Below are 56,766 nucleotides of genomic sequence, written 5' to 3' on the forward strand. Positions count from 1 at the left end.
ATTACGCAGGCAAGCGCGCTCAAGAGCTCGCGATCGAGGGGCAGCAGGTGCCGTGGACGATCCTGCGCGCCACACAGTTCCACGAGTTCGCGGCGCAGATCTATGCCAGCGCGAAGGTCGGCCCGCTGCACGTCGTTCCGAAGATGCGCACCCAGCCCATCGCCGCCCGCGAGGTCGCGGCACGCCTCGTCGACCTCGCCGAGGCACCGGCCCGCAACGGGTACCTCGAGCTCGCCGGCCCCCGCGAGCAGTCGCTCGTCGACATGGTGCGACGGTGGGCACGGGCGCGCAGCATCCGCGTATGGATCCCGAGCATCGCGCTGCCCGGTCCGCTCGGCAAGGCCCAGCGCGACGGCTCGCTGCTGCCCGGGCCCGGTGCCGAGCTCGGCGTCGAGACGTTCGACGAGTGGCTGCGCCGCACCGGCGGCGCCACCGCTACTTCTTCGGCACCGTGAACGCCACCGACGTGCGGGCGGACTTCGCGTAGTCGGCCTTGGTGGCGACCACCCGTACGGTGAGCTTCTTGCCCAGGTCGGCGGAGGTCACGACATAGCTGCGCGAGCCGCCCTTCGTCGTGATCGCCTTGCCGTTGCGGTACCAGCGATAGCTCACCGAGTCGGCGTCGGGCGCCCAGCTCTTGGCGCTCGCGCCGGTGGCGGTGAGCTTGGTGCCCACCTTCGCCTTCGTCACGCCGTCGGGCAGAGTGACGGTGGGCTTCGGCTTGGTGGTGAAGGTCTTCAGCACCGTGTAGACGCCGCCCAGCTGCAGCACCGCCTCGCGGGTGCCTGGACCCTTCGCGATCGTGAGCACACGCAGGATCTTGCCGCCGCTGCCCTCTGGGATCGTGGCCGTCTTTCCGCTGCCGATCTTCTTCCACGTGCCGTCGTCTTGACGGATGTGCCACTGGTACGAGAGCTTCGTGGGCTTCGGCGAGAGCTTGCCGCCGACCGCCCAGGCCCGCAGGCTTGCCGTCAGCTTCGCGCCGCTCACGGGCGATGCGCTCACCTCGACCTGCATGTCGAGAACGCGCGTGCCATACCCGGTCGGCACGGCCTTCGACCCCTCGAGTGCGGTGAGGTAGCCCGCCCAGATGGGGGTGGTGAAGCCCTTGGCCCCGGACTTGTAGTACACGATCAGGCCGTTGCCGATGCCGAGGGGTGCTCGTCCGTTGTAGCCGCAGCCGCCGGGCGAGCAGATGTAGTCGCCCAGCTCCGACATCGAGGGGGCATCGCCGCGGAAGGTGACCTTGCGCAGCCAGCCCGAGTGCTCGAACTCGTCCTGGTCGAGCGCACGGGTGCCGATCCACTCGACCGATCCGGGGATCGAGAACGACGAGATGCGGTTTCCGTAGAACGCGTAGCTGTTGATCCACTTCACGCCGTAGGGGATCACCGCCTTCGTCGCCGGCACCGGCGATCGATCGGGCAGCACGTAGGTCACCGGCCCCGCGAAGGCTCCGTAGCCGATCTCGGTCACCTTGTAGGTCTTGGTGCCGGCCTTGATCGTCGCGGGGATCGTGATCGTGGTCTTGCGGTTGCCGCTCCACCCGGTGACCGTCGCGGTCAGCTCTACGGTGTCGAGGTCGTAGGTGAAGTCGCCGACCTTGACGTCGGTCTTCAGTGCGGTGACGACGGGGCCGACCGCGGGCTGCGTCACCGCCGTAGCGGGCGCGGCGGCCCCGGCCAGAACGAGCAGCGAGGCCAGCATCAGCGGCAGGGCGCGACGCAGCAGGGAATGCTTCGGGTTGAGCATGCGTGCACCATAGCAGTGGGCCGGTCGGCCGTCACCCGTCGATCCGCTCGGCCTTGCTACGCTCGCCGCAACACCGACGTTTCGGGAGGTGCCCTGTGGGCGACATCTTCGTAGGAGTGACGGATGCTGACGCCAGCCGCCGCGCCGTCGACTGGGCCGCGCAGCGCGCGGTCGACCTCGGCGCGCGACTCGTGCTCGTGTCGGTGGCGCCCGAGGCACCCGACCCCGCCGAGATCTCACCCGCGTTCATCGTGATCGAGGCTGAGCGTCAGCGCGTCGAGGCCGAGTTCGCTGGGGTGGAGTGCGACGTGCTCGCCCTGCACGGAAACCCGGTCGCCGAGCTCGTCGAGGCGTCGAAGCACGCCGACCTCCTCGTGATCGGCGACGCCGAGCCGGGCCGGCACTGGGGCGACCACGGTCGACACATCGTCTCGTCGGCACACGTGACGGTGGCGGTCGTGCCCGACGTCGACCTCGCCGGCCGCGCCGGTGTGGTGGTCGGCATCGACGGCTCCGAGGTCACCGAGCGCGCCCTCGCCTTCGCCGCATCCGAGGCCGAGCGCCGAGGCGAGCCACTGATCGCGGTCGGCGCGTGGATGCCGGTGATCGTCGACGACACGGCGGGCCTCGGCGGCTTCGGATACATCGACGCCACGCCGATCGACCTGCAACAGCCCACCACCGCCCTGGTCGCCGAGGCGCTCGCGCCCGTGCGCGCGGCCCACCCCGAGCTCGAGATCGATGAGCGCATCATCGAGGGCGACCCCGCCACGATGCTCGCCCACGCCGCCGAGAACGCGGCGCTGCTCGTGGTCGGCACCCACGGCCGCGGCACGCTCGCCCGCCTCTTCCTCGGTTCGGTGAGCGACGCCGTGCTCACCTCGCCGGTCACCCCGACGCTGGCGGTGCGCTGACGCCGTGCCCCCAGCGCGCGGCGGGCTGAGTCTGGCGTTGCTCTACTTTGCCGAGAGTGCCCGCAGTCGGTCGGCGATGTCGATGAGGTCGGCAGACCACTGCTCGCCGCGCTCCTTGCTGAAGCGTGCGATCGGAAGCGCGACGCTCAGCGCTGCATGCTGCCCGCCCTCCTGACTGATCGAGATCGCCACGGCGGCGAGCCCGGGCTCGCTCTCTTCGAGGTTCCACGCGACGCGGGTCTCGCGCACTTCGTCGAGTTGATCGTGCAGCTGTGCCATGTCGACGTTGAGCCGGCTCGCCCTCGGGCCGGCGAGGGCCATGCTGTAGCGCGCATCCACTTCGTCATCGGTGAGGTCGGCAAGCAGTGCCTTGCCTCCCGCGGTGAGATGCGCCGGCAGCCACACGCCGACGCGCAGAGTGAACCTCAGCGCGTGCGCCGTCGCTTCGATGCCGTCGGTGTGCTGGATGCGGGTGCCGGCCAGATAGGCCAGATGCACGGTCTCGCCCGTCCGTGCGAGAAGCTCCTCCATCGCCGACCGCACCAGATTGCTCGCCTGGCGCGGCGGGCCGACCGACGTCATCGCGGGGCCGACCGCATATCTCCGGTCGGTCTGCTGCACGGCGAAGCCGTCGAGTACGAGGGTCGCCAGCAGTCGTTGCGCGGTCGATGCGTTCACCGAGAGAGCCGCGGCCGCTTCGGTGACGCTGATCGATTCCGTGTCCGACAGCAGCTTCACCAGCACGAGGGCCCGGTGAACCGACTCGATTCGTGGTGCTTCATTGCGCTCCATGCAAAAGACCATATCGTTGGTTGCTCTCAGCGCAAGGCTGTGCGTAGCATCTCTCGCATTGCGGGTCGTCGACGACCTGCTGTCCACCGAATCGACGCTGCTACGGGGAGTCCCACATGCCGACGCATCCATCCGCCACCGCACGTACCCGCACGGCGATCGTCGTCGGCGCATCCAGCGGGATGGGCGCTGCGATCGTCGAGCGGCTCGCCGCCGACGGCATCGCCGTTGCCGGGCTCGACCTGCCGTCCGCGCGGTGGCCGCACGACTTCGCCGCCGCGCACACGGCGCCCATCGACGTCACCGATGCGGTCGGCGTCGCCGAGGCGCTTCGTGATGCCGCGGCGAAGCTCGGAGGAGTGGATGCTGTCGTCAACTGCGCGGGAGTCCTCGGTCCCGTCGAGCCGACCGCCGAGGTGAGCCAGGAGACGTTCGATCGGATCGTGGCGCTCAACCTCGGAGGGGCGTTCGCCGTGACGCGGGCGGCGCTTCAGCTCCTGCTGCCGACGGGGTATGGCCGGATCGTGCACGTCGCCTCGGTCGCGGGCAAAGAGGGCAACCCTCAGATGGCTGCTTACTCTGCGTCGAAGGCGGGCGTGATCGGCCTGGTGAAGGCGACGGGCAAGGAGTACGCGCGCAGCGGGGTCACGATCAACGCGATCGCGCCGGCATCCATCGAGACTCCGCTGATCTCCGGGATGACCGCCGAGCGTCAGGAGGTTCAGAAGAGCCTCATCCCGATGGGGCGATTCGGCACCGTTGAGGAGGTCGCGGCTCTGGTCTCCTACATCGCTTCGGCCGACTCGTCGTTCACGACGGGATTCGTCTTCGACCTCACCGGCGGACGCGCCGACTACTGACCGCAGAACACACGAGCACAAGGGGCAATGATGACGAGCGAACACACCACACGGAGCGCGATCGTGACCGGCGGAGGCGGTGGCATCGGCAGCATCGTGAGCGGGCGGCTCGCTGCGGCGGGCTACGCGGTCGTCGTGGCAGATGCGAGCGCGGAGGCGGCGCAGGCTGTCGCCTCGGGCCTCGCCGCGGGCGACGGTCGCCAGCACCGCGCCGTCGCGGGCGATCTCACGACGGCAGAGGCGAACCGGGCCGCCGTTGCGGCCGCCCGCGAGATCGGCCTGCTGTCGGTGCTGGTCAACGCGGTGGGCATCTCTCCCAAAGAAAACGGCAAGAAGCGCCCTTTCTACGAGGTGTCGCCGGAGGAGTGGGATCTCACGCTCGCCGTCAACGTGAAGGCCCCCTTGCTGCTGGTGCAGGAAGCGTTTCGGCACATGCCCACCGATGGCTCGGCGAGCATCGTGAACATCCTCTCGATCACGTCGAAGTGGGGCACCGGCGGCCTGCCGGGAGCGCTCTTCCCACCCTTCCTGCCCTCCTCGGTCGCCTACGCCGCCTCGAAGGGCGCGCTGCAGAACCTCACCGGCTCGCTCGCGCGTGAGCTCTCGTCGTGGTCGATCCGCGTCAACGGCGTGGCGCCCGGGTTCGTCGCCACGCAGATGACCGGCGGAATGCCGTCGGCCGAGACGCAGCAGATGACCGATCAGATTCCGATGGGGAGATTCGCTCGGCCCGATGAGATCGCTGACGCGATCGAGTTCCTCATCAGCAGCAAGGCCTCGTACATCAACGGCGCGAGCCTCGACATCAACGGAGGCGCTCTCACCTGCTGAGGGCGCCGCACACGAAAGGAAGCAGAAATGTCAACGAAGACAGTCACTGAGCCGGCTCGCACGGCCGCGGGCCCGGCACGTGAGCGCCGCGGCAGGGGCGACCAGGGAAAGCGGGCGTCGGTCGCGGGGTTCGTCGGATCGGCGCTCGAGTACTACGACATGTACATCTATGCGTCGGCATCCGCGCTCGTGTTCACCAGGGTCTTCTTCCCGGATGCCGGGGCCACCGGCCTTCTGCTGTCGCTGGGCACCTACGGCGTCGCGTATCTCGCGCGGCCGCTCGGCGGGTTCCTCGCCGGCCACTTCGGCGACCGCCACGGCCGACGCAACATCATGATCCTGACTCTGCTCGTGATGGGCATCGCGACGTTCCTCATCGGATGCCTGCCTTCGTACGACTCGGTCGGGGTGTGGGCGCCGATCATGCTGATCGCGTTGCGGCTCTTCCAGGGGCTCTCGGTCGGCGGTGAGGCATCGGGTGCGACCTCGCTCACGCTCGAGCACGCGCCGGAGGGGCGCCGCGGCCTCTACACCTCGTGGATGGTCACGGGAATCTGGGCCGGGTACATTCTCGCGACGCTCGCCTTCATCGGTGTCGCGGCGCTGCCCGAAGACGCGATCTACTCGTGGGGCTGGCGCGTGCCGTTCTGGGCCAGCGCGGTCATCGTCGTCGTCGGCGTGATCATTCGCCGCAGCCTCACCGACCCCGAAGCCTTCGTCGAGCAGAAGGAGCAGGGCGCGATCGCGAAGGTCCCGCTGGGCGAGGTTCTGCGCCACCAGCCCGGTGACGTCGTGCGGGTGATCTTCGCCGCCTTCCTCATCGTGATCAGCTCCGTCGTGCCCGTCTACGGCCTCTCTTACGCGACCGCGGTCGTCGGCATCCCCTCGACCACCATGCTCTGGGCGGTGGTGTTCGGCTACGCCACGGCGATGGTGACTCAACCGCTGTTCGCGCTGCTGAGCGACAAGATCGGCCGCAAGCCTGTGCTGATCGGCGGCAATCTGTTCGGCGCGCTCGCCGTGTGGGAGTTCTTCTGGGCCGTGGGCTCGGCCAACGTGCCGATGATCTATCTCGGCGTCTTCCTGTGCATCACGATCGCGTTCGCCGCCACGAACGCCGTGTATCCGGTGTTCTTCAGCGAGATGTTCAACGTGCGATTCCGCGTGAGCGGCATGGCCGTCGGCCTGCAGCTCGGCCTCGTGCTGACCGGCTTCTCGCCGACGATCATCCAGGCGGTGTCGTCTGCCAACGCAGGAGCGTGGTGGCCCGCCGCGGCCTTCACGACCGCGGCGTGCGTCATCTCGTCGATCGCGATCCTGACCGCTCGCGAGACCTACCGGGTTCCGCTGCGAGACCTCGGCAAGTGAGGGGTCGACCGATGAAGCTGACACACGAGTGCGACCTTCTCGTCATCGGCAGCGGGATCGCGGGGCAGACCGCTGCGCTGAGCGCCGCGGAGTCGGGCCTGCGCGTGGTGCTCGCCGAGAAGATGGCGACGCTCGGCGGGTCGACGGTGATGAGCGGCGGCTGGTTCGCCTTCAGTGGCACCGATGAGCAGCGGCAGGAAGGCGAGCGCGACTCGGCCGAGCTGTTCATGCGTGACATGCAGGAGGTGGGCCAGCACCGCAATGACCCCGCACTGCTGCAGGCGTATCTCGACGACCAGCACGAGACGTATCGCTGGCTCAAGCAGCACGGCGTCGTCTTCCGCGAGATCGAGATCAGCTCGGGGCAGTCGGCGCGACGAAGCCACAACAGCGCGATCCGGGACGTGATGGCCTCGCTTCACGAGCAGTTCGCGGCGGCCGGCGGCATCACGCTGAGCGAGCACCGCGCCACGCGTCTGCTCACCGACGATGCGGGCCGCGTGGTGGGAGCGACGCTGGATGCTGCCGGCTCCGACGTCGAGGTGTGCGCGCGCCACGGGGTGGTGCTCGCGACGGGCGGGTTCAGTCGCGGCACCGATCTGCTGCGCACCTTCGCGCCCGAGCAGCTCAACGCGATCCCCTTCGGCGGCGCCGGCAATACCGGCGACGGACTGCGGATGGCCTGGCGGCTCGGAGCCGACATGGCCGACATGTCGACAGTGAGCGGCACGTACGGGTCGCACCCCGAGACGGGAGAGGTGCACGAGCTGCTCACCGCCTACTACATGGGCGCCATCATCGTGAACCTGAACGGCAGGAGGTTCACCGACGAGTCGCAGTCGTACAAGACGCTCGGCCGGGCGGTGCTCGACGAGCCGGAGGGCCTGGGCATCCAGATCTTCGACGCGAAGGTCAGGGCGAAGTCGCACCCGGGCATCCCGCTCAAAGACATGGAGGCGATCGCCGACCGTGGGCACCTGCATGAGGCCGCCACGCTCGACGAGCTCGCCGCCCTCGTCGGAGTCGACGCAGAGCAGCTGTCGCGCACCGTGGAGCACTACAACGCGGCGATTGCCGCGGGCAGCGCCGACGAGGTCGGGCGTGAGAGCCTGTGCAACGGCGTGGGCAGCCTCCTGCCCATCGATCAGGCGCCCTTTTACGCGTACCCGGCGAAGTCGCTCATGACGACGACATATTGCGGCGTGCGCGTGTCACCCCGCTCCGAAGTGATCGACGTCGACGGTGGCATCATCGAAGGCCTCTATGCGATCGGCGAGGTGACCGGTGGCTTCCACGGTGCTGCCTATATGACCGGCACATCGCTCGGCAAGGGCGCCGTCTTCGGGCTGAGGGTCGCCCAAGACGCCGCCGCGCGCGCGGCCCGCGAGACGCTGGGGGCCATCGCGTGAGCGAGGTGGGGTTCGACGTCGTGGTCGTGGGATCGGGTATCGCCGGTTCGGCGGCGGCCGTCGCGGCGGCCCGTGCCGGAGCCCGTGTGGCGCTCGTCGAGAAATCGGAGACGTTCGGCGGTTCGGCTGCACTGTCGGCGGGGATGCTGTGGACGGCTCCCGACTTCGACGCGTACGAGCGGCGTATCCCGCTCGGCGACAAGGCGCTCGGACGCAAGCTGGTCGACGACTTCCCGCGCGCGATCGATGAACTGCGGCAGACGGGCCTCCGGGTCGCCGACGAGCCCACGACCGACATCATGACGTTCGGCATCGGGTACTCGTGCGACATCCGCGGCATCCTCGCGTGGAGCAGAGAAGAGGTCGCACGACTCGGCGGCCTCGTTCTCGCCGGCGCCCCTGTGCGAGAGCTGCTCCGCGATGAGCGTCGCGTCAGCGGTGTTGTCGTCGATCAGCCCGACGGGCCTCTCGAGCTGAATGCCGCGAGCGTCGTGCTGGCCACCGGCGGGTTCGGCCGCGACCGCGAGCTCCTCGCACGCTATGTCGGAGCGCACTCCGATCGACTCGTGAGACGCTCGAACCCCGGCAGCGTCGGCGATGGTCTGCGCCTCGGGCGCTCTGCCGGCACGGGCGGCTCGGCGGCGATGGCGTCGTTCTACGGCCACCTGCTGCCGTGGCCGCTCGCCGAGTTCGAACCGGAGCACTATCTGCCCTATTCGCAGTACTACTCGGGCTCGACCCTGTTCGTGAACCTCCACGGCGATCGTTTCGTCGACGAGACCCTTGGCGACGAGATCCTCAATCAAGCTGTCGTCGCGCAGCCCGAGGCCCGCGGCGTGCTGATCTTCGACGACTTCGTGCGCAGGAGGGAGGCGTGCGAAGAGCCCTTCCCGGGACTGGGGGCGACCGACCGTTTCGAGATCGCGAAAGCCGCGGGGGGACTCTGGGCCACGGCATCCACTCTCGAGGAGCTGATCGACGCCGTGGCCGAGTGGGGCATCGACGGCGGGCGGCTCTCGGCATCCGTCGACGCCTACCGCAGTGCAGTGGAGCGACGTGCGTCGGCCGCAGGAGGAGTGACGGTGTCGCCGACCTCTCGTGCACCGCAGACGGCTCCCTTCCACGCGCTCATGGTGCAGCCGTCGATCACCTTCACCTTCGGGGGCATACCGATCTCTCCCGCAGGTGAGGCCCTCGATCACGACGGCCTGCCCATTGCGGGTCTCTTCGCGGCGGGCGCCGACATCGGTGGGCTCTCGAACGTGGGATACGCCGGCGGCCTTGCCCCCGCCTACATCACCGGCACATGGGCCGGCCGCAGCGCGGCAGCCCGAGCGCTGCACCTGGAAGGAGCATTGCGATGAACCGAACGACCGACGTCCTCGTGATCGGGGGAGGTGGCGCCGGGCTCTCCGCGGCGATCTCTGCTGCGACCTCGGGTGCGACCGTGACGGTGCTCGAGAAGTGCGCCAAGGTGGGCGGAAGCACCGGCATGTCGGTGGGAAGCTTCACCGCCTCGAACACGGCCTACCAGTACCGGGCAGGCGTGAACGACTCGATCGAGATGTTCATCGATGACATGGTGACCGCCAACGGCCCCGACGAACAGCGCGAGAACGTCGCGCTGCGCCGCGTGCTCGCCGAGAACGCGGGTCCGACGCTCGAGTGGCTGTCGAGCATCGGGGTGCAGTTCCTCGGCCCGACGCCGGAGCCCCCGTACGAGAAGCCCCGCATGCACAACGTGCTGCCGAACTCCTCCGCCTACGTCGGTGCGCTCACCCGGGAGGCTCGCAAGCGGGGAGTGCGCATCATCACCGACGCGCGAGTGGAGCGACTGCTGCAGAACGCGCAGGGTGAGATCGTGGGTGCCCGTGCGGCGGGTGTCGAGTATTTCGGTCGCCGAGCCGTCGTGCTGGCGACAGGAGACTACTCGGCGGCGGCAGATCTCAAGGCGGCCTATGTGGGAGAGGATGCTGCGCGGGTCGCCCCCGTGAATCCGAACAACACCGGCGACGGCTTCCGTCTGGCCAGCGATGTCGGCGGAGTCATGCTGCAGATGGACCGGCTCTATGAGGGGCTGCGGTTCGCGCCGGGCAGATTCCCCGATCCGATCAAGCTGCTGCCGTCGCATCCCGCCGTCTCGCGCGTCGTGCGGTTCTTCGCGGAGCGACTGCCCAAGAAGCTCCTCGGCGTCGTGCTGCGCGGCGCGCTCACGAGCTGGGTCGGCCCCAACAACACGATGTACGCCGCGGGCGCGATTCTCGTCGACGAGACGGGCAGGAGGGTGGCCAACGAAGACTCCGACAAGCTGCTCGCCCGAGGCGTTGCCGCCGGCAGCGGGCAGGGCTTCATGGTGTTCGACGAGGCTCTCGCGCAGCGCTTCTCGGCCTGGCCCAACCCGGTGTCGACGTTCCCGGGCGTCGCCTACGCGTACGTGCAGGACTATGCCCGCTACCGCCCCGACATGTTCCACAAGGCAGACACGCTCGAAGCGCTCGCGCAGAAGTGCGGAATGGATGCGGCGGCCCTCGCCGACACCGTCCGGCGCTTCCGCGCCGCCACCGAGGCAGGGACCGATCCCGACTTCGGTCGCACCCGGTTCGGCAGCGGCATCGGCGAGGGGCCGTACTACGCCTTGGGCCCGATGGGCGCCTACATCACGCTGGCCGACGGCGGTCTGGCGGTCGACACGACGCTGCGGGTGACGACTCCGGAGGGCGACGTGATCCCCGGGCTGTTCGCGGCAGGATCGACGGGCCAGGGTGGGCTGCAGCTGCTCAACCACGGCCTGCACATCGGCTGGGCGATGGTGTCGGGCCGTATCGCGGGGCGCAACGCGGCCCATGCTGAGCCGCGCGACGACCTCGCTGTCGTCGGGGGCGCGGGCTCGGCGCTCGAGACTCCGGTCGCGGAACTGAGCTTCCTCCCCTAGCGCGCTGATGTCGCCCCACAGGGATCCCCCCCCCAGTCTTTCTTGCGCTGACCGGTCGGGGCCGTCGGCGGCGCCTGCCGCTAGCATCACTGGCATGAGCGATGCGGTCGCTGTGGCGCTGATCACGAGTGCGTTGGCATTGGCAGGCACGTTGGGTGTGGCGTGGGTGCAGTCGTTCTCGGGATCGAAGCGTCTCGAGCAGCAAGTGAATGCCTTGAAGACGCTAGCTCCGCTCGTCGAGCGGAATCTGCCGAGCACCCGAGAGGCCTACGAGAGCGTCGCCCGCCAGATCGTGCGCAAGCATCGCGTGAGGCCATGGTGGAAGCGGATCTTCTACGTCATCGTCACGTTGGCGGCGGCCATGACGGCGATCTGGCTGGCAACGCGGTTCGGACGCTTTCTTGATCAAGCGAACCTGACGCCGGGCGCGAAGGACGGAAGCGGGTATGCGCTAGAGGTATCGCTCTACGTCATCGGTGTTGCTGCGCTCGCCGGCGCGACCGTCGCAGCGGCCTCGCGCGCACTGTTCGCTCGCTACGAGCAAGCACCGTGGTCAGGCTGGGTGGAGAGGTTGCTCACCCAGTGGAAGAGTCGACGACTCGCGCAACTTGGTGAGTGACAGCGGGTACGACTGAAACTGGCGTCGCCGTTCGACCTACGGCCGCCCCATCCCGAGGTACTCCCAGCCGGCGGCACACCGAGCAGCGGCGTCGAGGCAGTTGCGCCCGTCGACGATCACACGGCCGGTCGCGAGCGATGCAGCGTGTTCGGGCGAGAGCTCGCGGCGATACTCGTCCCACTCGGTGACGACGATCACGGCATCCGCGCCGCGCAGGGCCTCGTCGCGGTCGGCGACGTAGTTCAACTGCGGATGCAGCCTCTCGGCGTTGCCGAGCGCCTCGGGGTCGGTGATGGTCACCCAGGCGCCGAGGCCGTGCAGACGCACGGCCACGTCGAGCGCGGGGGAGTCGCGGATGTCGTCGGAGTGCGGCTTGAACGCGGCACCGAGCACGGTGACGTTCTTCTTGAACACCGAACCGCCCGTGTTGTCGCGGGTTAGTGACGACTGAGGGAGGCCTCGCGACTGCACTGGCACAGAGTCGCAACAAACGCGGCACTGCCTGCGGGAGACCTACGGACGGTGTGCGCGCCCACGTGCATCGGGATCGGCTCGGTGATCGACGGGTCGCTCAGCTAGTCGTTCAGCCTGACGAGTACGCCGCGCTGGCAGATTGCCGGATTACGCGCGCCGACGTCCCTCTCGGAATGGGTCACCGCGTCTGCCGCCACTCTTTATCGAACACAGGAGGCAGGCCGGATCCCGAGGAAACCCTCTGCGATACCATTTGCCAATGACTGTCCTCGCGAGCCCGTACTTGCGTGTGCGGGATCCGCGAGTCGCCCCCACTTCCTTCCAAATCGGGACGCACTCGGCGATCGTGGTGGCAGCGCTCTTCGTGTTGCAGTTCCCCCAGTTCCTCACCGGCAATCAGTCGATGATGATCATGGGAGCCTTGCTTGCGCTCTCCTTGCTCTCCTGGCCGCGGACACACCCCCTGATGGGGCCGTTCATCGGTCTGGTCGTCTTGGCCGCGTTCTCCAGTCTGTGGTCGGAGCACCCTAGCTCGGCGCTCACAGGGGCCCTCCAGTTCGCGATCGTCGCGTCGAGCGGAATCGCTGTCGGGGCTGCGCTAAATCTCAACCGGATCCTGCAGATCACGTCTCGGACTGCCGGCGCGATCGCTCTGCTATCCCTCGTGCTGGCACAGGTTGCCCCGCACATCGCCATCCACTCCGGCCCTGCTTACTCTGGGACGCTCCAGGGCATCTTCATCTCCAAGAACTCGCTGGCGATCGTCGTGATCTTTGGCGCCGTGTCGACTCTGTTTCTGAGATGGCCACGGACGCGCGACAAGTGGGAGTTCACGCTCCTGTGGGCGGTGTTCCTGATCACGCTGGTGCAGACCGATTCGGCGACGGCAGACCTGATCCTCGCGGTGGTTGTGGTGCTTCGGATCTGCCTCGCAGGCTGGCTCAAGATGTCCGGAACGGTCCGCGCTGCGACAGTGGCGCTACTCCTCGTGCCGGTCATCGTCATCGCGCTATCGAGCTGGGCGATCTACACCGGAACCCTGGGGCTCCTGGGCCGTGACACCACGCTGACCGGCCGGACCGACATCTGGGAAGCGGCGGTGCTGGCCTGGCAGACCCGACCCTGGCTGGGGGTCGGATGGGGATCGTTCTCGTCCGACTCGACGCTGGCAGCGATCCAAGAGGGGCTCTACGGATGGGTCCGGGATCACGCGCACAACGGCTTCATCCAAGTCCTAACGGAGCTCGGTCTCGTCGGAATCATCGTGCTCGCGTGGACCCTTCTGCTCATCCTGGCCCGCAGCCTTCGGGCTATCAGTCACACACGGACGCTGATCGCAGGATGGCCGATCGCGGTCTTCGCGACGTTCGTGATGCACAACGCCGCCGAACAGTCGATGCGCCTGTTGCCGCTGTTCATGCTCGCGGTCGCAGCTGCGGCCGCGGTGCGTGTTAGCGGGCCGCAGCCGAACATCGAGTGACCAATTGAGAGCAGGTCGAACTTACGCGAGCTTCCTATGGCGCGTGCGCGTCGGCAAGATGAGATCCCGGGCAGGCCGTGCTGAATAGGTAGGCGACTACGGTCGACCCATTCCGAGGTATTCCCACCCGGCGGCGCGCCAGGCGGAGGCGTCGAGGCAGTTGCGGCCGTCGACGATTACGCGGCCGGTCGCGAGCGATGCAGCGTGTTCGGGCGAGAGCTCGCGGCGATACTCGTCCCACTCGGTGACGACGATCACGGCATCCGCGCCGCGCAGGGCCTCGTCGCGGTCGGCGACGTAGTTCAACTGCGGATGCAGCCTCTCGGCGTTGCCGAGCGCCTCGGGGTCGGTGATGGTCACCCAGGCGCCGAGGCCGTGCAGACGCACGGCCACGTCGAGCGCGGGGGAGTCGCGGATGTCGTCGGAGTGCGGCTTGAACGCGGCACCGAGCACGGTGACGTTCTTCTTGAACACCGAACCACCCAGGCCCTCAACGACGAGGTCAACAGCGCGGTCGCGGCGGCGCAGGTTGATGTTGTCGACTTCGCGCAGGAACGCGACCGACTCTCCTCGGCCGAGCTCTTCGGCCCGGGCCGAGAACGCTCGGATGTCTTTAGGCAGGCAACCGCCGCCGAACCCGATGCCGGCGCCGAGGAATCGGCGGCCGATGCGGGCGTCGTGGCCGATCGCGTCGGCGAGGGTCGTGACGTCGGCTCCGGTGACCTCGGCGATCTCGGCCATCGCGTTGATGAACGAGATCTTGGTGGCCAAGAACGCGTTCGCGGCGACCTTCACGAGCTCCGCCGTAGCGAGGTCGGTGACGATGAACGGCGTGCCTTTCGCGATCGCCGGGTGGTACACCTCCCGCAGCACCTCGGCCGCCTGCTCGCCCTCAGCACCGGCGGGCACTCCTGCGACCAGGCGGTCGGGATCGATCGTGTCTTTGACGGCGAAGCCTTCGCGCAAGAACTCGGGGTTCCACACGAGCGTTGCGCCGGTCGGCGTGACTCGCTCCGCGAGCGCCGCGGCAGTGCCGACGGGAACCGTCGACTTGCCGGCGACGATGTCACCGTCGGAGAGGAACGGCAGCAGGCCATCGACCGCCGCGTTCACATAGGTGAGGTCTGCCGCGTAGCCGTCCTTCTGCTGCGGAGTTCCGACGCCAACGAAGTGCACCTTCGCCCCGTGCGCCTCAGCCATGTCGGTCGTGAACTGCAGCCGGCCGGACGCGATGCCGGCCGCGAGGATTTCTTGCAGCCCGGGCTCGAAGAACGGCGCTTCGCCCTTCGAAAGCGCCTCGATCTTCCGCTGGTCGACGTCGATGCCGACGACGTCATGGCCGATCGACGCCATAGCGGCCGCGTGCACGGCTCCGAGGTAGCCGCAGCCGATGACAGAAAGACGCACTGGTGCCTCCGGGAGAAGGGATGGTTAATTGCTAGCGGGGCACGTCATCGGGAGCCAGCCTCCCCATCACCCTAGAGGATCTGGTTGCCCTCCACGCTGACCGCCCTCGCGTTGGTGGGAACGGGCGCGCCCTACTGGCGCAGCGCCTCGACATTGTCGCGGTACCAGGCGACCGTGCGTTGAAGTCCCTCTTCGAGCGAGATCTTCGCAGTCCACCCCGCCTCAGCAAGCTTCGACACATCCAGCAGCTTCTGGGGCGTTCCATCGGGCTTCGTGGTGTCCCACTCGGTCTCGCCCCCGAACCCTGTGACGCTGGCGATGGTCTCGGCGATCTCGCGGATCGTCACATCCGATCCCGTGCCGACGTTGACCTGCTCGGGGCCGTCGTAGTGCTCCATGAGGTGCAGCACCGCATCAGCCATGTCGTCCGAGTGCAAGAACTCGCGCCTGGGGGTTCCGGTGCCCCAGTTCGTGACTGAGCCCGCGCCGGAAGTTGACGCCTCGTCATACCGACGAATGAGCGCCGGCAGTACGTGTGAACCCGTGGGTGAGAAGTTGTCGTTCGGGCCGTAGAGGTTCGTCGGCATCGCCGAGATCCACGGCAGGCCGTATTGGCGGCGCACAGCCTGAGTCTGGAGGATGCCGGCGATCTTGGCGATCGCATACGCGTCGTTCGTGGGTTCGAGATGCCCGGTCAGAAGTGAGTCTTCTCGAATGGGCTGGTCGGCGAGCTTGGGATAGATGCACGACGAGCCGAGAAACGCGACTCGTTCCACATCGTTCGCGAGCGCAGCGTCGAGCACGTTCGTTTGGATGCGGATGTTGTCACTCAGAAAGTCGACCGGGTAGGTGCTGTTGGCGAGGATGCCGCCGACTTTCGCCGCGGCGAGCACGACGTAACGGGGCTTGACCTCGCCGAGGTAATCGAAAACCGCCTCGCGATTCTTAAGGTCGAGCTCGGCGGAGGTCTTGCCGACGACGTTCGTGAAGCCCTCGGCTTCGAGCTTGCGGACGATCGCAGAGCCGACGAGTCCGCGGTGGCCGGCTACATAGAAGGTGGCATCCCGGTCGAGCTCGGCGGGGGTGTAATCGAGTCCGTCCGAAGCAGTCATGCCACCGACCACGCCGGCAGCTTCACCGAGTCGATCCAGCCCGGCCCCTGCTCGAGAGCCTCGATGTCTGCGTCGACCATGAGTGTCGCGAGCGCGGCGCCGTCGATGGTGGGAGTCCAGCCCAGAGTCTCCTGTGCCTTCGTGGAGTCGCCGATGAGGGCGTCCACCTCGGTCGGGCGCAGGTAGCGCTCGTCGAACTTGACGAACTCCTGCCACTCGAGTCCGACGTGGCCGAACGAGGCCTCGAGGAAGTCCTTGATCGTGTAACCAACCCCCGTTGCGAGCACGAAGTCGTCGGGTTCGTCTGCCTGCAGCATCCGCCACATGCCCTCGACGTACTCGGCGGCGTAGCCCCAGTCGCGAATGGAGTCGAGGTTGCCGAGGTAAAGATCCTTCTGCACGCCGGCCCTGATGCGGGCGACGGCGCGGGTGATCTTGCGGGTGACGAAGGTCTCGCCGCGGCGGGGCGATTCGTGGTTGAACAGGATGCCGTTGGTGGCGAACAGCCCGTAGGCCTCGCGGTAGTTCTTGGTGATCCAGAAGCTGTAGAGCTTGGCCGCCGCGTAGGGCGAGCGCGGGTAAAACGGGGTGGTCTCTGACTGCGGGGGCGGGGTCGCGCCGTACAGCTCCGACGACGACGCCTGGTAGAACCGCGTCTCGATGCCCGACATCCGCACTGCTTCGAGCAGGCGGATGGTCCCGGTGCCGGTGGTGTCGGCGGTGTGCTCGGGTTCGTCGAACGAGACCCGCACGTGCGACTGCGCGGCGAGGTTGTAGACCTCATCGGGGTTGATCTCGGCGAGCAGTGTGACAAGCCTCGCGCCATCACTCAGGTCGCCGTAGTGCAGGAAGAGCTTCGCCTCGGGGTCGTGCGGGTCGACGTACAGGTGGTCGATGCGCGAGGTGTTGAACGTAGAGGCGCGGCGGATGAGGCCGTGCACCTCGTAGCCCTTGCCGAGCAGCAGCTCTGCCAGGTACGAGCCGTCCTGGCCGGTGATGCCTGTGATCAGTGCGCGCTTTGTCAAGTCATTTCCCATCTGTACGGAGGCCCCGAGACGCCCCGTCGATCCTAGAGGAGGTGTGTTTCGAGCTAATAAACGTCCCTCGCCGTGGGCAATCGAAGGCGCGAGTCAAGCCTTCAGGCGCAGGCGCCAAGCCCGGACAGCGTCCCGCGCTCCAGTACCATCGCTGTGGACATGAATCGATTGGGAGCGAATGAGACCACCGCGAAAAGGGCAAACCGTGTTCGTGGAGCTCACCGGTGGTCTTGCCAATCAACTCTTCCAGTGGGCTGCGGGGAGAGTCCTCGCGGACGAGTTCGGGGCGGACCTCCGGCTGGATACTCGCCTGGTTGATCGCCCAGATGGGCGTGGCGCGCAAGTGCAGAAGCTCGTACGTGAACAGAGGCTCCGTCGGCCGTCGGCAAGAGAGGCGAGCGCCTGGGAAGCCGTGCACTCTCACCTCCCGTCAAAGGCTGTGGGTGTGCTGAAGCGGCTCCGACGCCTCACGTACGCGGTCGGATGGTCGACCGCTCGCACGTACCGTGAGGCTAGAGCCGTCCTATCGCGCGGGAAGAGTGTGCGGCTGTCGGGCCTCTTCCAGGACGTCGCCGAAGTGATTCCCCATCGAACGGCTCTGCGGGATCGAATTGTGTTGCCCACCACGGATCATCTCGCGGACGAACCACTGTATGCGGCCGTGCATGTGCGTCGCGGGGACTACGTCGCAAATGAGAAGTACGCCGCGACCTTTGGGTCATGCTCGCCTGAGTATTACCGCGAGGGATTGATGCTCTGCAACCCCGAATACCCCGTCGTGCTGGTTACCGATGATCGTGAATGGTCTGAGCAGTTCGGGCGCACGATCGTCGGCCGTGATGTGCGCGTATCCGCGGCCGCCGATCACTTCGAGGACTTCGCTGTTCTCAGCCGTGCATCCGACATTGTGCTTTCGAATAGCACATTCTCTTGGTGGGCAGCGTTCCTCTCGGAGGCGAGCGTTGTCGTTGCTCCATCGCCTTGGTTCACTGACACTACGCGCGATCGAGGCCTCGTCTTGTCCGACTGGGTCGAGCTCGCGCGGGGCGCATAGACATATGCGACATCGGCTGATAGAGCTTTCCCTATTCCTGCTCGCTCCGCTTGCGATCTTCGTCACTTCTCCCCTCCTGGCGCAGGGACTTGGCGTCACGGATCGGGGCGAGCTCGGTGTTATCCAGTCGATTGCATCCTTCGCTGCCGCGTTCGGCGCGCTCGGACAGGCAGAGGTATTTCTCGCAGATCTAAGGACCGGGACCGCGAACCTTTCGGTCGCCTCGCGGGTCGCAATGACGGGCGGCGTCTTGGCAGCCGGTGTGGCGTTGCCGGTCGCTATGGCACTGGGAGTCGATCCCTTGGTAGCGCTCGTTGCGTTGTGCTTCGTCCCCGTCATTAATCAGTCCCAGATTTGGCGGGGCCTCGCCGTATCGCGCCACAAGCTCCGGCTAAATGCGGCGGCCAACGGCCTCGCCGCTGTGCTCCGGGCCGGGCTGATCGCGGGTCTCTTTGCAGTTGGCGCTTTGACCGTCGCGAGCGCCATTGGGAGCATCCAGTTCGCGCTCGCAATCGGCGCCGTGGCTACGATCGGGTGGAGTGCTTGGCGATGGCGACGTGGGCTGAAATCCGAGCGGCCCTCAATGCGGGAACTGACGGACTCCCTTCGGCGCGGAAGTCCGATGCTGGTGTTTACGCTACTCACCACCGTCACCTTGCGTTCCGATGTACTGATGCTCGACGCGCTGTCAACCAGCTCAGAACTCGGCATCTACGCCGCAGCCGCGAGCCTGAGTATGGCTGTCCTGTCGATCTCAGGCGCCTTCAAGTCGCGTGCACAAGCCGCCCTCTTTGGTGAAGACCCCCGTAAGGCGGTTGGGCGCGAACTCCTCATCCTCCTGGTTTTTGGGATGGTGGGTGCTCTGATCGCCGTGATTACAGCGCCCTACCTCGTGACTCTCCTGCTCGGGCCTGGATACGAGTCAGCGGCGTCGCTGCTCAGAGTTCTGGCATTCGGCTCGGTGGCATTGATGTTCCTGGATGTCGGGCATGGCCTCCTGGCTGCGGTCGGAGCGCGCGGTCGGCTGCTCCTGACCGCAGCTGTTGGCGCCGGCTGTACGGTCCTGACCTTGAGCGTCTTGCTGACTTGGGGCTACGGGGCCGAGGGCGCTGCGTGGGCGAGTCTCGTCAGCTATTCCGTTGCGAGCGTGGCAGGGCTACTGCTTTTCAATGGCGCGCTACGCACTTCAGAGGGCAGGTAATCCACTTGACAGCCGTCGATGTAGTGATCCCGACAATGGGTACGCGCCCAGACGAACTTGTCGCGGCGGTCAGATCGGTGTCTGCTCAGCGGCCCTCCTCGAATGTCGGAAAGGTGATTGTTGTTCTCGACGACCCTTCTTTTTCGACGGCTGAGTTGTCGGCTCTCCTCGAAGGCTTGAGCGTGGACGTCGCGGTGATCCGCTCCACGGACGGCTTGTCGGCGAGGCAATCCGGTGTCCTCGCGGCGCGAAGTGATTGGATAGCGTTTCTCGACGACGATGATCTCTGGGAACCACAGAAGCTTGAAGAGCAGATGCGCCTTGCCGAGAATACGGCCGGCAAGGTCACCGTTGTTGCGTGCCGGGTAAGCCACGAGATGGCAGGCGCGATTGACGCTAGTCACTCGATACCTCGGCGGCTCATGGATCCTCGCAACTCCGTCGCGGGCTATTTGTTTCGGCGGCGACCTCCGACAAGACGTCGGCCGTCACTCTTCACGTCCACGCTCCTCGTTCCGAGGGCCCTCTGCCTCGAAGTCCCCTGGAGGAAAATACCTCGTCACCAAGACTGGGATTGGCTCGTGCGCGCTGACGCCCGTCCGGATGTGGTGGTCGTTCAAAGCCCGAGAGTGCTGGTACGGATTCGGGTCGGCAGCCCTGGGTCGATCAGCCGGTCGCCCGACTGGCGATCATCACTGGAGTGGGCGGAGGAGACTCTCGCTGCCTTTGCCGATCGGCGCATTGTGGCAGACTTTCTGGCGAGCCAGAGTCTCCGCTACGCGGCGAGTGCCCGGTCCGCGACGGGCGTTAGATCGGTTCTTGGCGCACTTTTCGCCGGGCGTCGGATGCCCAGTCTGCCCGCATTGCTCGTGGGGCTTGCTGGTCTGCTCCCCACCGCGCTGATCAAGCGGATCCTGAGACGAGGTTGATGCATGCCTGACCTGATCGCGATCGTCACCTACAAGCGGCCGTCGCTATCCGACTGTGTGAGTTCGGTTTACTCGCAACTCGCCGACGGCGACGAAGTTCTCATCGTTGACAACGATCCCGAACTATCGGCGCGCGCGTACTTTGGTCAACTTCACCACGAGGGAAACGTGCACTACATTGCGCAGCCGACGCCAGGAATCGCGGCGGCAAGGAACAGCGCGCTCGCCTTCTTCAGGCAACACTCCTTCGTTGCACTGGTTTTCATCGACGACGACGAAAAGGCATGCGAGGGGTGGCTCGAGTCGCACAAGTCCAGTGCGACGAGCCACCGCAGCCACGCGACGTTTGGGCCGGTTGAGCCTGTTTACCCAGACTCGTTGCCTAAGTGGGTGCGAAAGCTCGACTTCTTCGCCCGCCCAAATGCTGAGTCCGGCACGGCGGTGCGCTGGCCCGCGACGAACAACGTGCGGATCGAGGGTAACTTTCTGCGCGCGAATCCAGACCTGACGTTCAGCGAGGGGTACTCCGCGACCGGGGGGAGTGACACGGACTTTTTCTTTCGTGCCGCGGAGCGCGGTGCGGTTCTGACCTGGGTCGCTGAGGCGGTCGTGACTGAGGAGGTGACTCCCGAGCGCGGGACCGCCCGATGGCTATGGCGACGCGGGGTGCGACTGGGCAATGTCAGCACTCGCATGCAGCTGCGGAAGGGGGCGCACCCGGTCAAAGTGCTCGCGATTGCAGTCTGCAGGGCTATCGCAGCGCCTGTACTCGCGGTGGGCGCGATCATTCGCACGAGACCTGTGGGGCCCACGCTCATGAACGTACCCAAGGCAGTCGGGATGGTGCAGGCGCTGAGAGGAAATCTGCTCGAGGAGTACTCACGCGAGGGCGCCGCATAACCAAACATGGTCGCGCGGACAGTTGTCCTAGGTCAGTGGGCTGTACTGCCTGGAGAGACGACTGCTCGGAGTGTCTTGAACAGGATCGCGATGTCTCCTACGAGCGACCAGTTCTCTACGTAGTACAGGTCGAGCTTCACGGCATCTTCCCACTCGACTGACGAGCGTCCGCTGACCTGCCAGAGACCGGTGATACCAGGCCGCGCGAGCAGGCGACGCTTTGCCGTCTCCGAATACAGCGCAACCTCAGCCGCGATCTGCGGGCGTGGACCCACCAAGCTCATTGAACCCCCCAGGACGTTGAAGAACTGTGGCAACTCGTCAAGCGAGTAACGGCGGATAAAGCGTCCGACAGGAGTGATGCGCGGGTCGTCCTTGATCTTGAAGAGCGGGGTTTCGCTCGTTCCTTGCGCTTCGAGGAGAGCGCTCAGCTCTTGGTCCGCCCCGACCCTCATCGAGCGGAACTTCAGCATGCCGAAGGGGACTCCATTTCGGCCGATTCTTTCCTGCCGGTAGAGAAGAGGGCCGTTGCTCGAGAGCTTGACGGCAAGCGCTACGCCAAGCAGCAGCGGAGAACTCAAGATGATCAAGATGAGAGATCCTGCGATGTCCACCGTGCGCTTGGTGAAAGCCTGGCCTCGCGTGAAGCGAGGAGTTTCCACGTGGATGAGCGGCAGGCCGTTGACGGGACGCATGTGGATTCGCGGGCCCGCGATATCGACGATGCTGGGGGCAAGGACCAAATGCTGACGCCCGGATTCGAGGTTCCAGGAGATCTGCTTGACCTTGTAGGGGGGGAGGTCGTCAGTGCTCGTGACGGCAACCGTATCGGCGCGAGTTGCGGCGATTGCTCTCTCAACCGCGTTGACATTGCCCATGATCGGGATATCGGTTCCGTCGATTACGTCCGCAACCGCGCCCGACGGGACACATGCACCGACAACCTTGTAGCCAGCGCTGGAGTGCCGCTGGAGTTCTCGGGCGATCTGGCTTACAGAGTCCCGGGAGCCGACCAGTAGAACTCTTGCCGAGTAGCCGCCAGCCGACCTCTGTGCATGTAGCCACTGCCTCCAGAGCCAACGTTCGAAGACGAGCACCAGTACCCCGGCAGGAAGGCTGATAAGCAGGAAGCCCCGTGCGATGTCCGCTCGGATCACGAATGCAACGATGGCAATTCCACCGAAGAGTATGTAGCTGGCACGAACAATGCGGACATACTCAGTAGTGCCCGTGCCGAAGACGCGGTGATCGCGTGAGTCGACGAGTCCTAGCGCCCACATCCAGGTCACCACCAGCCCGGTGGAGAAGATCCAATAGGAGACGTCGGTGAACCGGGTGTCGTCCCGCATCGTGATCTGGGCGTTGCCGAAGCCGAACCAGGCGATCTGGGTGCCGAAGACGATCCAGATGAGCACGAGCAGGTCGCTGATCCAGAGGCGGCGCGTGTAGCGCTCGCGCCAGCGATCGGGCTTGGGAGCAAGCAGCGTGGGCGAGGTCGTCGGTGCCAGTCGGCTCGGCTCGACGACCTCGCCCGAGGGGGCTGAATCATGCGTCGTCATCGTCGCGTCGACTGTGTTGTTCGACGTCACCTGGTGCTCCGGGGGTTCGGAATTGCGTAGATCTTGCGGTTCCCTCGGGCGCGACGGTAACAGGCCGATGTAACAGCCATGTGTCGTCGTCAGCAGCGTCGGGGGGACGGTTCATCTTAGCGGGGGATGGGAGGGGGCCCGGGTTATGGGCGGGTTGGGGCGTTTCGTCTCGGGCGCTTCGCGCCCTCGCTCAACGACCGGAAGCAGAGGTGGGCTACTCGACGGGGAGGAGGGAGGGGCCCGACCACACGAAGATCGAGGTGCCGGAGGAGGCAAGCGCAAGGGGAGCGCGAGAGTCGGCGGCGGCGCAGCCGAGCAGATCTGAAGAGTCAGCATCCGCGAAACGTGACACGGCGATGCCGCCGGGGCACGCGTCGTCGAGGTGGGCCACGAGCACACCGTCGGAGATCGCGACGGCCAGCGCGTCGGCGAGGTCGAGGGGCTGCCAGTCGCCGTCGGCCAGGGTGTAGGCGGTCGCGTCGCAGACGAGGGCGACCGTGCCGGCCGACGCGCGGACGCTGCGGGCTTCGGCGCACGGAGCATCGACCGTGCCGTCGCCGGTGGCGACGGCATCCGCTGCGTCGCGGTAGGTCCAGTAGGGGAGGATCTCGGGGTACGAGTCCCAGTACTTGCCCTGCGTGAAGGTGCGCAGCAGCTGCGTCTCGCACTCGTCGCCCATGTCGGCCACGAGCTCCGCCTCGGTCTGCGCGAAGGCCTCGAGGCCGCGCACCTGACCGATGCCCTTGTAGGTGGGGGTGACGTCGACCCACGTCTGGCCGCCGTCGGTCGAACGCTCGACGGTCGGGGCCTCGCCGGTGGTGCACGAGCCGGCGGTCGCGCGCCAGGCGGTGGTGGTGTTGAGGGAGAGGAAGCGCTCTTCGGCGGGGGAGCTGCGTTTCGTCTCGGTCGCTGCGGCTGAGGGTGTCGCGGACGGCGTAGCGGTCGGCTCGGGGCGTTTCGTCTCGGTCGCTTCGCTCCCTCGCTCAACGACCGGGGGTGTGGCGGCCGGGACCGAGGCGGGGTCGTCGCCGGCGCCGTGGCGCAGGGCCAGCACGCACAGGGCCGCGACCACGGCGACGAGCAGCACGACAGCGATCACGGCGATGACCTGGCGACCCCTCGACACTCTCGACGACCTTTCGGTGTGTGGTGGGCGACCCTTCGACAAGCTCAGGGACCATCCGTGGGGTGGTGCGACTCCTCGACGAGCTCGGGGACCGGGCCGAGCGAAGGGGTGAGGCTGAGGTTACTCCGCGGTGGGGCGGGTGGAGCGGAAACCGAGCTGCTCGAGCGTCGGGCTCGTCGACGACGGGGGAGTCGCGACGGGCGCCTTGCGCTTGCGGCCCTTGGCCGCCTTGTCGGCGGTCTCTTTCTGGATGTAGCCGTAGCCGCCGTACCCGCCGCCATAGCCGTAGGCGGTGTAGTACGAATCGGGCCCTCGGGTCGGCACCATCGTCAGCGCGATGCCGGCGACCTTCGCGTCGACCGTGTCGAGCGCGTCGATGGCGCCCTGCAGCTGGTGGCGGGTGGTGCGGCCGGCCGAAACCGCCACGATCGCGCCGCTGGTGCGGCGGGCGAGGATGGCAGCATCCGTCACGGGAAGAAGCGGCGGGGCATCGCACAGCAGCACGTCGAAGTCGCGCTCGAGCACGTCGAGCAGCGTCTCCATCTGCTTCGAGCCGAGCAGCTCGCTCGGGTTCGGCGGAATCTTGCCCGCGGGCAGCACATAGAGGCTGCGACCGCCCCACGGCAGCATGACATCGCCCACGCGGGCGCGCCCGATGAGCACGTCGGTCAGACCCGCGCCGCCCTCGATGCCGAGGTATTCGGCCACCTTGGGCTTGCGCAGATCGGTGTCGAGCAGCGCCACGCGCTTGCCGGCGTCAGCCAGGGCGATCGCGAGGTTGATGGTCGTGGTCGACTTGCCTTCGCTGGGCACCGAGCTCGTGATCACGAAGCTCGAGCGGCCGCCCATATCGAGGAACTGCAGGTTGGTGCGCAGCGCCCGGAACGACTCGGCCCGAGGGCTGAGCGGGTCGGCGTGCACGATGAGCGGGCGCTCCTTGGCCTTCGGGTCGAACGCGATCGCACCGATGATCGGCGCCTTCGTCACCTGCTCGACGTCGCGCCCCGTGCGCACGCGCGTGTCGAGCACCGTGCGCAGCACCGCGATGCCGATGCCGAGCGCGAGGCCCACGAGGGTGCCGAGCGCGAGGTTGAGCGGCACGTTGGGGCTCGAGGGTTCGAGCGCCGGCTGCGCGTCTTTCACCCGCGACAGCTTGACCGGGCTCCGGCCGTTCTCGCCGGCCGGCTCGATCGAGTCGACGGCGGTGGTGAGGCTCGCCGCCAGCGCGTTGGCGATGTCGGCGGCCAGCACCGGGTCGGCGTTCTCGACGGTGATCGTGATGAGGGTGGTGTTCAAGGCGGCGGATGCCGTGACGTCCTGCGCCAGTTCAGATGCCGTGATGCCGAGCCCCAGGTCGGCGATGACCGGGTTCATGACGATCGGCGTCGTCACCAGCCCCACATAGGTGTTGATGCGCGCCTGCGTGAAGGTCGAGCCCTGCTGCAGTTCGGCGACCGATCCGCTGGTCTGCGTCGAGACGAACACGGTGCTCGACGACTCGTAGATCGGCGTGCGCGTCAGCGAATAGCCGGCCGCAGCGCCCAGCCCCAACAGGGTGCACACGAGAATGATCAGCCAGTTCTTGCGCAGAATGCGGATGTAGTCGCTGAGCTCCATGGCGTCTTTCGGCGAGGGGGTGGGGGCGGGGATCAGTCTGCCACAGCGGCATCGGCCGACTCGGGTGCCGCTGCCGCCGCCGCGCGGGGGATCACCGCGGCCCGAACCACACGCACGATCTCGTCGATCGCCGGGTCGAGCTGCGACGCCGAGAGTCGATAGGTGTTCCACGACCGGCCGTAGGGGTCGATCACGTCGTCGTCGGCCGCGTCGGCCGGCGGCAGCACGAGACCGCGGCGACCAGCCAGCAGCGCCGCCGCCGCGCGCACGCGGTCTTTCGGGTCGGTGCCGGCAGCATCCGCCGCCGCTGCGATCTCGTCGTCGGACACGTCGGCGGCCAGCCGGGCGAACTCGCGCGCCGTGAAGGTGGAGCGCAGCCGCGCGGGGGCGAGCTCGGCGATCGCCCGGCGGTGCTCGCGGGTGAGGGCGATGATGAGGTCGGGGCTGTGCAGATGCTGCTCGGTGAGGTAGCGCGAACGGTGCGCCTGGGCCTCGTCGTTCGACACTCCGCGCGCGAGGGCGAGGTCTTGCGCCTCGGGGGTCATGCCGACGGAGTCGAGGCCGCGGGTGCCGGCGCTGGTGACCTCGGCGCCCAGCTCGCGCAGCCGCGCGCGCAAGACGAGCTCGGCCAAAGGGGAACGGCAGATGTTGCCGGTGCAGACGGTGATGATCTCGAACACAGCTGACCTCGGGTAGGTGACGTGGTGGCGCTCGGGTGCTGCAGCAGGCCGGGTAACCTGGGGCCGTGCCCGATCAGCCTACCGATGCCGTGCTTGTCGCGCGTTCTTCGGGGCCCTCGGCCCCCGAGCCTGGGTCGGTCCCTGAGCCTGTCGAAGGGTCGCACTCCTCCCGCCGCCGGCGCCACCGGCGCACCGACTGGCGCCTCGGCGGCCGCACCGTGCGCCCGTGGCGCGAGATGCTGCTCGCGTGGGCGCTGTTCGGCCTGGGCGCCGGGGTGATCGCGGGCTTCGCGATCATCACCGTCTGGCCCGCGAAGCCCTGGGCTCCGCTCGCCTCGACGCTGGCCCTCTGGGCGGGCATGCTCGTGCCGATCGTCGTCGGGTTCTCGCGTTCGCGCCCGATCGGGCTGCTCCGGCTGCGCCCGCTCGACCTGCTCTACGGCCTGGTGATCGGCGCGGGGCTGCGCCTGTTCCAGGGCTGGGTCGAGGGCATCGTGGCCGGGGGCGCGGCGTTTCCGTCGTACGTGACGATCGACGGTGCGCTGCCCTCGTCGTGGTGGTGGAGCGAGGCGCTGCCCGCCGCCGTGATCGCGCCGACGATCGAGGAGTTCTTCTTCCGGGTGGTGGTGCTCGTGTCGGTCTACACGGCGCTGCGCCGCCCGTTCGGCAAGCTCACCGCCGGCCTTGCCGCCGCGCTCGTGTCGACGGCGCTGTTCGTCGTAACGCACTCGATCGGCTCGGTGCTCGGCGTCGACGCCGTCGTCGCCCTGGGAGCGGTGGGCATCACCTGCTCGCTGCTCGTGCTGCTGACCGGCCGCATCTGGGGCGCCGTGCTGGTGCACATCGTCTACAACTCGGTGTACGTGCTGCTCGGGGTCGTCGGCACGATCGCCGGCTGAGGGTTCGTTTCGTCTCGCTTCGCTCGCTCAACGCCCGGGAGGGGTTGAGGTGGGCTGGGGCGTTTCGTCTCGCTTCGCTCGCTCAACGCCCGGGGCGGGGGTGTGCGGGGGTTGGGGCGTTTCGTCTCGCTTCGCTCGCTCAACGCCCGGGAGGGAGACGTCTCGCTTCGCTCGCCCGACACAAGGGCCGGGCGTTGAGCGAGGGAGCGCAGCGACCGAGACGAAACGTCGCAGCCGACCGGCGCGCTTTTTGGCTGTGACGGGGTGTTCGGCTCTAGGATGAGCCGTGCCGGCTGGGGATCCGACATCGCAAGATGCTCCTGTCGGTTATTGGGGAACTTGGGGAAGACATGAACAAGGCCATCTCGGCCGTGGTCGCCGCTGCCGCGCTGACGCTCGTCGGCGCGGCAGCAGCACCGGCGGCGTTCGCAGCATCCGACGCATCCGTGCGCACGGCAGAGACCTACCCGGTCGCTCAGGCGGAGTGCACCGCAGAGCCGCAGACGATCGAGATCGGCAGCGCCTCGACCATCACGTGCGTGTGGGACGACGACTCGCTCGACGGCACCATCGTCACCTTCGCCACAGACGGCCCCGGCATCGGCACCGACAGCCTCGCTTCGCTGGTGGTCGCCTCGAACACCGGCATCGACACGGCAGAGCGCACGATCGCGGGAGACACCGCATCCATCGTCTTCACGGGGCCCGCCGAGCGCGTGTACCCGATCACCATCACGTGGGGGCCGGATGCTGCCTCCACCGCGCACGTAGAGATTCCCATCAGCGTGGTGCGGGCCACCGGCGACGCGCTGCCTGCGACCGGCGGCTCGGTGCCCTCGGCCGCCATCTGGCTCGGCGTCGGCGCCCTGGGCCTTGGTGCGATCGCGGTGTCGGTCGGCCTCGGTCGCCGAGAAGGCGCACGGGCGCGGGTGCGCTCGCGGGGCTGAGGCTTCGGGCGGCGCAGCGCATGACCGACCGGCTGTATGAGCGGCCGCGCGCGGCGCTGGCTGTCGCGGCCGGCGGGCTGGTGGTCACGGCGCTGCTGATCGGCGCGCTCTCGTCGTTCGTCGGGCTGCCCGGAGTGATCGTCGACCTCGCCGTCACGGCGGTGCCGCTCATGGCGACCGTGGTGGTCGGAGTGATCGTCGGGGGCGGGGCGTTCGCCACTGCGCTCGGGCTGGCGTCGTGGCGCTGGGCCGACGCGCTCGCCGGATTCGGCGTGGCGCTCGTGGTGCGGGCCGCCGTCGAGCTCACGGCGCCGACGACGGGCGCGATCGGCGGGTTCGGGGGCGATGCGACGATCGTGCTGGCTCTGGTGAGCGCGGCGGCGGTGTCGCCGGTGGTCGAGGAGTTCTTCTTCCGCGGGTTCGCGCAGCGCGCGGTGGGCGATGCGGTCGGGGGAGCGCGCGGGCAGGCGATCGCGGTGCTCGTCGGGGTGGTCGCGTTCGTGGGGCTGCACTGGGTGGCCGCGGGGTCGCTGTCGGTCGCGCTGTTGGTCGCGACGATCGGCACGGGGCTGGGCTGCGGTGTGCTGGTCGCGGCGACCGGGCGGCTGGGCGGCGCCCTCGTGGCGCACGTGGTCTTCAACGCGATCGGCGTCGGCCTTCTCGTGTGGTGAGGTCGAGACGTTTCGTCTCGGGCGCAGCGCGCCCTCGCTCAACGCCCGGGGGGGCCGGGCGTTGAGCGAGCGAAGCGAGACGAAACGTGCGCAACGCGACCGGGGACGATTGGCGGCAGCATCCGAGATCGCGTAAGCTATCTCTTTGGTGCGTTGTCACTGCTGGCAGCCCACCGCGAACGTGAGCCCTCCACTGGCGTGTTCGTCTCTCTTCGAGAAGCCGAACCACCCCGGAGTGGGATTCACGAACCTCTCCGTTCGAATCAAGAAAGCAGCACTACTGTGACGCGCACCTACACCCCCAAGGCTGGCGAAGCCCAGCGCGAGTGGCTCATCATCGACGCGACCGACGTCGTTCTGGGCCGCCTCGCCTCGCACACCGCGGCTCTGCTCCGCGGCAAGCACAAGCCCACCTTCGCGAACCACATCGACTCCGGTGACTTCGTGGTCATCGTCAACGCCGACAAGGTCGCGCTGACGGGCCAGAAGCTCGAGAAGAAGAAGGCCTACCGCCACTCGGGCTACCCGGGCGGCCTCAAGTCGGTCACCTACTCCGAGCTGCTCGAGAAGAACCCGGCTCGCGCCGTCGAGAAGGCCGTTCGCGGCATGCTCCCCAAGAACAGCCTGGGCCGCCAGCAGCTGTCGAAGCTGAAGGTCTACGCCGGTGCCGAGCACCCGCACGCCGCTCAGCAGCCCAAGACGTACACCCTCGACCAGGTCGCCCAGTAAGCGCCCCCTTCAGAACAAGGACACACTGATGGCGAACATCGAAGAAACCGCTCCCCAGAACTACTCCACCGAGACCCCGGTCGCCGAGACCGCCGTCGCCGCTGAGCGCCCCGTGCTCTCGGTTCCCGGCTCGGCCGTCGGCCGCCGCAAGGAGGCCATCGCTCGCGTGCGCCTCATCCCCGGCTCGGGCACGATCACGGTCAACGGCCGCACCCTCGAGGACTACTTCCCCAACAAGCTGCACCAGCAGCTGATCAACGACCCGTTCACGCTGCTCGGCCTCGCCGGCGGCTACGACGTGATCGCGCGCATCCAGGGTGGTGGCCCCTCGGGTCAGGCCGGCGCGCTGCGCCTGGGCATCGCCCGTGCGCTCAACGAGATCGACGTCGAGAACAACCGCCCGGCCCTCAAGAAGGCCGGCTTCCTCTCGCGCGACGCGCGCATCAAGGAGCGCAAGAAGGCCGGTCTCAAGAAGGCCCGCAAGGCTCCTCAGTACTCGAAGCGCTGATCGGCTCCACGTCTCGATGCCGCTCTTTGGCACGGACGGGGTGAGGGGGCTGGCCAACGGCCCCCTCACCGCCGATCTCGCACTCACCCTGGCCCAGGCGACCGCCGTCGTCCTGGGCCAGGGTCGTACCGCAGAGGCGCGACGCGCCGCCGGCCGACGGCTCACCGCCGTCGTCGCCCGCGACCCGCGCATCTCTGGCCACTTCCTCTCGGCAGCCGTCGAGGCGGGCCTGGCCTCCTCCGGCGTCGACGTGCTCGACGCGGGAACGATTCCGACCCCCGCGGCCGCGTTCCTGGTCGCCGACGTCGACGCCGACTTCGGCGTGATGATCTCGGCCTCGCACAACCCCGCCGCCGACAACGGCATCAAGATCTTCGCCCGCGGTGGCGTCAAGCTCCCCGACGTGGTCGAGCAGCGCATCGAAGCGGCGATGGACGGCCCCAAGCTGCAGCCGACCGGCGCGGGTGTCGGCCGCATCCGACGATTCGCGGATGCGGAAGACCGCTACGTCGTGCACCTGCTCAAGTCGCTGCCGCACCGCCTCGACGGACTGCATGTGGTTCTCGACTGCGCGAACGGCGCCGCATCCGGAGTCTCGCCCGACGTCTTCACCGACGCGGGCGCTAAGGTCACGGTGATCGGCAATGACCCCGACGGCCTCAACATCAACGACGGCGTCGGCTCGACGCACCTCGACGTGCTGCAGGCCACCGTCGTGGCCGTCGGCGCCGACGTGGGCATCGCGCACGACGGCGATGCCGACCGCTGCCTCGCGGTGGATGCGTCTGGTGCGGTGGTCGACGGCGACCAGATCATGGCGATCCTGGCCCTCGCGATGAAGGCCCGCGGGCAGCTCGTCGACGACACCCTCGTGGCGACCGTCATGAGCAACCTCGGCCTTCGCCGGGCGATGTCGGCGGCCGGTGTGAAGATGGTGCAGACGGCGGTCGGCGACCGGTATGTGCTCGAGGCGATGAACGACGGCGGCTACTCGCTCGGCGGCGAGCAGTCGGGGCACGTCATCATGTCGCGCTACGCCACCACCGGCGACGGGGTGCTGACGGGCCTGCACCTGGTGGCCGAGATGGCGCGGCAGCGCAAGTCGCTGGCCGAGCTCGCGTCGGTCATGACGGTGTACCCGCAGGTGCTCGTGAACGTGCCCGACGTGGATCGCTCGCGCGTGGATTCGGACACCGAGGTGCAGGATGCGGTGGCCGCGGCGACCGCGTCACTCGGCGACAGCGGCCGCGTGCTGCTGCGCCCTTCGGGCACCGAGCCGCTCGTGCGCGTGATGGTCGAGGCCGAGACCGTTTCGGTGGCTTCGGAGGTCGCCGAGCGGCTGGCCGACGTGGTGCGGGAGCGGCTCGCGCTGTAGGGGTTCGCGGTCGGGTGGGGTCAGGAGCTTGCGGGGCTCAGGCCCGCGGAGCCGACAGGGCCCCGGGGCCGACGGGGTCAGACCTGCGGGGCCGACTCCCAGGCCAGCGACTCGATGTAGCGCAGCAGCACGCCCTCGCGCAGCGCCCACGGGCTCACCTCGAGCTCTTCGACCTCCATCGCCTCCATCGCGGTGTGCAGCACGACGGCCGCCGCCACGATCTGGAACGTGCGGTCGGGCGTGATGCCCGGCAGCTCCTGGCGGGCGGAGGCCGGGATGCGGGCGAGCCGCGGAATCCACGAGCCGAGGGCGGCGCGGGGCAGCAGCATCCGCTCGGAGTCGGCCCAGCCGCGGGCGTTGTAGCCGACGAGCTTCGCGAGCGAGCGGATCGCCTTGCTCGACCCCGCGACGTGGTCGGGGCGCGGCTGCGAGCGGAACGCGTCGGCGACCGGGGCGAGGGTCTCGCGGGCGTGCGCACGAAGGAGCTCGACGGCCTCTTCGCCCGGCGGGTCTTCTGGCAGGTAGGCGAGCGTCATGCGCCCCGCGCCCAGCGGAACGGATGCCGCCGCCGCCGGCAGCTCATCGGCGCCGGCCGCGATCTCGAGCGACCCGCCGCCGATGTCGAAGAGCAGGATCTGGCCGGCCGACCAGCCGAACCACCGGCGCACGGCGAGGAACGTGAAGCGCGCCTCGCTCTCGCCGCCGAGCACCTGCAGCTCTTGGCCGAGGGCGGCCTCGATGCGCGCGATCACCTCGGCGCCGTTGGTCGCCTCGCGCACGGCGCTGGTCGCGGTGGCCAGCAGCTCGTCGACGTGCTCGCGCTCGACGACGGCGCGCGCTTCGCGCACGGCGTCTTCGAGGGCCCGCACGCCCTCTTCGCTGATCGACCCGTCGGGCTCGAGGTAGCGCATGAGCCGCAGGATGCTGCGGCTGCTCGACTGCGCGAGCGGGCGACCGCCCGGCCGCATGTCGGCGACGAGCAGGTGGACGGTGTTCGAGCCGATGTCGAGGACTCCCAGGCGCACGGGCCCAGCGTAGTCGGGTGGCGCGCCGCGGCGCGGGCGGAGGCCCTACGCTAGAGCGCGATGTCCGCAGACGAGAACGCGCTCGACCCGGCGCTGTACCGAGAGATCTCTCGCGGCGAGTGGGCGCGCCTGGCCGCCGGCTCGACGCAGCCGCTGAGCGAGACCGAGATCGTCGAGCTGCGGGGCCTGGGCGACCGCCTCGACATCGACGAGGTGCGCGACGTATACCTGCCGCTCAGCCAGCTGCTGAGCCTGTATGCCTCGAACACCAAGCGCTTCGGCGCCGAGGAGGCCTCGTTCCTGGGCGAGGCCGACACCACGACGCCGTTCGTCATCGCCGTGGCCGGCTCGGTCGCCGTCGGCAAGTCGACCATCGCGCGTCTGCTGCGCGAGCTCGTCTCGCGCTGGCCCGGCACCCCGCGCGTCGAGCTCGTGACGACCGACGGCTTTCTCTATCCGAACGCCGAGCTCGAGCGCCGCGGGCTCATGGACCGCAAGGGCTTCCCCGAGTCGTACGACCGCCGCGCGCTCGTGCAGTTCCTCTCCGAGGTCAAGAGCGGAGCCCCCGAGGTGCGGGCGCCGTATTACTCGCACATGCGCTACGACATCGTGCCCGACGCGCAGATCACGGTGCGCCGCCCCGACGTCGTGATCGTCGAGGGGCTGAATGTGCTGCATCCGCCGCCCTCGCCCAACGAGGTCGCCGTGAGCGACCTGATCGACTTCTCGATCTATGTGGATGCGAACCCCGACCACGTCGCGCAGTGGTTCGTCGACCGCTTTCTCGCGCTGCGCCGCGCGGCCTTCTCGAACCCCAACTCGTTCTTCAAGGTGTTCGCCGACATCACCGACGACGAGGCCGTGAAGATGGCGCTCGGCTTCTGGAACGACATCAACCTCCCCAACCTGCTCGAGAACGTGCAGCCCACGCGCCACCGCGCGACCCTCGTGCTCGAGAAGTCCGCGAACCACGCGGTCGAGAGGGTGCTGCTGCGCAAGCTCTGACGCGGCTGCGGGGTGGGGCTCCGGTTGCCGGCCGGTCGCAGTAGGTGCGGCCTTGAGCGGGTGCTGCCCGCAGGTTGTGCGACCGGCTGGACGGGCGGGCCGCAGCTTCGGAGACCGGCCGGCGCCGAGCGGATGCGGTGGCCACCGCATCCGTCTGCATTTGTCAGGGCATCTGCCATACCCCGCCGCCTACCATTGAAGGCATGTGTGGAATCGTCGGCTACGTCGGACCCCGTGACAGTCAGAGCATCCTCCTGTCGGGTCTTGCCCGACTGGAGTACCGGGGGTACGACTCCGCCGGCATCGCCGTGATCGACGGCGAGGGCGACCTCGAGATGCGCAAGCGCGCCGGCAAGCTCAGCGTGCTGCGCGACGACCTCGCCGCCCACCCCATGCCCGACGGCACCACCGGCATCGGCCACACCCGCTGGGCCACCCACGGCGGACCCACCGATGGCAACGCCCACCCGCACCTGGCCGACGACGACCGGCTCGCCCTGATCCACAACGGCATCATCGAGAACTTCGCCGAGATCAAGGCCGAGCTGCTCGCCGAGGGCTTCACCTTCCGCAGTGAGACCGACACCGAGGTCGCCGCCGTGCTGCTGGGCCGCGAATATCGGGCGACCGGCGACCTGCTGGCGGCGTTCCGCGCGGTCGTGGCCCGGCTCGAAGGCGCCTTCACGCTGCTCGCGATGCATCAGGACCACCCCGGCCTCGTCGTCGGCGCCCGCCGCAACTCGCCGCTGGTGATCGGTCTGGGCGAGGGCGAGAACTTCCTCGGGTCCGACGTCGCAGCTTTCGTCGAGCACACCCGCAAAGCCCTCGCGATCGGGCAGGACCAGATCGTCGCGATCACCCCCGCCGGCGTCCAGGTCACCGACTTCGACGGCGCGCCGGTCGAGGTCGAGCCGTTCGAGGTGATGTGGGATGCCGCTGCCGCCGACAAGGGCGGCTGGCCCTCGTTCATGGCCAAGGAGGTGTCGGAAGAGCCGGAGGCCGTCGCGAACACGCTGCGCGGCCGCATCCACGACGGCGTCGTCTCGATTCCCGAGCTCGACGGTCTCGACGACCTGTTCCGCGGGATCGATCGCATCATCGTGATCGCGTGCGGCACCGCCGCCTACGCGGGCATGGTCGGCAAGTACGCCCTCGAGCAGTGGACGCGCCTGCCCGTCGACGTCGAGCTCGCCCACGAGTTCCGCTACCGCGATCCGGTGATCGGCCCGTCGACCCTCGTCGTGTCGATCTCGCAGTCGGGCGAGACGATGGACACCCTCATGGCCGTCAAGTTCGCCCGCGAGGCGGGGGCCAAGACCCTGTCGATCTGCAACACGCAGGGCGCGACGATCCCGCGCGAGTCCGACGCGATCGTCTATACGCACGCCGGCCCCGAGGTCGCGGTGGCCTCGACCAAGGCGTTCGTCGCGCAGATCACGGCGCTCTACCTGCTGGCCCTGCACGTCGGGCGCCTGCGCGGGGCCGTGTCGGCCTCGGCGGTCGAAGAGCTCGCGCGCGAACTCGAGGCCGTGCCGTCGAAGATCACCTGGATCCTCGAGAACGACCGGGCCCGCATCGAGGAGTTCGCCGCCTGGATGGCCGACACCCGCTCGGTGCTGTTCCTCGGCCGCCACGTGGGCTACCCGATCGCGCTCGAGGGCGCGCTCAAGCTCAAGGAGATCACGTACATCCACGCCGAGGGCTTCGCCGCCGGCGAGCTCAAGCACGGCCCGATCGCCCTGATCGAGCCAGGGCAGCCGGTGTTCGTGATCGTGCCGTCGCCGCGGGCCTCGGCGCTGCTGCACGCCAAGGTCGTCTCGAACATCCAAGAGATCCGCGCCCGCGGCGCCCGCGTGATCGCGGTGGCCGAAGAGGGCGACGCCGCCGTGCTGCCCTTCGCCGACGAGGTGCTCCGCATACCGCTGGCAGGGCCACTGTTCGAGCCGCTGCTGGCGGTCGTGCCGCTGCACATCTTCGCGATGGGCCTGGCCGGGGCCAAGGGTCTCGACGTCGACCAGCCCCGCAACCTCGCCAAGTCGGTCACCGTCGAGTAGCGGCTCTCTTCCCTTCAGTTCCCGCAAGTTGGCACCTGTTGTCGCCTGTGGGGCGGGCGCAGCGACCAAAGCTGCCAAGTTGCGGGGTTTGGGGCGGCGGACGACCCTGAGCGGGGCGACGGTAGGCTGGCGGATGCTGCGGGCGCAGCATCCGGAACGCCGCAGAGTATCCGGAACGCCGCGCAGCAGCCGGAACGCCGCGCAGCAGCCGGAACGCCGCAGAGTATCCGGAACACCGCGGAGCATCCGGAACGCCGGGGAGAGGGAGCGACATGATCGTCGGGATCGGCATCGACCTCGTCGACATCGCCCGGTTCGAGCGGTCGATCGCGCGTACGCCGCGGCTGCTCGAGCGGCTCTTCGCCCCCGCCGAGCGCACGCTGCCGCCGCATTCGCTCGCGGCGCGGTACGCCGCGAAAGAGGCCCTGATCAAGGCCCTCGGCGGATCCGACGGCGTGCACTGGACCGAGATCGAGATCACCCCCGAGCCCAGCGGCCGCCCGTGGTTCTCGCTGAGCGGGTCGACGGCAGAGGTCGTGGCCGCGCGCGGCATCGCGACCCTGCACCTCTCGCTCTCGCACGACGCCGGGGTCGCCGCTGCCTACGTGGTCGCCGACTCCGAGGGCGCCGGCCCGAGCGCGGGGGAGCGGGCATGACCGGGCTGCGCGAAGCCACGATCGACGTCGGGGCCATCGCGGCGAACGTGCGGCACCTGCGCGCACTCACCGGCGTCGAGGCCATCGCGGTGGTCAAGGCCGACGGCTACGGGCACGGCGCGGTGCGCGCGGCGCGCGCGGCCCTGGAGGGCGGTGCCGCGCGCCTGGGCGTGGCCGACATCGACGAAGCGCTGGCTCTGCGCCGTGCGGGCATCGACGCGCCCATCCTCGCCTGGCTGCACGCGCCGGGCGCCGACTTCGCCGAGGCGGCGGCGCGGGGCATCGAGCTCGGCATCTCGAGCGTCGATCAGCTCACGGCGGCCGCGGCGGCCTCCGCCGGTCATCCCGTCGGGGTGCACCTCAAGCTCGAGACCGGGCTCGGCCGCAACGGCATCGCACCGGCCGAGTGGCGGCTCGCGTGCGCCGAGGCGGCGCGGCTCGAGCGACTCGGCAGGCTCAGGGTGATCGGCCTGTTCAGCCACCTCTCCAACACCTCGGAGGCAGACGACCGGGCCGCTCTCGCGCGATTCGATGAGGGCGTGGAAGTGGCGGCATCCGTCGGTCTCGCCCCGCCGCTGCGCCATATCGCCGCCACGCACGCGGCGATCGCGCTGCCCGAAGCGCGGCTGAACTGCGTGCGGCTGGGCATCGGCATCTACGGGCTGTCGCCGTTCGCCGACCGCACGTCGGCAGACCTCGGGCTGAAGCCCGCGATGACGCTGCGCGCTCCGATCGCCGCGGTGCGGCGGGTGCCGGCCGGGCAGGGCGTGTCGTACGGCTACACGCACCGCACGACCGGCGAGACCACCCTCGCGCTCGTGCCGCTCGGCTATGCCGACGGGGTGCCGCGGCAGGCGTCGTCTCGGGGCCCGGTCGTGATCGGCGGGCGGCGGTTCACCGTGGCCGGCCGCATCGCGATGGACCAGCTCGTCGTCGACGTCGGCGACGCGCCCGTGCAGATCGGCGACGAGGCCGTGCTGTTCGGCGACCCGACCCTCGGTCAGCCGGCGGCGTACGAGTGGGCGGATGCTGCCGGCACCATCGACTACGAGATCGTCACGCGCATCGGGCCCCGCGTCGCCCGTCGACAGGTGTCGTCGTGAGCGGGCTCGACGCCGTGCTCGGGCAGCGCGAGATCCCGTCGCCCGACGAGATGGAGCAGTTCGGACGCGACATCGGGCGGATGCTGCGCCCCGGCGACCTCGTCGTGCTCACCGGCGCGCTGGGCGCGGGAAAGACCACCCTGACCCGCGGAATCGGCGAGGGTCTCGGCGTGCGCGGGCCCGTGCAGAGCCCGACGTTCGTGATCGCCCGGACGCATCCGTCGCTGGTCGGCGGCACGCCGCTCGTGCACGTCGACGCCTACCGACTGGGGTCGGCGGCCGAGCTCGACGACCTCGACATCGACGTCGACAACTCGGCGGTGATCGTCGAGTGGGGCCGCGACATGGTCGAGGGCCTCCGCGACCACTGGTGGGAGATCGAGATCGACCGGCAGTGGCACGGGCGCGGCGTTGACTCGGCCTGCGGCGGATACACCGGCGCCGAAGACCTCGACGCCGACACCCCCCGCCTGGTCACGGTCTCGCGGCGGCCCTAGGTCTGGGCGTCCCGGGCTGAAGCCCGCGTGTGTGCCACATGGCAGGGGAGTGTTGACAGGGGGCGGTCTCGCGTGGTCGGCTGGCGGCAACGGGGTGGGGCCCGTGAGCGAGGGGGTGGGGACCCATGAGCACGCAGACGCCGAGCGCGCCGCAGCCGGCCGGCGAGCCGAAGCGCCTCAGCACGGGTGCCGTCGTCGGCATCGTCATCGCGGCCGTCGTGGTGGTCGCGGCGATCGTCGTGGCGATCTGGTTCGCCACCGGTGGCAGCGCGGGAGCGCAGGCGACGCCCACGGCGACGCCGAGCAGCAGCATCCCGTCTCCGGCTGCGACGACTCCGGATGCGGCGGCCACCGAGTCGCCGACCCCCGACACCGATCCGACGCAGCCCGCGCCGAGCGACGACATCGCCGAGGCGGCGGCGCAGTGGGCCGCGGCGATCACGGCCGCGGTCGGCGTTGTGACCGACGGCGACGAGACGGGCGTCAACGCGCTCGGCGCGACCTCGATCGAGGTCGCCGACGACGGGTGGCTCGTGGTGGTCGAGCGCTCCGACGGCTACGAGGTCGACGTGCAGGTGCCGATGGCGGCGAGCCCGACGGTCGGCGAGAAGCGGGCGGATTCGGGTGTGCCCGTGATCGACCAGGCGAAGCTCGCCGACATCATGACCGCCGCGATCGCGCAGATCTCGGGAGGCGAGGTCACGGCGATCCGCACCGAGAAGGGCGGCGACCACTTCTATACGGTCGAGGTCACCGGATCGGGCGGGGTCACCACCGTCGCCCTGACCGAAGATCTGCGCACGCCCTGACCTGTTCAGCGCGCAGTCAGCGCCGAAGCGGCAGACTCGCATCATGCGTGTGCTGCTCGTAGACGACGAGGTGCGCCTGGCCGAGGGCGTGCGCCGAGGGCTCGAAGCCGAGGGCATGACGGTCGATGTCGCCCACAACGGCACCGACGGTCTGTGGCGCGCCCGCGAGCAGGACTACGACGTCATCGTGCTCGACGTCATGATGCCCGGCATGAGCGGCTACCGCGTGTGCGCGACCCTCCGGGCCGAGCAGAACTGGACGCCGGTGCTGTTCCTCACCGCGAAGGACGGCGAGTGGGACGAGGTCGAGGGCCTCGACACCGGCGGCGACGACTGGCTCACCAAGCCCTTCTCGTATCCCGTGCTCGTCGCGCGGCTGCGCGCCCTGGTGCGTCGCGGCGCCCGCGAGCGCCCGGCCGTGCTCGAGGCGGGCGACCTCCGGCTCGACCCCGCAGCGCACACCGTGCGGCGAGGCGACGTCGACCTCGAGCTCACGGCCCGCGAGGTCGCCGTGCTCGACTTCCTGCTACGCCACCGCGGCGAGGTCGTCACCAAGCTCGAAGTGCTCGACAACGTGTGGGCCGACGACTTCGAGGGCGACCCCAACATCGTCGAGGTCTACATCGGGCGCCTCCGCCGCAAGGTCGACCGCCCGTTCGGTCGCGACGCGATCCAGACCGTGCGCGGCGCCGGATACCGGCTGGCGGCCGACGGTGGCTGACACCGGTGGGGAGCGGATGCTGCGGCCTGCAGCATCCATTCGCACCCGCATCACGATCTGGGCGACGCTCGTGGTCGCCGTCGTGCTGGGCCTGGGCGCCGTCGCGGTCGTCGCGCTGCTGTCGCAGAGCCTCACCGCCGGGGTCGCGACCCGCATGGAGTCGGAGTCGGCGAGCATCGCCGAGGGGCTGCAGGAGGGTCTGGTCGCCTCGGCGTGGATCGCCGAGCGCGACGACGACGTGCTGATCTCGTGGCACTCGGGCACGACCACCGTCGTCAACGACGAGAACGCCCTCGCGCTGCCGACGCCCCCCGGTGACGATCCGGTGCGCACCGTCATCGACGGGCAGCCGATGCTGGTCGTCTCGGAGCAGATCGACGAGGGGATGCTGCTGCTGGGCGCCTCGCTCGCCGAGGTCGATGCCGCCGTCGCCACCGCGACGACGCTGCTGGCGGTGAGCGTGCCGCTCGCGGTCGCCGTGATCGCGGTGGTCGTGTGGGCGGTGGCGACGCGGGCGCTGGCGCCGGTGGAGCGCATCCGCCGGCAGGTCGAGGCGATCGACGCAGAAGCGCTCGACCGCCGCGTGCCCGCCGACGGCTCGGGCGACGAGATCGACCGGCTCGCCGGCACCATGAATCGCATGCTCGACCGCGTCGAGCAGGGGTATCGCGCCAGGCAGCGCTTCGTCGGCGACGCGTCGCACGAGCTGCGCTCGCCGCTGGCGACCATGCGGCAGTTTGCCGAGCTGGCCCTGGCGCATCCCGAGGTGGCGCCGCCGGGCGAGCTCGCCGACGTCGTGATCGACGAGGGTGCGCGCATGCAGGAGATCCTCGAGAGCCTGCTGCTGCTCGCGCGCCTCGACGAGACCGCCGTGCGGGCGGCCGGCGTCGTCGATCTCGACGACCTCGCGCTCGCCGAAGCGCGGCGGGTGCGCTCGGGCGGCGGTGTCGAGGTCGACGCCCGTGCGATCGAGCCCGTGCAGGTCGCCGGCGATCGGCGGCTGCTCGGCAGGGCCGTCGCGAACCTCGTCGACAACGCGACGCGGCACGCCTCGACACGGGTGGCGATCGGGGTGCGGCAGGTCGGCCTGCGCGCGCTCATATGGGTCGACGACGACGGCTCGGGGGTACCTCTGGGGGAGCGGGAGCGCGTGTTCGAGCGTTTCGTGCGGCTCGACGAGGCGCGTTCGCGGGATGCCGGGGGTGCGGGCCTCGGCCTCGCGCTCGTGCGCGAGATCGCGGTGGCGCACGGCGGCGCGGTGCGCATCGACTCGTCGGTGTGGGGCGGCGCCCGGTTCGTGATCGAGCTGCCTGCGCAGGAGCGCTGAATGCGCGTTCAGGTCGGTTCAGATCGGGTTCAGCGGTGTCGGTGGAGGGTGGAATCATGAACAGCGACCAGAACCCCACCGCCCCTCTTCCCGACGACCAGCCCACCGCGCCGCTCCCCGCGGATGCGGCCGCGGCCGCCCCCGCCGGGCCCGCTCCCGAGCCGGCGGCGACGGCATCCGCACCCGCCGCGTCTGACGCCGCCGCTTCTTACGCCGCCGCTTCGGCCGCCGAGCCGAAGCGCCGCAGGCTGAGCCCCCTGCTGATCGGCTCGGCGGCCGCCGTCGGCGTGCTGCTGGTCGGCGGCATCGGCATCGGCATCGGATCGGCGATGTCGGGCGGACAGTTCCAGACCGTCCCGGCCGCCGCCGTCAGCGACGCCGAGACCACGGTGCCCACGCCGACCGCGGCGCCCGACGACTCGGTCTCTGACGACGACGCCGACTCCGGGTCGGGCGACACGGCGTCCGATGACACGCCGGCCGCCACCGACGCGTCGACCGCCGACCAGTTCACCGCCGCGATCGCTGCCGCCGTCGCCGCCGCCGAGGGCACCGGCGCCTCGTCGGTGGAGGTCGAGTCGCACGGCTGGTCGGTCGACGTCGTGCTCGCCGACGGGTCGGAGATCGACGTGCGCGTGGCCGCCGACGGCTCGACGACCGTTCGGGCCGACCACCGCGACGCCGATGCCGATCCCGTGATCGAGACGGGCCGCATCGCCGACATCGTCGACGCCGCGATCGCCGCCGCCGGCGGAGGCACCGTCACCTCGATCGAGACTGAGGGCGACGGCTCGCACGCCTACGACGTGAGCGTCGACCTCGGCAGCGGCTCGGAGGCCGAGGTCGCGCTGGCCGCCGACCTCACCGTAGTCGAGGTCGACGTCGACCGCGACTGAGATCGCTTCGTCTCGGGGGAGGATGCTGCGGCATCCTCCCCCTTCTCGTGCCCGGCGGGACGCACCATGTGTGCCACCGGACGAGGTCGGTGCCTGCTGACACCGTCATGTGTGCCACATGGGCAGGGGGCTCGAGCCGCGGGGCGCCGACTACCCTGGAGAGGTGATCCTCGGCATCGACACGTCTCTCGGCACCACCGTCGCCGTCGTCGACGCCGACGGGGCCGTGCGATCCGAGGCCGTCAGCGCCAACCCGCTCGGGCACGCCGAGGTCATCGGCACGCTGCTGCAGTCGGCGATCGCCGACGCGGCCCGCGGACCGATCGGGGCCACGATCGCCCCCGAGCCGGTCGAACTCACGCATGTCGCGGCGGGCATGGGCCCCGGTCCCTTCACGGGGCTTCGTGTCGGCATCGCCGCAGCCCGCGCGTTCGCCCTGGGGCGCGGCATCCCGGTCGTCCCCGTCGTCAGCCACGACGCGGTCGCGCTCGAACTGCTGCTGCACGACGCGCTCACCGGCGGGTTCGAAGACGAGGCCGACGACACCTTCGCCGTCGTCACCGACGCGCGTCGGCGGGAGTTCGCCTACACCGTCTACCGAGGGCTCGACGACGACGGACTGCCGGTGCGCATCGCCGAGCCTGCACTCTCGCCGCGCGACGAACTCGACTCCGTGCTGCAGGCCCGCGGCATCCTTCGCCGCGACGCCGACCGCATCTCTGCCGCGATGATCGGCGTCGTCGCCGCACGCGCCCTCGCCGCCGGGCGCACCGTCGGCCCCGCCGACGCGCTCTATCTGCGTTCGCCCGACGTGACCATGCCCGGCCCGCCCAAGCGGGTGGTCGCATGACGTTGCGCGATGCCGGTCCCGGCGACCTCGACGCCATCATGGCCCTTGAGCGCATCTCCTTCCCCACCGACGCGTGGTCTGACGCGATGATGCGCGAAGAGCTCGTCTCGCCCCACGGCCGCTATCTCGTCGACGAAGAGGCGGGCCGCCTGATCGGCTACGGCGGCGTGCGCGCGGTCGCCGGCGCCGCCGACGCCGACATCCAGACGATCGCGATCGCCGAATCGGCCCGCGGGCGCGGGAGGGGTCGGATGCTGCTGCGCACCCTCCTGGCGACGGCCCGCGAACGGGGGGCCCGGCAGCTGTTCCTCGAGGTTCGGGCCGACAACCCGGTGGCGCAGGCGCTGTATGCCTCGGAGGGGTTCATCGAGATCGCCCGCAGACCCCGGTACTACCAGCCCGACGACGTCGACGCGATCATCATGCAGCTCGACCTGGTCGCGTGGGCGGCCGCGCGCGGCGCCGAGGCGGCGCTGTCGGCTTCGACGGATGCGGGAGCGTGCACATGACCTCGGCGGCCCCCCTCGTGCTCGGCATCGAGACCAGCTGCGACGAGACCGGCATCGGCATCGTGCAGGGCCGGCGCCTGCTCAGCAACACGATCGCCAGCTCGATGGACGAGCACGCGCGCTACGGCGGCGTCGTGCCCGAGGTCGCCGCCCGTGCGCACCTCGAGGCGCTGCAGCCCGCGATCGAGGCGGCGCTGTCGGAGGCCGGTTCTACGCTCGGCCTCGATGGACCACTCCCGCTCTCCGCCCTCGACGCCGTCGCCGTCACCAGCGGCCCCGGTCTCGCCGGCGCGCTGATGGTGGGCGTCGGCGCCGCGAAGGCGCTCGCCGTGTCGCTGGGCACGCCGCTCTACGCCGTCAACCACCTCGTCGGGCACATCGCCGCCGACATCCTCACCGGCGAAGAGGTCGAGTATCCGACGGTGGCGCTGCTCGTGAGCGGTGGCCACACGTCACTGCTGCTGGTGCGCGACCTCACCACCGACGTCGAGCTGCTCGGCGAGACGATGGACGATGCCGCGGGAGAGGCCTTCGACAAGATCGCGCGGATTCTGGGGCTGCCCTACCCCGGTGGTCCTCAGATCGACAAGGCCGCTGCCGACGGCGATCCGACGGCCATCCGCTTTCCCCGAGGGCTGTCGCGCGCGTCCGACATGCAGAAGCACCGCTACGACTTCTCGTTCTCGGGGCTGAAGACCGCCGTCGCGCGGTGGGTCGAGCAGCGCGAGGCCGAGGGGCTCGAGGTGCCGGTCGCCGATGTGGCCGCCTCGTTCCGTGAGGCCGTCGTCGACGTGCTCGTCACCAAGGCGCTCGACGCGTGCGCCGCTTACGGCGTTCCGCGGCTGTTGCTGGGCGGCGGGGTGATCGCGAACAGGCGTCTGCGCGAGGTCGCGCTGGCCCGGGCCGCGCAGGCCGGGGTGGCCGTGCGCATTCCTCCGCTGTCGCTGTGCACCGACAACGGCGCGATGATCGCCGCGCTCGCGGCCGAGCTCATCTCGTCGGGCCGACGCCCGTCGACGCTGGAGTTCGGTGCCGACTCGACGCTGCCGGTGACTGAGATCCAGATCGCCGAGCCCGACGCAGAGGCGGCCGCGTGAGCCGCGGCGACGGCCGCGAGGGCGTCGAGTCCGAGGGCATCGAGTCCGAGGGCGCCGAGTCCGACCGCGCCGCGAGGTCGGCAGCGCGCGCGCAGCCTGCGGCCGAGCGGGAGGCGGCAGCATCCGCTCCCGTGATCGACGCGGCATCCCCCGACATCGTGCTCGGCGCCGAGACACGGCTGCCCGGCGCGCACAGCGGCGGCTTCTCGCGCCTGCCCACGGGGCCGGTCGACATCTCCGAGCCGACAGGGCCGACCCTCGACCTGCCGCCCGACGCCGAGTTGCGCTGGTACATGCCCGACCCGGCGCCGCCGCGGCGCGGCATGGCCGGGTGGGCGCTCGGTTTCTCGATCGTGGGGCTGGCGGTGTCGCTGTTCGTCGGGTGGGGCTTTCCGATCGGCATCGCCGGCATCGTCTCGGCGATCATCGCGCTGCGCCGCCCGCTCGAGCCGCGCGGCGTCGCCATCTGGGCGATCGTGCTCGGGACGCTCTCGATCCTCTACAGCGCCGGGTGGCTGCTGTGGGCGGCGAGCCGCACCAACCTGCTGGGCTGAGCCCCGCCGCTCGCGCTGCCCGCTGAGCCCCGTGCGCTCGACCATGTGGCACACATGGCGGGGTCGGGGCCGTGCGTGGGCCTCATGTGTGCCACATGGTCAGAAAAGCGGGCAGGTGTGCCACATGGGCGCGCCCGAGAGAGAGGCCAGGGGCGCGGGTCAGACCCGGTCGGCGAGCACCGCGACCCGGCGGGAGCCGATGCGGGTGAGAAAGAGCGTCGCCGACTCGGGGCCGCGCAGCTTCAGCTGTTTGCGCAGCGCGGCGGGGTCGATGTCGACTCCGCGCTTCTTGATCTCGAGCGTGCCGATGCCCGCCGCCTTCAGCGCGGCGGCGAGCGGCTTGACCCCCGTCGGCAGCACCTCGCGCACCCGGAACGACTGCGCGAAGGGGCTCGTGAGCGGCTCGTCGCCCGTGAGATAGGCGATGTGCTCGTCGAGCATGCCGGCCTGCAGGTGCCCGGCGACCTCGCCGATCAGCCGCGCGCGGATCACCGCGCCGTCGGGCTCGTGCAGGTAGGCGCCGAGCTCCCGCACCTCCGCATCGGGTGCGTCGGCGGGCGCGGTCAGCTCCCAGGCCCGCTCGCCGCGGATCACGAGCGCCGCCCGCCGCACCCCGGGCCGCGCGAGCGCACCCGACCACAGCACGAGCTCGATCGTCGAGCCGTCGGCGCTCACCCACTGCGCCTCGACGTCGTCGGGGATGAGCGCGCGATCCAGCCCCGGCCCGAGCTTGACCCCGACCGGATGCCGCGCCGCGACCTCGAACACCCAATCCAGCGACGGCGACCAGTCCTCGGGCCGCGTGCGCGCCGTCTCGCTGTGCCCGGCGGTGCGCCGCGCCGGGTCGAGCCAGAGCGCGAGCCGGCTCGCCTCGTCGGGCCCGGTCGCGTCGAGACCCGGGCTCCGGCCATCGAGACCCGGTGCTTCGCTCGAGACCGGCGCGTCGGGGGAGGGTTTCGGTGCGGAGGCGGGGTCTCGGTCGGCACCGTCGGCGAGCGCCGCGGCGGAGGCGGCGGATGCTGCCGCCAGCCCCGCCACGAAGGCTTCGGCGGTGCCGTGGGCGACGGTCGCGTCGGCGCCGAAGGGCGCCAGGTTGTAGGCGGCGATCGCGGCCGTGACCTCGTCGGCGTCGACCGCCTGCACACGCAGGCCGAGCGCCGCGAAGCCGAGCGCGTCGCCGCCGATCCCGCAGCCGAGGTCGGCGACCGCGGTGAAACCTGCATCGCGGATGCGGCCGGCATGCCGGGCGGCGACCGACAGGCGCGTCGACTGCTCGAGGCCTGCCCGGGTGAACAGCATCCGCTCGGCGAAGCCGCCGAACTTGGGGCGCGCCTTCTCGCGCAGCCGTGCCTGGCCGACCACGGCCGAGACGAGGTCGGGGGAGTGCCCTTCGGCGCGCAGCCGCGTGACGGCGCGCGCGACCTCGTCGGTCGACGAGATGCCGCCGACATCGTCGAGCAGCTGCAGCCCCTCGGGGGTGAGCAGTGCGGTCAGCTCGGCGAGATCCACCCGCTCAGCCTACGTGCGCGGCCCGGCCGGCCCCCACCTCGAACCCCCTCAACCCCCACCCGATCCCCCTCGGGCCCCCTCCGATCCCCGGGGTGTTCCCCGATGTGCGGCAAGACGCGCGCTCGTAGCGTGAGACCACATCACAACGGGGTGATACCCGGGATTGGGGGATCTCATGGCCTTCGACATCAACGACATCGACGGTTCGTTCAACAACACGGCGCGCAACGTGGGCAACACCACGAACACGACCAATACGGCGAATCTCGGTGTCGATCTGGACGACGTGCTCAACACCGACAACTCGACCAACGACAGCGGCAACCTCGCCGTCGGGATCGCCGACTCGTTCAACCAGGACTCGCACGACACGAGCGAGGTCATGAACGAGCACCTCGACGACTCCTACAACGACAACTCCGACAACTCGGTCGACGACCACACCGACAACTCCACCAACGACTCGGGCAACGACTCGTCGAACAACTCGGTGAACGACTCGAACAACTGGTACGAAGACAACTCGATCGACGACCACTCGCTCAACGCCGGCGTGCGCACCTACACGACGGGCTTCGGCGACTTCGGCGGGGGCGGCGGGGGCGGCGACGTCATGATCGACAACCGGGCCACGATCGTCGACCAGTCGATCAACGCCAACGTCGACGGGCACTTCGCCGGGATCGGGTCGGCAGCCGGTGCCGTCGTCGCCTCGGGAGACGACGCCATCGCCGCGGGCGGAGACGTCACGATCACGACCAGCCTGGACGGCTCGACGAACATCTCGGGCGGCGGCGACGTCAACATCGGCAACGAGACGACGGTGACCACCTACATCGACTCGGGCAACACCTACACCGACAACTCGGTCGACACCGACGAGTCGATGGACATCGACATCTCGGACTCGTGGAACAACAACTCGCAGAGCTACACGGCGACCGACTCGTTCGACACCTCCGAGAGCTACGACTCGACCGTCACGGTCGACGCCGATGTGAACGCCATCGTCGACAGCTTCGGCGCCGGCATCGTCGACGACGTCAGCTTCTGACGCCGCGAGACACGGGAGAACAGACATGGTCCTCGACTACAACGACCTCGACGACTCGTTCAACAACAAGGTGAAGGACTCGCTGAACACGACCAACACGACCAACACCGCGAACCTTCAGGTCGGACTCGAGAACGTCGGCAACACCGACAACTCGGTCAACGACAGCGGCAACGCCGCCGTCGACGTCAGCGGCTCGGGCAACGTGGACTCGAACGACTTCGACCTCGACGTCGACCTCAAGGTCCGCGACTCGTTCAACGACAACTCCGACAACTCGACCGACGACCACACCGACAACTCGATGAACGACTCGGGCAACGACTCGTCCGACAACTCGGTGAACGGCTCGTACAACTCGTGGATCGACGGCTCGACCGACGATAACTCCGTCAACGCGGGCGTGCGCTCGTACAACACCGGGTTCGGCGACTTCGCCGGAGCGGGCGGCGGCAGCGGCACGGTCGACATCGACAACCGGGCCACGATCGTCGACCAGTCGATCAACGGCAACGTCGACGGGTCGGCCGACATCGGCTCGTACGCGAGTGCCGTGGTGGGCTCCGGAGACGGGTCGCTCGCGGCGGGCGGGAGCGTGAGCATCACGACCTCGCTCGACGAGTCGACCAACATCTCGGCCGGCGGCGACGTCAACATGGGCAACACCACGACCGTCACGTCGTACCTGGGGTCGTTCAACACCGAGACCGACAACTCGCAGTACACGGACGGCTCCGTGGTCGCTGACATCTCGGACTCGTTCAACGACAACTCGACCGACTACACCGCCGACAACTCGTTCAACTCGGAGCTCAGCAGCATCAGCCAGTCCGATTGGGACGTCGACGCCAACGTCATCTGGGGGAGTGATGTCGCGGTGATCGCCGATGACGATCCCGCCGCCGACATGCCCGACATGTAAGCGCTGATGCATCCCGCGGCTCTGCCGCGACCTGCTGGGCCCCGGGTTCGCCCGGGGCCCAGCGGTGTGTCGCGGCGGCAGCATCCGCTCATGAGAACAAGCCGAGCGGATGCTGCCGCCACGGCCATTCCGCGCGGCCACCTCGCGCGCTAGCGTGAACCTACGCATGCGACGCAGGGGGGCGCTCATGACGTATTCCGGTGGTGCTTCTGAGCCGGTGGCGGCGCAGGGGGAAGAGGCGCCGATCGATCCGCGGCTGCTGGCCGCCGTCGAGAAGGCGCGCGGGTTCTCGGCCGCCGTCGGCCGGGGAGACCTCGCCGGTCGGCTCGAGCAGACCAGGGCGCGCCTGCTCGACCCGCACGTGCGGGTGCTGGTGCTGGGCCAGTTCAAGCAGGGCAAGAGCAAGCTCGTCAACGCGCTCGTCAACGCGCCGGCCTGCCCGATCGACGACGACATCGCCACGAGCGTTCCGACGTCGGTCGGCTACGGCGACACCCCGTCCGCCGTCGTGCTCAAGCGCAGCGACGAAGACCCCGACACGGTCGAACGCGTGCCGATCGCCCTCGAAGAGCTCTCGCAGTACGTCTCGGAGAAGGGCAACCCCGACAACGAACGCGACCTGCTCGGCGCCGAGGTGCTGCTGCCGCGCGAGATCCTCCGGGGTGGGCTGCGGCTCGTCGACTCGCCCGGCGTCGGCGGGCTCGAGTCGACGAGGTCGCTGAGCACGCTGGCCGCCCTGCCGACGGCCCACGCGATCCTGCTCGTCTCGGACGCGTCGCAGGAGTACACCGACCCCGAGGTGCAGTTCCTCCAGCACGCGATGCGCATCTCGCCGAACATCGCCGCGGTGCTGTCGAAGACCGACATCTACCCGGAGTGGCGCCAGATCGAGAGCCTCGACCGGTCGCATCTGGGCGCCGTCGGCGAGATCCCGATCTTCGCGGTCTCGAGCGACCTGCGGCTGCTGGCCGCCGAAGCGCAAGACCGCGAGCTGAACACCGAGTCGGGCTTTCCCGCGCTCGTCGCGCACCTGCGCCGCGACGTGCTCGGCCGCGCCGAATCGCTGCACCGGCGGGCCGCCATGCACGACCTCGTGAGCGTCACCGACCAGCTGTCGATGTCGATCCAGTCCGAGCTGGCGGCGCTGCTGCATCCGGAAGACACGCCCCGCATGATCGCCCAGCTCGAAGAGGCGCGTTCGCGGGCCGACGACTTCCGCAGTCGCTCGTCGCGGTGGCAGGTGGCTCTCAGCGACGGCATCGCCGACCTCATCTCCGACACCGAGCACGACCTGCGCGATCGCCTGCGCGGCGTGCAGCGCGAGGCCGAGGCCGCCATCGACGAGGGGGACCCGGGCCCGATCTGGGACCAGATCGCCGAGTGGCTCGACACGCGGGTCTCGGCCGCCGTGGCCGAGACGTTCGTGTGGACCAACGAGCGCTCGCAGTGGCTGTGCGAGGCCGTCGCCGACCAGTTCACGAGCGAGGAGTCGTCGCTGCCCTCCATCGACGTGGGCGACACGAGCGGGCTGCTCGACCCCGTCGACGGCATCCCCGGGCTCGACAGCGGCCAGATGGGCACGGTCGAGAAGATCTACATCGGGGTCCGCGGGTCGTACGGCGGCATCCTCATGACGGGCCTTGCGACGAGCCTCGTCGGCCTCTCGCTGATCAATCCGCTGTCGCTCCTGGTGGGCGTGCTCGTGGGCAGGCGCGCGTTCCGCGAAGACATGACGGCTCGGCTGACCCGCCGCCAGATGGAGGCCAAGAACATCGTGCGGCGGCACATCGACGAGGTCGTCTTCCAGGTCGGCAAGCAGCTCAAAGACCGGCTGCGCCTCGTGCAGCGGGTGGGCCGCGACCACTTCGGCGGCATCGCCGATGAGCTGCACCGGTCGCTGTCGGAGTCGGTGCTGGCGGCCAAGCAGGCGGCGGCGACGTTCTCGGCCGACCGCGACGAGCGGGTGCGGATGCTGCAGGCCCGTCAGCAGCGGCTCGACGCTCTGCGCCAAGAGGTGCAGGCCCTCGCTCCCCCGGAGCCGACGGGAGCGGGCAGGCGGTGAACCGCACTGGGCTGAGCAGCGTGGCCGCGCTGCTCGACGAGGCCCGCGGGGTCTACCACGACGACCCCGCGGCGCTCGAGGCGATCGCGGCGATGGACAGGCGGCTGCAGGAGCCGCTGCGCATCGCGGTGGCCGGCATCGTGAAGGCCGGCAAATCGACGCTGCTGAACGCGCTCATCGGCGAGAAGATCGCCCCCACCGACGCCGGCGAGTGCACGCGCACCGTCACGTGGTACCGCTATGCCCGCACCCCCAAGGTCACGCTGCGGCTGCTCGACGGCACCAGCGTGCGCCTGCCGGTGCGCCGCAGTGCCGGCGCGCTCGAGCTCGACTTCGGCCGCTACACCGCCGACGACGTCGACTGGGTCGACGTGGAGTGGCCGTCGGAGCACCTGCGCCGCACGGTGCTCATCGACACCCCCGGCATCGGGTCGCTCTCGACCGAGACCTCGGCGCGCTCGACCCGCTTTCTCACTCCACGCGAGTCGCCGTCGGAGGCCGATGCGATCATCTATCTGCTGCGTCACCTGCACGCCACCGATGTGCGCTTTCTCGAGGCGTTCCGCGACACGGCGGCCGGGCAGGCCCGCACGGTCAACGCCGTCGCGGTGCTCTCGCGCGCCGACGAGATCGGCTCGGGGCGCATCGACTCGCTCATCTCGGCGGCCCGCATCGCCGACCGCTACCGCCGAGACGGCGAGCTTCGCGCACTGGCCCTCGGCGTCGTGCCGGTGGCGGGCCTGCTCGCCGAGGCCGCCCGCACGCTGCGCGAGAGCGAGTTCATCGCGCTGCGCTCCCTCGCGGGCCTCGACCGCGCCGTGCGCGATCGCGCCCTGCTGTCTGCCGACCGCTTTCTTCGACCCGGCGGCGCCACGACGCTCAGTCTCGACGTGCGCCGGGCGCTGCTGGCGCGCTTCGGCATCTTCGGCGTGCGCCTGGGCGCCGCGCTCGTGCGGGCGGGCGCGCACACCTCGTCGGAGCTGTCGGAGCGCCTCGTGCAGCAGAGCGGGCTGATCGAACTCGAGCGCTTCGTCGGCGACCAGTTCCGCGGCCGCGCGGTCGCCTTCAAGACGCAGGGCGTGCTGCGCGGGCTCGAGACCCTCGTGCGCGAACGCAGGGGGGCGGATGCGGCATCCCTCCGCGGCGGAATCGAGCGGCTCTGGGCCAACGCGCGCGAGTTCCGCGAACTGGAGCTGATCTCGCTGGCGCGCACGACGGTGCTGCCGCTGAGCCCCGAGGAGTGCGACGAGGCCGAGCGGCTGGCGGGAGGCTCGGGAACCGCCGCGCACACGAGGCTCGGGCTCGCTGAGGCCGAGGGCCGCCCGGCGGTGCGCGAGCGGGTCGCGACCACGCTCGCGCACTGGCACGGGGTGCTGCAGTCGCCGATGGCCGACCGGCTGACGGTCGAGGTGGCCCGCGTCGTCGTGCGCAGCACGGAGGGGGCTGCGGCCGAGCTGCTCGGATCCGAGGGCGTCGACGAGGCGCGCGGCGGCGCGGAGGCGTCGGGCGAGGGCACGCCGGTCGACGCCGGCACGGCGGTCGCCGCGCCGGCGGTCGCCGCGCCGTCGGATGCCGCGGCCTCGCCCTCAGCCGACGGGCCCGCGCCGCACGTCGTGCCGCCGGGCCGACCACCGCAGAGCAGGCGGGAGCACGCTGCACAGCAGCGCGAGCACTGACAGCGCGAGCTGGCTGAGCAGCAGCAGCTCGAGCGGCTTGCCTCGGTCTCCCATCATCACGAGCTCCCGGCCCAGCAGCAGCACGACCGTGAGCACCATGACCGTGAACAGCTGCCACCACCGCACCTTGGGGCGCCGGTTCGAGAAGGCGACCAGCAGCGCGATCTGCGTGAGGGCGACCGCCACGAGCGCCGCGAACACCGACCAGAACACGATGTCCGCCGTGGTCTCGTAGGTCGCTTCGGCTCGGCTGCCGTCGACCTTCTCGACGGCGGCGGCGATGTCGGGCAGCTGCATCACCCGGATGATGAAGAGGTAGACGATCGCGGCGATCCCCACCGTGATGCTCAGCACCCACCAGAACTGCGCGAGACGCACCGTGAACGGCGGGGGCAGCTTCACCAGCACGGGCGCGGCGGCCTTGTCGGCCATCGGCGGGCGCTCGGGCGCGGCCTTCGGCGCCGGAGGAGGGGGAGGAGGCGCAGCAGGCAGCGCCGGCACCGACCTCTCGCGCGCGACGACGTCGCCGCCCTCGGCGGGCGTCACCTCAGAGCCCGTCATCCGAGCCGGTCTCGTCGACGATCGTGGTCTCGGACGAGTCGTAAGCGGTGTTCGCGTCGACGTCGACGCTCTGCTCTTCGTACGTCGTCGTCGACGAGTCGAACGAGTCGTCGGCGGTGGCGGTGGCCGATTCGTCGGTGAACGAGCTGTCGACGACGGCGTCGGTCGAGGCATCCGTCGTCGTGGACTCGTCGGTGGTCGTGTTGTTCGACCCGTCGGCGGTGGTCGTGGTCGTCTCGTTGCCGACGTTGGCGTCGCCGCCGGCGGTGATGTCGGTGGAGTTGTCTTCGGTCTGCGACAGCGACACGTCGTCGCCCGCCGCGATCGCGCCGTCGCCGGTGGCGAGCACGGCCGACTGGTCGAAGGTCTGGGTGACATCGCCGTCGGCCCAGATGTTCTGATTGACCGACTGGTCGACGATCGTGTCGCGGTCGTCGATCCACGACAGGTTGTTCGTGACGGTCTGGATCTCGCGCACGACGGGGTCGGCGGCGACGTGGGTGGCCGGCTGCGCCGGATGCTCGGCGAGCACGACCTGCGGGCGCTCGGCGACGACGGGCGCGACCGCGCACACGTCTTGAGCGGTGATGCCGCTCAGCCCGCGCTCGGCCAGCACGGCGCTCGGAGTCGCGTTGAACCGCTCCGACTCCTCTGGGTCGCGCAGCAGACTCAGGATGAACTCGATCAGGGCGTCGGCGACGGTGGCCAGTGTGACGCTCATGCTGTGCTCCTCGGTTGTACTCGATTTCGACGGTAGATCGATGTGGCCTCCACCGCGTCGGTGGCGACTCCGCGCTCGTGCGCGAGGTCGAGGGGGAATGCCCCCTCGTGCTCATCGGATGCGGGGGGTTCCGCCATCGCGAGACGCAGCTTCGCGATGAGATCCGACCGCGAGGTCGCGCCCAGGCGGCGGCGGATGCGCGCGATGTGGTGCTCGGCGGTGCGCGGCGAGATGAAGATCGCCTCGCCGATCTCGGCGTAGGTCATGCCCTGCACCACGAGCACCGCGACCTCTCGTTCGCGCATGCTCAGGGTCGTGGCGGGCGAGGCCGCGGCCGTCGCCGGAGCGATCTGCTGCGGCGGGTGCAGCTGCCTCGCGCAGGCGAGCAGTCGCGAGATGGCGCGGCGGTCATCGGTGCGCCCGGCGCCGTGGCCGGCGAGCCGCGCGGCATCCCAGGCCAGGCCGATGCCGGCGAGGTCGAGCGCCGCCGCCTCGATCGCCTCGGCGTCGACATCGCCGGAGAGCACGGCGGTCCACACCCGCCCGGCGTGGGCCATGATCGCCGCGACCGGACTGTGCGCGGCGGCCGCCAGCAGCGCCTGGGCGTGCGGGCGCAGCGCGGCGGGGCGGTTGTCGAGAATGCCCTGCTGAATGCCGGCCCAATGCAGGTGCGGCGCCCACAGCGGCGGCGAGCCGAGACCCGCGAGGATCGCGAGCGCGTCGCTCAGGTGCGGGCGCACGCGGTCGACGTCGCCCACGCGGGCCGCCGCGACCGCGAACTCCGTCAGCGGCAGGATGCCGAACAGGTCGATCCGCACCCGCAGCAGGCTCTCTTGAGCGCCCGCCCACGCCGAGGCCAGATCGGATGCATCGCCGTAGCGGCGGGCGAGGCCGATGCGCAGCGCGTCGCGCAGCAGACCCTCGCGGGGAGCCAGCGGAAGGTGCCCGCCCAGTGCGGCCGCGAGGTGGGACTCGGCCTCGTGCGGAAGCTGGCGCTGCAGATCGACCCAGGCGCGCCACAGCAGCAGCCTCGGCTGCGCCCACTCGCCGCCGTGCCCGCCTCGGAGCGCCGCGTCGAGTACGGCGGTCGCGATCGCGAGGTCACCGGCGTGCACGGCCGCCGCCGCCGCGACCACCGCGGGAAGCTCGGGCACCGCGCCCTCTGCCCCCGATGCGGTGTAGAGCTCCGACGACAGCACGAGGTCGGCGAGCCCCGACAGATCGGGGGAGCGCAGCCCATCGCACAGCAGGCGTAGCGCGACCTCCCTGGTCGTCTGCCCGGGTGCCGCAGTCGAGGGCTCGGCGATCGGACGGCCGACGGCGAACCCCGTGATGGCGGCATCCGCGGTCTCGGGCCCCGCCGCGGCGTGCGCCTCGCGCATGAGTCCCCGTGCCGCCCACAGGCTCGCGGCGAGCCCGGCGCCCGCGGCGCGCGCGGCATCGTCGGCGCGCAGCGCCGGGGCGTCGAGGGCTGATCCCGTGCCGTCGAGGTCGCCACGCGCCCACTGCGCGCGGGCGAGGCCGAGCGCGATGGCCGCGGGCTCCGCGCCCCTCGCGCCCGCTGCCCCCGTCGGCGACGTGAGGAAGAGGGCCACCCGCTCGGCGGGCGCGGTCGCCCGGATCGCCGCGGCCACGACCGGCGCGGGGCGGCCGTTGCGCTGCAGCAGACCGGCCGCGTGCCCGGCGTCGGCGATCTCGTCGCTGAGCACCGCCGGTTCCGCGCCGTCGTCGCGCAGGGCCGCGTGTTCGACGCCGTCGTGCACGGGCGCCGGCAGCGATGCGAGCCGGTGGGCGATCAGCTCCTGCAGGGCGTCGTCGACGTGGGCATGGTCGAGCCCGCCGGCGCAGGCGTCGGCATCGTGCGCCGCGAGCGCTTCGCGGGCGAGCCACGTGATGCGCCCGGTGCGGGCGAGCAGGTCGTCGATGCAGGCGGGGGCGACAGCATCCGCCGCGTGGGCCAGGTCGGTCGCCGAGAGCTGCCCCAGCATGACGGGAGGGTGGGCCCCCTCGAGCAGGGCGAGCACGTCGCGCAGCGCCGGGGTCGATGGCCACGGCCGGCAGGCCACGACGGTGGCCGCCTGGGTGTCGCGCACGCGCGCCGCGAGGCGATCGAGCGCCGCGGGCGGCCACAGGTGGGCATCGTCGACCAGCAGCACGTCGCCGGGAGCCGTCTGCACGTCGTCGCCCCCGGGGAGGGCGAGCATCACGGCCCTGCCCGCCTCTTCGAGGAGCCCGCGCAGCAGCCGCAGGGCCGCCGTCTTTCCGGAGCCCGCGCTGCCGATGACGACGGCGCGGGGGTCGGGGTCGTCGGCGATGCGCTCGAGATGCATGAGCGCCAGGCGCGGCAGGGCCACCCCGTGCGGGGCGCGGGCCGGCGCCGGCACAGACATGACGTTCAGCCGGCCGCCGGCTCGTCGGGCGCAGCCGAGGGCGCGGACTCGTCACTGGGGGACGGGTCTGGCGCCGGCTCGTCGCTGGGCTCCGTGCTGGGGGAGGGGTCGGCGGCCGGTGGCTCTGTCGTTTCGGGGTCGCTGGGCGGCGGATCGGCGGGGGTCGGATCGTCGGCCGGGCCTTCGGTGGGGGTGGGATCGGTCGTCGGGTCTTCGGTCGGCGTCGGGTCTTCGGTCGGCGTCGGGTCGGTGGTCGGGTCTTCCGTCGGTGTCGGGTCGACCGTCGGGGTGGGATCGGTGGTCGGCTCCGGGTCGACGGTGGGTTCGGCTGCGGGGATCGTCGGTTCGACCGTCGGCACGGTGGCCGGGATCGTGGGCTCGCTCACGGGAGTGCCCGGCTGCGTCGGGGTGGATCCCCCCGACCCGCTTGAGGTGTCGTCGTCGCCCGTGTAGTTCGGCTCGGCCGGGTCGTCTCCGCGCTCTTCGGCGGCGGCGTCGGAGCGCGCCGCGGCGAGCTGGCGGGTCGTGGGCGCCGCGGTGCGAGGAAGCTCGACCGCTCGCCGCGGCGACGCGCCGCGGGCGTCCGGCTCCGTGTCGGAGGCGGTCGTGACGACCGTGCCGGGGTGCAGCGACGGCAGCTCGGCGGCCAACGCCGCGCCCGACGAGAGGCCCGCGGCCAGTACGTCCGACAGCAGTGAGCCCTCACTGTCGAGGCTCGAGCCCACCGGAGTGGCGCTCGCCACCACGATGCCCATCGCGAGGGCGAGCGAGCCTCCCGCTACCCCCGCCAGCACCGTCGCCCGACGCCACCGAGGGCGCGGCGCGGCGCCTGCGGCGACCGGCTCTGGCTGCTCGGGGTGCTCGGCGGCGGCTGCCGCGGCATCCGTCGTCGCCGCCGCGGGCGCCACGGTCGTCGTGCCCGACAGGTCGGCGAGCACCCGCAGGGCGCCGAGCGAGATGATCGCCTTGGGGTCGGCGTCGATCGCGATCGGCAGATCGAACCGGCCGGACAGCAGCTGCGCGATGCGCGGGATGCGCGACGATCCGCCGGTGAGCAGGATCGCGTCGATGGCCGCAGGCTCGACCTCGGCGGTCTCGAGGGCCTGCGCGAGCGCGTCGGCGGTGCGCTCGATGAGCGGCTCGATCATGCCTTCGAACTCGTCGCGGGTGAGCCGCACGGTGGCGTTCATGCCGCCCACCAGCACCGGGATCGCGACCTCGCTGTCGAACGAGAGCGACTCCTTCGCGTCGATGCACTCCCGCCGCAGCGCCGCCAGAGCGACGCGCGATGCGGTGTCGGCGGTCAGCGCCGAGCGGGGGACGGATGCCGCGGCCAGCGTGTGCCGCAGCACCGCGTCGTCGAAATCGGCGCCGCCGACATCGGTGAGACCGACCGGCGCTCCGGCGGGCTGCACCGAGCCCGCGGCGTCTTTGGAGAGCACGACGGCGTCGAACGTGCCGCCGCCGAGGTCGTAGACCGCCAGCGCGTGCCCCGCCTGCAGGGGACTCGTCGCCTCGTAGTGCCGGGCGGCGGCCTCGGGCTCGGTGACGAGCGT

Annotated in this window: 53 protein-coding genes (2 of these 53 cut by a window edge); 37 read left to right on the plus strand and 16 right to left on the minus strand. The window is 69.9% G+C overall.

The genetic code is table 11. The features are described 5' to 3' along the window. Positions 1–455 carry the 3' portion of an SDR family oxidoreductase gene (locus OAW74_RS01085; protein WP_262872480.1) on the plus strand. It extends 316 nt beyond the left edge of the window, so the window shows 455 of its 771 coding nt (coding positions 317–771); its start codon lies beyond the left edge, outside the window; it ends in the stop codon at positions 453–455. Here the strand turns inward: OAW74_RS01085 and OAW74_RS01090 are convergent. Next, positions 436–1,752 (minus strand): leucine-rich repeat domain-containing protein, encoded by a 1,317-nt coding sequence (locus tag OAW74_RS01090; protein ID WP_262872481.1) that lies wholly within the window; start codon positions 1,750–1,752, stop codon positions 436–438. The two genes, OAW74_RS01085 and OAW74_RS01090, sit on opposite strands and share 20 nt — an antisense overlap. Before the next feature lie 95 nt (positions 1,753–1,847). Here OAW74_RS01090 and OAW74_RS01095 point away from each other — a divergent pair, with 95 nt between their 5' ends. Further along, complete coding sequence (locus OAW74_RS01095) at positions 1,848–2,666, plus strand: universal stress protein (RefSeq protein ID WP_262872482.1); 819 nt, start codon at positions 1,848–1,850, stop codon at positions 2,664–2,666. A 42-nt stretch (positions 2,667–2,708) separates the two neighbouring features. Here OAW74_RS01095 and OAW74_RS01100 read toward each other — a convergent pair whose 3' ends face one another. Continuing rightward, complete coding sequence (locus tag OAW74_RS01100) at positions 2,709–3,458, minus strand: IclR family transcriptional regulator (protein WP_262872483.1); 750 nt, start codon at positions 3,456–3,458, stop codon at positions 2,709–2,711. 116 nt (positions 3,459–3,574) lie between these two features. Between OAW74_RS01100 and OAW74_RS01105 the strand changes: the two genes are divergently transcribed. From OAW74_RS01105 to OAW74_RS01135, 7 genes are all read left to right on the plus strand, one after another. Continuing rightward, the gene (locus OAW74_RS01105; protein WP_262872484.1) at positions 3,575–4,318 is read left to right on the plus strand and encodes an SDR family NAD(P)-dependent oxidoreductase; all 744 of its coding nucleotides are present in this window, start codon (positions 3,575–3,577) and stop codon (positions 4,316–4,318) included. 30 nt (positions 4,319–4,348) lie between these two features. Continuing rightward, positions 4,349–5,149, plus strand: coding sequence for an SDR family NAD(P)-dependent oxidoreductase (locus OAW74_RS01110; RefSeq protein ID WP_262872485.1), 801 nt, complete (start codon positions 4,349–4,351; stop codon positions 5,147–5,149). A 27-nt stretch (positions 5,150–5,176) separates the two neighbouring features. Next, a complete protein-coding gene (locus OAW74_RS01115) occupies positions 5,177–6,517 on the plus strand; it encodes an MFS transporter (protein ID WP_262872486.1) in 1,341 nt (446 codons plus the stop codon). An 11-nt stretch (positions 6,518–6,528) separates the two neighbouring features. Beyond that, entirely contained in the window at positions 6,529–7,926 is a 1,398-nt protein-coding gene (locus OAW74_RS01120) for an FAD-dependent oxidoreductase (protein ID WP_262872487.1), read from the plus strand. Then, positions 7,923–9,290 carry an FAD-dependent oxidoreductase gene (locus tag OAW74_RS01125; RefSeq protein WP_262872488.1) on the plus strand — a complete coding sequence of 456 codons (1,368 nt, stop codon included), beginning with the start codon at positions 7,923–7,925 and terminating at the stop codon, positions 9,288–9,290. Before OAW74_RS01120 ends, OAW74_RS01125 begins: the two co-directional genes overlap by 4 nt. Next, complete coding sequence (locus OAW74_RS01130; protein WP_262872489.1) at positions 9,287–10,858, plus strand: FAD-dependent oxidoreductase; 1,572 nt, start codon at positions 9,287–9,289, stop codon at positions 10,856–10,858. The genes OAW74_RS01125 and OAW74_RS01130 overlap by 4 nt, the downstream gene beginning before the upstream one ends. Before the next feature lie 94 nt (positions 10,859–10,952). Then, the gene (locus tag OAW74_RS01135) at positions 10,953–11,477 is read left to right on the plus strand and encodes a hypothetical protein (RefSeq protein ID WP_262872490.1); all 525 of its coding nucleotides are present in this window, start codon (positions 10,953–10,955) and stop codon (positions 11,475–11,477) included. Between the two features lie 36 nt (positions 11,478–11,513). On the opposite strand, the gene OAW74_RS01140 is transcribed toward OAW74_RS01135, so the two are convergent. Beyond that, a complete protein-coding gene (locus OAW74_RS01140; protein ID WP_262872491.1) occupies positions 11,514–11,891 on the minus strand; it encodes a UDP binding domain-containing protein in 378 nt (125 codons plus the stop codon). A 319-nt stretch (positions 11,892–12,210) separates the two neighbouring features. Between OAW74_RS01140 and OAW74_RS01145 the strand changes: the two genes are divergently transcribed. After that, complete coding sequence (locus OAW74_RS01145) at positions 12,211–13,431, plus strand: O-antigen ligase family protein (RefSeq protein WP_262872492.1); 1,221 nt, start codon at positions 12,211–12,213, stop codon at positions 13,429–13,431. Between the two features lie 96 nt (positions 13,432–13,527). On the opposite strand, the gene OAW74_RS01150 is transcribed toward OAW74_RS01145, so the two are convergent. The 3 genes from OAW74_RS01150 to gmd all read right to left on the minus strand — a co-directional run bounded on the left by OAW74_RS01150 (position 13,528) and on the right by gmd (position 16,975). Then, the gene (locus OAW74_RS01150; RefSeq protein ID WP_262872493.1) at positions 13,528–14,838 is read right to left on the minus strand and encodes a UDP-glucose dehydrogenase family protein; all 1,311 of its coding nucleotides are present in this window, start codon (positions 14,836–14,838) and stop codon (positions 13,528–13,530) included. Positions 14,839–14,969: 131 nt separating this feature from the next. Continuing rightward, the gene (locus OAW74_RS01155; protein WP_262872494.1) at positions 14,970–15,950 is read right to left on the minus strand and encodes a GDP-L-fucose synthase family protein; all 981 of its coding nucleotides are present in this window, start codon (positions 15,948–15,950) and stop codon (positions 14,970–14,972) included. After that, the gene (gene gmd, locus OAW74_RS01160) at positions 15,947–16,975 is read right to left on the minus strand and encodes a GDP-mannose 4,6-dehydratase (RefSeq protein WP_262872495.1); all 1,029 of its coding nucleotides are present in this window, start codon (positions 16,973–16,975) and stop codon (positions 15,947–15,949) included. The genes OAW74_RS01155 and gmd overlap by 4 nt, the downstream gene beginning before the upstream one ends. 217 nt (positions 16,976–17,192) lie before the next feature. Here gmd and OAW74_RS01165 point away from each other — a divergent pair, with 217 nt between their 5' ends. The 4 genes from OAW74_RS01165 to OAW74_RS01175 are packed head-to-tail and all read left to right on the plus strand — an operon-like array spanning position 17,193 to position 21,071. Beyond that, complete coding sequence (locus tag OAW74_RS01165) at positions 17,193–18,041, plus strand: alpha-1,2-fucosyltransferase (protein ID WP_262872496.1); 849 nt, start codon at positions 17,193–17,195, stop codon at positions 18,039–18,041. Positions 18,042–18,045: 4 nt separating this feature from the next. Further along, positions 18,046–19,242 (plus strand): lipopolysaccharide biosynthesis protein, encoded by a 1,197-nt coding sequence (locus tag OAW74_RS01170; RefSeq protein ID WP_262872497.1) that lies wholly within the window; start codon positions 18,046–18,048, stop codon positions 19,240–19,242. A 23-nt stretch (positions 19,243–19,265) separates the two neighbouring features. Continuing rightward, complete coding sequence (locus OAW74_RS15520) at positions 19,266–20,171, plus strand: glycosyltransferase (RefSeq protein ID WP_378733647.1); 906 nt, start codon at positions 19,266–19,268, stop codon at positions 20,169–20,171. A 3-nt stretch (positions 20,172–20,174) separates the two neighbouring features. Next, positions 20,175–21,071, plus strand: coding sequence for a glycosyltransferase family 2 protein (locus tag OAW74_RS01175; RefSeq protein WP_262872498.1), 897 nt, complete (start codon positions 20,175–20,177; stop codon positions 21,069–21,071). 32 nt (positions 21,072–21,103) lie between these two features. Here the strand turns inward: OAW74_RS01175 and OAW74_RS01180 are convergent, their stop codons facing one another. The 4 genes from OAW74_RS01180 to OAW74_RS01195 all read right to left on the minus strand — a co-directional run bounded on the left by OAW74_RS01180 (position 21,104) and on the right by OAW74_RS01195 (position 26,083). Further along, positions 21,104–22,660, minus strand: coding sequence for a sugar transferase (locus OAW74_RS01180; RefSeq protein ID WP_262872499.1), 1,557 nt, complete (start codon positions 22,658–22,660; stop codon positions 21,104–21,106). 214 nt (positions 22,661–22,874) lie between these two features. After that, a complete protein-coding gene (locus OAW74_RS01185; protein ID WP_262872500.1) occupies positions 22,875–23,786 on the minus strand; it encodes a hypothetical protein in 912 nt (303 codons plus the stop codon). A gap of 120 nt (positions 23,787–23,906) precedes the next feature. Beyond that, positions 23,907–25,403, minus strand: a complete 1,497-nt coding sequence (locus OAW74_RS01190) for a polysaccharide biosynthesis tyrosine autokinase (RefSeq protein ID WP_262872501.1) — start codon at positions 25,401–25,403, stop codon at positions 23,907–23,909. Between the two features lie 32 nt (positions 25,404–25,435). After that, positions 25,436–26,083 (minus strand): arsenate reductase/protein-tyrosine-phosphatase family protein, encoded by a 648-nt coding sequence (locus OAW74_RS01195; protein ID WP_262872502.1) that lies wholly within the window; start codon positions 26,081–26,083, stop codon positions 25,436–25,438. Positions 26,084–26,148: 65 nt separating this feature from the next. Between OAW74_RS01195 and OAW74_RS01200 the strand changes: the two genes are divergently transcribed. The 6 genes from OAW74_RS01200 (at position 26,149) to glmM (ending at position 31,212) form a co-directional block, all read left to right on the plus strand. Then, positions 26,149–26,982 (plus strand): CPBP family intramembrane glutamic endopeptidase, encoded by an 834-nt coding sequence (locus OAW74_RS01200; RefSeq protein WP_262872503.1) that lies wholly within the window; start codon positions 26,149–26,151, stop codon positions 26,980–26,982. A 350-nt stretch (positions 26,983–27,332) separates the two neighbouring features. Then, positions 27,333–27,929, plus strand: coding sequence for an LPXTG cell wall anchor domain-containing protein (locus OAW74_RS01205; protein WP_262872504.1), 597 nt, complete (start codon positions 27,333–27,335; stop codon positions 27,927–27,929). A gap of 20 nt (positions 27,930–27,949) precedes the next feature. Next, entirely contained in the window at positions 27,950–28,600 is a 651-nt protein-coding gene (locus OAW74_RS01210; RefSeq protein ID WP_262872505.1) for a CPBP family intramembrane glutamic endopeptidase, read from the plus strand. A 282-nt stretch (positions 28,601–28,882) separates the two neighbouring features. Then, positions 28,883–29,329, plus strand: a complete 447-nt coding sequence (gene rplM / locus OAW74_RS01215) for a 50S ribosomal protein L13 (protein WP_262872506.1) — start codon at positions 28,883–28,885, stop codon at positions 29,327–29,329. Between the two features lie 28 nt (positions 29,330–29,357). After that, entirely contained in the window at positions 29,358–29,837 is a 480-nt protein-coding gene (gene rpsI, locus OAW74_RS01220; RefSeq protein ID WP_262872507.1) for a 30S ribosomal protein S9, read from the plus strand. 16 nt (positions 29,838–29,853) lie between these two features. Further along, on the plus strand, positions 29,854–31,212 hold the full coding sequence (gene glmM, locus OAW74_RS01225) for a phosphoglucosamine mutase (RefSeq protein WP_262872508.1): 1,359 nt from the start codon (positions 29,854–29,856) through the stop codon (positions 31,210–31,212). 77 nt (positions 31,213–31,289) lie between these two features. Here the strand turns inward: glmM and OAW74_RS01230 are convergent, their stop codons facing one another. After that, complete coding sequence (locus tag OAW74_RS01230) at positions 31,290–32,237, minus strand: Ppx/GppA phosphatase family protein (RefSeq protein WP_262872509.1); 948 nt, start codon at positions 32,235–32,237, stop codon at positions 31,290–31,292. A 60-nt stretch (positions 32,238–32,297) separates the two neighbouring features. Between OAW74_RS01230 and coaA the strand changes: the two genes are divergently transcribed. The 13 genes from coaA to OAW74_RS01295 all read left to right on the plus strand — a co-directional run bounded on the left by coaA (position 32,298) and on the right by OAW74_RS01295 (position 44,315). Next, on the plus strand, positions 32,298–33,242 hold the full coding sequence (gene coaA / locus OAW74_RS01235) for a type I pantothenate kinase (protein WP_262872510.1): 945 nt from the start codon (positions 32,298–32,300) through the stop codon (positions 33,240–33,242). A 203-nt stretch (positions 33,243–33,445) separates the two neighbouring features. Next, positions 33,446–35,296 (plus strand): glutamine--fructose-6-phosphate transaminase (isomerizing), encoded by a 1,851-nt coding sequence (gene glmS, locus OAW74_RS01240; protein ID WP_262872511.1) that lies wholly within the window; start codon positions 33,446–33,448, stop codon positions 35,294–35,296. A 272-nt stretch (positions 35,297–35,568) separates the two neighbouring features. Further along, positions 35,569–35,952 carry a holo-ACP synthase gene (locus tag OAW74_RS01245; RefSeq protein ID WP_262872512.1) on the plus strand — a complete coding sequence of 128 codons (384 nt, stop codon included), beginning with the start codon at positions 35,569–35,571 and terminating at the stop codon, positions 35,950–35,952. Next, a complete protein-coding gene (alr, locus tag OAW74_RS01250) occupies positions 35,949–37,055 on the plus strand; it encodes an alanine racemase (protein WP_262872513.1) in 1,107 nt (368 codons plus the stop codon). The genes OAW74_RS01245 and alr overlap by 4 nt, the downstream gene beginning before the upstream one ends. A 50-nt stretch (positions 37,056–37,105) precedes the next feature. Beyond that, complete coding sequence (gene tsaE / locus OAW74_RS01255; RefSeq protein ID WP_378733649.1) at positions 37,106–37,552, plus strand: tRNA (adenosine(37)-N6)-threonylcarbamoyltransferase complex ATPase subunit type 1 TsaE; 447 nt, start codon at positions 37,106–37,108, stop codon at positions 37,550–37,552. 125 nt (positions 37,553–37,677) lie between these two features. After that, the gene (locus tag OAW74_RS01260; protein WP_262872515.1) at positions 37,678–38,361 is read left to right on the plus strand and encodes a hypothetical protein; all 684 of its coding nucleotides are present in this window, start codon (positions 37,678–37,680) and stop codon (positions 38,359–38,361) included. 43 nt (positions 38,362–38,404) lie between these two features. Next, complete coding sequence (locus OAW74_RS01265; protein WP_262872516.1) at positions 38,405–39,082, plus strand: response regulator transcription factor; 678 nt, start codon at positions 38,405–38,407, stop codon at positions 39,080–39,082. Beyond that, positions 39,075–40,409 (plus strand): sensor histidine kinase, encoded by a 1,335-nt coding sequence (locus OAW74_RS01270; protein WP_262872517.1) that lies wholly within the window; start codon positions 39,075–39,077, stop codon positions 40,407–40,409. The genes OAW74_RS01265 and OAW74_RS01270 overlap by 8 nt, the downstream gene beginning before the upstream one ends. A 56-nt stretch (positions 40,410–40,465) precedes the next feature. After that, positions 40,466–41,305 (plus strand): hypothetical protein, encoded by an 840-nt coding sequence (locus OAW74_RS01275; protein WP_262872518.1) that lies wholly within the window; start codon positions 40,466–40,468, stop codon positions 41,303–41,305. A gap of 163 nt (positions 41,306–41,468) precedes the next feature. Further along, positions 41,469–42,155, plus strand: coding sequence for a tRNA (adenosine(37)-N6)-threonylcarbamoyltransferase complex dimerization subunit type 1 TsaB (gene tsaB / locus OAW74_RS01280; protein WP_262872519.1), 687 nt, complete (start codon positions 41,469–41,471; stop codon positions 42,153–42,155). Beyond that, on the plus strand, positions 42,152–42,664 hold the full coding sequence (gene rimI / locus OAW74_RS01285) for a ribosomal protein S18-alanine N-acetyltransferase (RefSeq protein ID WP_262872520.1): 513 nt from the start codon (positions 42,152–42,154) through the stop codon (positions 42,662–42,664). Before tsaB ends, rimI begins: the two co-directional genes overlap by 4 nt. Continuing rightward, on the plus strand, positions 42,661–43,761 hold the full coding sequence (tsaD, locus tag OAW74_RS01290; RefSeq protein WP_262872521.1) for a tRNA (adenosine(37)-N6)-threonylcarbamoyltransferase complex transferase subunit TsaD: 1,101 nt from the start codon (positions 42,661–42,663) through the stop codon (positions 43,759–43,761). The genes rimI and tsaD overlap by 4 nt, the downstream gene beginning before the upstream one ends. Beyond that, the gene (locus tag OAW74_RS01295) at positions 43,758–44,315 is read left to right on the plus strand and encodes a hypothetical protein (protein ID WP_262872522.1); all 558 of its coding nucleotides are present in this window, start codon (positions 43,758–43,760) and stop codon (positions 44,313–44,315) included. Before tsaD ends, OAW74_RS01295 begins: the two co-directional genes overlap by 4 nt. Positions 44,316–44,474: 159 nt before the next feature. Here OAW74_RS01295 and OAW74_RS01300 read toward each other — a convergent pair whose 3' ends face one another. Continuing rightward, positions 44,475–45,824 (minus strand): class I SAM-dependent methyltransferase, encoded by a 1,350-nt coding sequence (locus OAW74_RS01300; protein WP_262872523.1) that lies wholly within the window; start codon positions 45,822–45,824, stop codon positions 44,475–44,477. A gap of 175 nt (positions 45,825–45,999) precedes the next feature. On the opposite strand from OAW74_RS01300, the gene OAW74_RS01305 reads away from it, so the two are divergent. From OAW74_RS01305 to OAW74_RS01320, 4 genes are all read left to right on the plus strand, one after another. Next, a complete protein-coding gene (locus OAW74_RS01305; protein WP_262872524.1) occupies positions 46,000–46,878 on the plus strand; it encodes a hypothetical protein in 879 nt (292 codons plus the stop codon). Positions 46,879–46,903: 25 nt separating this feature from the next. Then, complete coding sequence (locus tag OAW74_RS01310) at positions 46,904–47,800, plus strand: hypothetical protein (RefSeq protein ID WP_262872525.1); 897 nt, start codon at positions 46,904–46,906, stop codon at positions 47,798–47,800. Positions 47,801–47,987: 187 nt separating this feature from the next. Then, complete coding sequence (locus tag OAW74_RS01315) at positions 47,988–49,862, plus strand: dynamin family protein (RefSeq protein ID WP_262872526.1); 1,875 nt, start codon at positions 47,988–47,990, stop codon at positions 49,860–49,862. 20 nt (positions 49,863–49,882) lie between these two features. Continuing rightward, the gene (locus OAW74_RS01320; protein ID WP_262872527.1) at positions 49,883–51,538 is read left to right on the plus strand and encodes a dynamin family protein; all 1,656 of its coding nucleotides are present in this window, start codon (positions 49,883–49,885) and stop codon (positions 51,536–51,538) included. Here OAW74_RS01320 and OAW74_RS01325 read toward each other — a convergent pair. The 4 genes in view from OAW74_RS01325 to OAW74_RS01340 are tightly spaced (at most 5 nt apart) and all read right to left on the minus strand, a layout consistent with a single transcriptional unit that may run on beyond the window. Beyond that, the gene (locus OAW74_RS01325) at positions 51,449–52,099 is read right to left on the minus strand and encodes a hypothetical protein (protein WP_262872528.1); all 651 of its coding nucleotides are present in this window, start codon (positions 52,097–52,099) and stop codon (positions 51,449–51,451) included. The genes OAW74_RS01320 and OAW74_RS01325 overlap by 90 nt on opposite strands. Then, positions 52,086–52,820: an IniB N-terminal domain-containing protein gene (locus tag OAW74_RS01330; RefSeq protein WP_262872529.1), complete on the minus strand. Its 735-nt coding sequence runs from the start codon at positions 52,818–52,820 to the stop codon at positions 52,086–52,088. The genes OAW74_RS01325 and OAW74_RS01330 overlap by 14 nt, the downstream gene beginning before the upstream one ends. Beyond that, complete coding sequence (locus OAW74_RS01335; RefSeq protein ID WP_262872530.1) at positions 52,817–55,210, minus strand: helix-turn-helix transcriptional regulator; 2,394 nt, start codon at positions 55,208–55,210, stop codon at positions 52,817–52,819. The genes OAW74_RS01330 and OAW74_RS01335 overlap by 4 nt, the downstream gene beginning before the upstream one ends. A 5-nt stretch (positions 55,211–55,215) precedes the next feature. Continuing rightward, a protein-coding gene (locus OAW74_RS01340) for an Hsp70 family protein (protein ID WP_262872531.1) crosses the window boundary here: on the minus strand, positions 55,216–56,766 show its 3' portion. Its footprint extends 354 nt past the window's final position; 1,551 of the gene's 1,905 nt are visible here — the last part of the coding sequence; its start codon lies beyond the right edge, outside the window; the stop codon is at positions 55,216–55,218.

This window comes from Microbacterium fluvii, assembly GCF_025515205.1.
GTDB lineage: Bacteria > Actinomycetota > Actinomycetes > Actinomycetales > Microbacteriaceae > Microbacterium > Microbacterium fluvii.

Excerpts from the sequence above, each read along its gene's own strand:
- OAW74_RS01090 (WP_262872481.1), bottom strand. The coding sequence starts at position 1,752 with ATGCTCAACCCGAAGCATTCCCTGCTGCGTCGCGCCCTGCCGCTGATG.
- OAW74_RS01100 (WP_262872483.1), bottom strand. The coding sequence starts at position 3,458 with ATGGAGCGCAATGAAGCACCACGAATCGAGTCGGTTCACCGGGCCCTC.
- OAW74_RS01105 (WP_262872484.1), top strand. The coding sequence starts at position 3,575 with ATGCCGACGCATCCATCCGCCACCGCACGTACCCGCACGGCGATCGTC.
- OAW74_RS01110 (WP_262872485.1), top strand. The coding sequence starts at position 4,349 with ATGACGAGCGAACACACCACACGGAGCGCGATCGTGACCGGCGGAGGC.
- OAW74_RS01115 (WP_262872486.1), top strand. The coding sequence starts at position 5,177 with ATGTCAACGAAGACAGTCACTGAGCCGGCTCGCACGGCCGCGGGCCCG.
- OAW74_RS01120 (WP_262872487.1), top strand. The coding sequence starts at position 6,529 with ATGAAGCTGACACACGAGTGCGACCTTCTCGTCATCGGCAGCGGGATC.
- OAW74_RS01130 (WP_262872489.1), top strand. The coding sequence starts at position 9,287 with ATGAACCGAACGACCGACGTCCTCGTGATCGGGGGAGGTGGCGCCGGG.
- OAW74_RS01135 (WP_262872490.1), top strand. The coding sequence starts at position 10,953 with ATGAGCGATGCGGTCGCTGTGGCGCTGATCACGAGTGCGTTGGCATTG.
- OAW74_RS01145 (WP_262872492.1), top strand. The coding sequence starts at position 12,211 with ATGACTGTCCTCGCGAGCCCGTACTTGCGTGTGCGGGATCCGCGAGTC.
- OAW74_RS01155 (WP_262872494.1), bottom strand. The coding sequence starts at position 15,950 with ATGACTGCTTCGGACGGACTCGATTACACCCCCGCCGAGCTCGACCGG.
- OAW74_RS01170 (WP_262872497.1), top strand. The coding sequence starts at position 18,046 with ATGCGACATCGGCTGATAGAGCTTTCCCTATTCCTGCTCGCTCCGCTT.
- OAW74_RS01175 (WP_262872498.1), top strand. The coding sequence starts at position 20,175 with ATGCCTGACCTGATCGCGATCGTCACCTACAAGCGGCCGTCGCTATCC.
- OAW74_RS01190 (WP_262872501.1), bottom strand. The coding sequence starts at position 25,403 with ATGGAGCTCAGCGACTACATCCGCATTCTGCGCAAGAACTGGCTGATC.
- OAW74_RS01205 (WP_262872504.1), top strand. The coding sequence starts at position 27,333 with ATGAACAAGGCCATCTCGGCCGTGGTCGCCGCTGCCGCGCTGACGCTC.
- OAW74_RS01210 (WP_262872505.1), top strand. The coding sequence starts at position 27,950 with ATGACCGACCGGCTGTATGAGCGGCCGCGCGCGGCGCTGGCTGTCGCG.
- rpsI (WP_262872507.1), top strand. The coding sequence starts at position 29,358 with ATGGCGAACATCGAAGAAACCGCTCCCCAGAACTACTCCACCGAGACC.
- glmM (WP_262872508.1), top strand. The coding sequence starts at position 29,854 with ATGCCGCTCTTTGGCACGGACGGGGTGAGGGGGCTGGCCAACGGCCCC.
- coaA (WP_262872510.1), top strand. The coding sequence starts at position 32,298 with ATGTCCGCAGACGAGAACGCGCTCGACCCGGCGCTGTACCGAGAGATC.
- glmS (WP_262872511.1), top strand. The coding sequence starts at position 33,446 with ATGTGTGGAATCGTCGGCTACGTCGGACCCCGTGACAGTCAGAGCATC.
- OAW74_RS01245 (WP_262872512.1), top strand. The coding sequence starts at position 35,569 with ATGATCGTCGGGATCGGCATCGACCTCGTCGACATCGCCCGGTTCGAG.
- alr (WP_262872513.1), top strand. The coding sequence starts at position 35,949 with ATGACCGGGCTGCGCGAAGCCACGATCGACGTCGGGGCCATCGCGGCG.
- tsaE (WP_378733649.1), top strand. The coding sequence starts at position 37,106 with ATGGAGCAGTTCGGACGCGACATCGGGCGGATGCTGCGCCCCGGCGAC.
- OAW74_RS01260 (WP_262872515.1), top strand. The coding sequence starts at position 37,678 with ATGAGCACGCAGACGCCGAGCGCGCCGCAGCCGGCCGGCGAGCCGAAG.
- OAW74_RS01265 (WP_262872516.1), top strand. The coding sequence starts at position 38,405 with ATGCGTGTGCTGCTCGTAGACGACGAGGTGCGCCTGGCCGAGGGCGTG.
- OAW74_RS01275 (WP_262872518.1), top strand. The coding sequence starts at position 40,466 with ATGAACAGCGACCAGAACCCCACCGCCCCTCTTCCCGACGACCAGCCC.
- rimI (WP_262872520.1), top strand. The coding sequence starts at position 42,152 with ATGACGTTGCGCGATGCCGGTCCCGGCGACCTCGACGCCATCATGGCC.
- tsaD (WP_262872521.1), top strand. The coding sequence starts at position 42,661 with ATGACCTCGGCGGCCCCCCTCGTGCTCGGCATCGAGACCAGCTGCGAC.
- OAW74_RS01305 (WP_262872524.1), top strand. The coding sequence starts at position 46,000 with ATGGCCTTCGACATCAACGACATCGACGGTTCGTTCAACAACACGGCG.
- OAW74_RS01310 (WP_262872525.1), top strand. The coding sequence starts at position 46,904 with ATGGTCCTCGACTACAACGACCTCGACGACTCGTTCAACAACAAGGTG.
- OAW74_RS01315 (WP_262872526.1), top strand. The coding sequence starts at position 47,988 with ATGACGTATTCCGGTGGTGCTTCTGAGCCGGTGGCGGCGCAGGGGGAA.
- OAW74_RS01325 (WP_262872528.1), bottom strand. The coding sequence starts at position 52,099 with ATGACGGGCTCTGAGGTGACGCCCGCCGAGGGCGGCGACGTCGTCGCG.
- OAW74_RS01330 (WP_262872529.1), bottom strand. The coding sequence starts at position 52,820 with ATGAGCGTCACACTGGCCACCGTCGCCGACGCCCTGATCGAGTTCATC.
- OAW74_RS01335 (WP_262872530.1), bottom strand. The coding sequence starts at position 55,210 with ATGTCTGTGCCGGCGCCGGCCCGCGCCCCGCACGGGGTGGCCCTGCCG.